This window comes from Marinobacterium rhizophilum DSM 18822 (assembly GCF_000378045.1).
GTDB classification, from domain to species: Bacteria; Pseudomonadota; Gammaproteobacteria; order Pseudomonadales; family Balneatricaceae; genus Marinobacterium_A; species Marinobacterium_A rhizophilum.
In genome coordinates this window covers 129,236-186,906 of the sequence record NZ_KB899092.1, presented here as the reverse complement: position 1 = coordinate 186,906, position 57,671 = coordinate 129,236, and the positions used below count along the sequence as shown (strand labels likewise).

Here is a 57,671-nt window from a genome sequence, read left to right as displayed (position 1 = left end):
CTGCGGAGTTATCACTGCCCAGCGGGTACAGGTTTTCAACCGGAAAGCCACGGGACTCCAGCAGCTCGATCATTGCCTCGCCAACAAGGCCAGTCGCCCCAACCACTGCGACGTTATAGGTCTGACTCATCACATCTCCAAAAGCAGGCCAGCCCGAACGTGTCGGGCTGGCGGAAAACCTGGCGACCAATACGCATCGCCGGGTTCAAATTGTATAACTGCACAAAGGCAGCAATTAGCTGGCCATCAGGATTCGCAGCATGCGGCGCAACGGTTCGGCCGCGCCCCAGAGCAACTGGTCGCCAACACTGAAGGCATTGAGGTATTCGCCGCCCAGATTCATTTTGCGCACGCGACCCACAGGTACCGACAGCGTGCCGGTGACCTTTGCAGGCGTAAGCTCGCGCATGGTCAGCTCACGGTCGTTGGGCACCAGCTTCACCCAGTCGTTGGCATCGGCAATCATGCCTTCGATCTCATCCAGCGGAATGTCTTGCTTCAGCTTGATGGTAAAGGCCTGGCTGTGGCAGCGCATTGCGCCGATACGTACACAGGTGCCATCAATGGGAATCGGCTGTGCCGAAAGCCCCAGAATCTTGTTGGTTTCGGCAACGCCTTTCCATTCTTCGCGCGTCTGGCCGTTATCCAGCGGGCTGTCGATCCAGGGGATCAGACCACCGGCCAGCGGTACGCCGAAATTATCGATTGGCATCTGGCCGCTACGCAGCGTTTCAGCCACCTTGCGATCGACATCCAGAATGGCACTGGATGCATCCAGCTGGTCCGCCACGGAACCGTGAATGATGCCCATCTGGCTGATGAGCTCGCGCATGTGACGTGCGCCACCACCGGATGCGGCCTGATAGGTCATGGACGTCAGCCATTCGATCTGGCCCGCCTTGAACAGGCCACCCAGGCCCATCAGCATCAGCGATACGGTGCAGTTACCGCCTATAAAATTCTTTACGCCGCGGCTCAGGCCATCTTTGATGACATCCAGGTTGACCGGATCCAGCACGATCAGGCTATCGGCGTCCATACGCAGCGAAGAGGCTGCATCGATCCAGTAGCCCTTCCAGCCCGCAGCACGCAGCTGGGGGAAAATGTCCTTGGTGTAGTCGCCACCCTGGCAGGAAATAATCGCATCCATCTGCTTGAGCTCATTAATGTCCTGAGCGTCTTTCAGAGCCGGAATGGATTTGCCAATATCCGGACCGGCTTCGCCGACCTGGGAGGTGGTGAAGAACACAGGCTCATCGATCTGGTCGAAATCCCGCTCGTCCCTCATGCGTTGCATCAGCACGGAACCAACCATTCCGCGCCAACCTACAAAACCTACACGTTTCATTCTTTTCCCCACTGATTGGAAAGATAACAAACGACAAAAGCCAGCCTGTATCAGGCTGGCTTCTTGCTGCCCTGATTAAGCGACGCCTGTCAGGCGTTCAGCGCACGCAACACAGCGTCACCCATCTCCGACGTACTGGCCGCCTGCATGCCGGCCGACATGATGTCAGCGGTACGCAGATTCTGATCCAGCACCTGACTCACCGCCGCCTCGATTTTATCCGCAGCGTGCGGCGCCGCCAGAGAGTAACGCAACATCATAGCGACTGAGAGGATCGTTGCCAACGGGTTGGCGATACCCTGGCCCGCAATATCCGGCGCCGAACCATGGCAGGGCTCGTACATGCCCTTGCCGTTTTCATCCAGTGACGCCGAGGGCAGCATGCCGATGGACCCGGTCAGCATCGCCGCCGCATCCGACAGAATGTCGCCGAACATGTTGCCGGTCACCATGACGTCGAACTGCTTGGGCGCGCGCACCAGTTGCATGGCGGCATTGTCGACGTACATGTGCGACAGCTCGACATCCGGGTACTCGGCCGCCAGATCCGTCATGATCTCGCGCCACAGCACGGTCACTTCCAGCACGTTAGCCTTGTCGACGGAGCAGAGGCGCTTGTTGCGGGCCCGCGCCGCCTCAAAGGCCACGCGGCCGATGCGTCGAATTTCGTTTTCGTCGTAGACGTAGGTGTTGAAACCTTCGCGCACGCCGCCTTCCTTGACGCGCACACCGCGGGGCTGGCCAAAATAAATACCGCCGGTCAGCTCACGCACGATCAGAATATCAAGCCCGGCAACCACTTCAGGCTTGAGGCTGGATGCATGGGCCAGCTGCGGATACAGAATGGCCGGACGCAGGTTACCAAACAGCCCCAGTGCCGAACGAATGCCCAGCAGCCCCTTTTCCGGACGGATGGCGAAATCCGGGATGGCATCCCATTTGGGACCGCCGACGGCGCCGAGCAGAATCGCATCGGCAGCCCGGGCAGCGGCCAGGGTGGCTTCGGGCAGCGGCTTGCCGGTCGCATCAATCGCCGCGCCCCCCACCAGCTGCTCTTCAAGCTCAAGACCCAGTTCGAACTGGCTGTTCACGTGCTCAAGCACCTTGCGCGCTTCACGCACAATCTCGGGACCAATGCCGTCACCGGGCAGAATCAGAACTTTCTTGCTCATGAACGCTTCCTATTTCGTAGTATCAAACAGCCAGGGCGCGGCTACGCGGCGGCGCGCCTCGTAGGCATGAATATCATCGGCATGCTGCAGCGTCAGACCAATATCGTCCAGCCCGTTCAGCAGGCAGTGCTTACGAAATGCATCGATGCTGAACTCGATCTTGCTGCCATCCGGCTTGCAGACCACCTGCTGTTCCAGGTCAATGGTCAGTGCATAGCCTTCAGTCGCCTGGAGTTCGTCAAACAGCTGATCCACCACCGCCTCATCCAGCACGATGGGCAGCAGGCCGTTCTTGAAGCAGTTGTTGTAGAAGATATCGGCAAAGCTCGGCGCGATTATGGCCCGAAAGCCAAAGTCTTCCAGCGCCCAGGGCGCGTGCTCGCGGCTTGAACCGCAGCCGAAATTCTTGCGCGCGAGCAACACACTGGCGCCCTGATAACGCGGCTGGTTAAGCACAAAATCCGGATTCAGTGGACGCTGACTCGCATCCTGGTCAGGCTGACCTTCATCCAGGTAACGCAGCTCATCGAACAGGTTCTGGCCAAAGCCACTGCGCTTGATCGATTTCAGAAACTGCTTGGGGATGATCAGGTCAGTATCGACATTGGCACGGTCCATCGGCGCGACAGTGCCCTTATGCAAGGTAAACTTCTTCATAGCGGGTCTCCTTCGCGTTTAGTGTTTGACGAATTCGCGCACGTCGACAAAATGGCCGGCAATGGCCGCTGCCGCCGCCATCGCGGGGCTCACCAGGTGCGTACGACCACCAAAACCCTGCCGCCCTTCGAAATTACGGTTCGACGTCGACGCACAGTGTTCGCCCGCGCCCAGTTTGTCCGGGTTCATCGCCAGACACATGGAGCAGCCCGGCTCACGCCATTCAACACCGGCTTCTATAAAGATCTTGTCCAGGCCTTCGGCCTCCGCCTGCGCCTTGACCAGGCCAGAGCCCGGTACAACCAGCGCCTGTTTCAGCGTGGAAGCGACCTTGTGCCCCTTCACAACGGCTGCGGCTTCGCGCAGGTCTTCGATGCGGGAATTGGTGCAAGAACCGATAAAGACCCGATCCAGCTGAATCGCAGTAATGTCCTGATCCGCCTGCAGACCCATGTACTGCAGCGCGCGGCTGTAACCTTCACGCTTGACCGCATCGGTTTCAGCAGCAGGATTCGGCACCTTGCCACTGATACCGGTGACCATTTCCGGCGACGTGCCCCAGGTGACCTGAGGTTCGATATCAGCCGCGTTGATCTCAACCACGGCATCGAACTGCGCATCGGCATCGGACACCAGGTCTTTCCAGGCTTCCACCGCCCGGTCCCAGTCCTCGCCCTTGGGTGAATAGGGCCGCCCCTTGACGTAATCCACGGTAACCTGGTCGCAGGCCACGAGGCCGACGCGCGCGCCCGCCTCGATTGCCATGTTGCAGATCGTCATGCGCCCTTCCATCGAGATGCTGCGCATGGCCGTGCCGCCAAATTCGATCGCATAGCCGGTGCCGCCAGCGGTGCCAATCACACCGATAACATGCAGGATCACATCCTTGGCGGTCACGCCGGTCCCCAGCTCGCCGTCGATGCGTACCAGCATGTTGTTCATTTTTTTAGTAATCAGGCACTGGGTCGCCAGTACGTGCTCAACTTCAGAGGTACCGATACCGTGTGCCAGGGTCGCGAAGGCGCCGTGGGTCGAGGTGTGCGAATCACCGCAGACCACCGTCATGCCCGGCAGCGTCGCGCCCTGCTCCGGGCCAATCACGTGCACGATGCCCTGGCGCAGGTCGTTCATCTTGAATTCGGTAATACCAAAGGACGCACAGTTGTCGTCCAGCGTCTGTACCTGAATGCGCGAAACGGGGTCAACGATCCCCTGCACACCGCTCGAGCGGTCGGTTGTCGGCACATTGTGATCCGGCGTTGCCAGGTTTGCATCGATACGCCAGGGCTTGCGATTGGCTAAACGCAGACCTTCGAATGCCTGCGGTGACGTCACTTCGTGCAGCAGGTGCCTGTCGATATAAATCAGCGCACTGCCATCGTCGTTCTGGCGCACCAGGTGGTCTTGCCACAGTTTGTCGTACAGCGTTTTACCGGCCATCGTTCGCTCCTCTCAAATCGGCTGACAACTCTTTGCAGGCTCAGCCCGCAGCAATATGTACGCATCCTATGCCAGCCCCTCACACAAAACAAATTCATTATTTTTATACTTTGAATTCCAAACAGGAATACATACACTATTCCATCGATCACGTCAGGCATGCCCCATGGATACAAACACACTGCAGGCCTTTGTCTGTGTTGCACAAACAGGCTCCTTTTCCCAGGCCGCGGCTCAATTATTTCTGACCCAGTCAGCTGTCAGCAAGCGCATCTCCCTGCTGGAAGACCAGCTCGACACCCGCCTGTTCGACCGCATCGGCCGCCATATCAGCCTGACCGAGACCGGGCGCGCATTGCTGCCACGCGCCAACCGCATATTGCTGGAGCTGGATGACGCCCGACGCATGATCGGCAATTTATCGGGGGAAGTACGGGGGCCACTGAGCCTGGCGGCCAGCCATCACATCAGCCTGCACCGCCTGCCACCGATTCTCAAGGCCTACCGCCAGCGCTACCCCGCCGTGACGCTGGAGCTCAAATTCGATGAATCCGAACGCGCCTTTGAGGACATTCTAAAGGGGGACCTGGAACTTGCACTCATCACCCTCGCGCCCAGTCCCCATACCAGCATACGCTCCCAGACCATATGGCAGGATCCGCTGCATTACGTCGTCGCCAGGGAACACCCGCTGGCAGGCAAAACACAACTGTCGCTACAGGAACTGACACACTACAGCGCCATACTGCCTGGCAGCAGCACCTTTACCCGACAGCTGGTCACGGAACAATTCGAGCAACTGGGCCTGGCATTGCATGTGGGCATGTCCACCAACTACCTGGACACCATTCGCATGATGGTCAGCATCGGCCTGGGCTGGAGTCTTTTGCCCGAGTCGCTGATAGATAACGACCTCAAGGTGCTCGAACTGGGCTCCGCCCCCATCGTGCGGCAGCTGGGCTACATCTACCACCGCGACCGTACGCTTTCCAATGCAGCCCGCCAGTTTGTCGAACTGCTGCGCGAACTGGGCGAATCCGCGCCCGGGGGGGCCAACTGAACGCCACTGCGGTATGCTGGCCGCATCACCGCTTCATAACAGCCATGGGGCTGTATTAAAATGGACATCCGCAAGGCACCCGGAGACACCTTTTGACCGACGATTTTCGTACTTTGATGGAAGCATGGCTCAAGCAGCAGCAAGCCTACTGGGCGCAGCTGTCCGCCACCGAACCATCAGCGCAAAGCGTCTGGGGTGATCTTTTTGGCGCAACCAGCGGCGCCCAGGCCGGCCCCGACTCCCAGTCCGATACAGAGCCGACCCAACGCATCCTCGCTCAGCTTGCGGGCCAGATTCTCGTGCTGAATCAATATGCCGAGCCCTTTTTCAAGGCCCTGCAGCCCGCCTCATCCAGCGCCAACCTGACGCGAGTCCTGGAGCTCTGGCTGCAAGCACTGCAACAACAGGCCGGCAGCGATGCGACCGAGCGCTGGAAACTGCCGGAAGCGCTCTCGGCCCTGCTGCAGGCATCGGGCCTGGACGAGGCACAGCTACGCGACGGCGCCGCGCTGGAAACGCTCTGCCGTCTGTTTGGCGGCCCGGGCATGAGCACAGATAACGCCAGAACACAGGCCATGGATGCCATGCACCTGCTGGCAGACTACCAGCAGGCGCTGCAACAATACCTGGGCCAGATAAGGGAAGTAAGCCAGCACGCAGCCACCTCGCTGCTTGACGCGCTCCAGCACACGGACACACCCGCCACGTCCCTGGGTGCATTGCACGATCTGTGGGTTGACCACTATGAGCTGGCTTATCGACAGCAGGCCTTCAGCGAAGCCTTTCAAGCCGCTCATGGACACATCTCCAATGCCCACATGCGCCTGCAGCTTTTCGCCCAGCGCGTACGCGACACCCAGCTCAATGCGGCGGGTCTTGCGACCCAGCACGAACTGCAGCAATTGCGTCGGGATGCGCACCTGCTGCGCAAGCAGGTACGCAAACTCCAGCAGGAACGTGCAGCCACGCCTGACCACACTGCAGCCATGAACGCATTGCGCGCCGAGTTCGAAGCCCTGCGCAACGAAATCAGGCAGCCCCCCGGCGCAGAGCCGACTGCCAGGAAGCGGAGAAAATGAACGGAATCAAGCTGGATGCCAGCAAGGTCACCGAGGAAGTGCAGGCCTATCACCGCAAGCTTATCGACAGCTGCGACACCCTGTCCGCTATCCGTACGGTTGAAGTAGGCTCCTCTGCGTCCGAGGTCATTTACCGTCAGGACAAACTCCAGCTGCGCCACTATATCAGTGAGCACCCGAAAAAATGCCGCACGCCACTGCTGATCTGTTATGCACTGGTGAACAGGCCCTACGTGGTTGATCTGGATACCCGCCGCTCATTGGTAAGGAAGCTGCTGGCACTGGGTATCGATCTGTACCTGCTGGACTGGGGCTACCCGGATGCGAACGATAGCCACCTCGATCTGGACGACTACATTAATGACTATCTTGATAACTGTGTCGACCAGGTACGACAGCACAGCGGACACGGCAGCATCAATCTGCTGGGCATCTGCCAGGGCGGCACCTTCAGCCTGTGTTACAGCGCAATCTACCCGGATAAAATCAAAAATCTGATCACCCTGGTGACACCCGTTGACTTTAAGACACCGGATAACCTGTTAAGTCACCTGGCACAGAATGTCGATGCCGACCTTGCCGTACAGACCTATGGAAACATTCCCGGCAGCATGCTCAACGATGCGTACAAGGCACTGATGCCCATGCGCCTGGGCATACAAAAGCAGCTGCGCATGCCCGATCAACTGCAGGACCGGGACAAGGCGCTCAACTTTCTGCGCATGGAAAAATGGATCGATGACAGCCCGGATCAGGCCGGCGAAGCCTTTCGAGAGTTCATTAAGGAATTCTTTCAGCAGAACAAGCTGATACAGGGGCGTATCATGATTGGCGACAAGGCCGTCAAGCTGGAAAACATCCACCAGCCGCTACTCAACATCTATGGCGAACTGGATCATCTGGTACCGCCTTCAGCGTCGGTCGCGCTCGCAGACTACGTATCCAGTAAGGATTATGAAGCCCTGCCGGTTGACGCGGGCCACATCGGAATATTCGTCGGCACCCGCGCCCAGAACCTGCTTGCACCCCATATCGCACAGTGGCTGCTGCGACGTGATGACTGAGCGCTGACAGCCAAAACCAGCAGCCTGAGCCCGGCACTGAAAAATGTCGGCTGAGAGAATCAGACGCCGAAGTCACATACAAAACCGCCGCATTGAAGCGGCGATTCTTTACCCGACTGCGTAGTCGGCAATGTGCTCAGCAAGGGATGCGCAAACTATTTGTTCGACTTGCTGACCGTCTCGGATTTTGCCTTTTCGGGTTCGGCTGCAACCTCCTCATCATCAGCCGTTCGAGCGCCCGGCTTGAACATATTCCACATCGCCATATTCTGATCCGCCAGTCGATTCATCACGGTCAGCGGATTAGCGACGCCCATCATGTTTTGCATTTGCTCGCGAATGCGGTCCTGATGCTCGAGAAAGGCCCCGACACTCTGCTCGATATACTGACTCATCATGCCCTGCATGCTGTCGCCATAGAAGCGAATCAGCTGCTGCAAAACCTGATTGGTCAGCAGGGTACCGTGACCTTCAGCTTCCTGCTCAGAAATAATCTGCAGCAGGATATTACGCGTAAGATCGTTGCCGGTTTTCGAGTCCTGCACCTGGAAAGCCTCACCGCTGAGCACCAGCAGCTTGACGTCTTCCAGCGTGACGTAACAACTCTTGGATGTATCGTATAGTCGACGGTTGGTGTACTTTCTTAATATTCGCAAGGCACCTACTCTCTCATTGCTTACACTCATTCGCGATCGGACCTCACATCAATCAGAAGCTTTTCCAGCTTCCTTTGACGTACCCTTATAATTAGTCATCATCTTCAGCATCATTTGCTGCAGCGCTTCCATCGACCCCAGACCCCCGGTCATATAGGGCTTAAACAGTGTCAGCGGATCATAGCCATCCGCTCCCGCCGCCATACGTTGCCGAATCTCGTCGAGCATCTCCTCCTGAAAGCCTGCGATATCCGGCAGGCCCAGTATCCGACGCATCTCATCGGGTGTCATGTCTACATCAATCTTGAAATTCATACCGCCCCCGACATCGATTGACCAAGCTGAATTTATAGTATAACTGCACTGCAATACAAATCTAACGCTCATTTTGCTGCAGTTTTTCCGGCCGAATCCAGATTAATGCCAGCATGATCGCCACCGCACTTGCTGCAGCTGCGGCCGTGAAAGCCATTGCAGATCCCTGTGCATCCCACAGTAAACCGGCTGTCAGCGCACCGCAGGCGCCGCCCGCACCGAACCCCAAGCTCGACAATAGCGCCTGCCCCTGCCCCTGGAAGCGTTCGGAGAAGTATTGCTGCACCAAACCAATGCCCAGCGCATGGAGGCAACCAAAGGTCGCCGCGTGCAGCACCTGGGCCAGCAACATGAGCGGCAGGTGTCCAGGCACCCAGGCAATCAATAGCCAGCGCAGCACACAGAGCCAGAGACTGACCAGCATCAGGTAACGAATGCCAAAACGACCGATCAAACGGTGCATGCAGGCAAACACCAGAATCTCGGCAATCACGCCCAGCGCCCACAGCAGCCCTATCTGACCACGGCTGTAATCCAGACTCTCCAGCAGCAAACTGTAAAAGGCGTAATACGGTCCGTGACCAAACTGCACAAGAAACACGATTGCGTAAAATGCCATAATCTGGGGACGGCGCAGGGTGCGCAGAAAGCTGTCAGCGCTGCTTGACGCCCGCGGGCTGGACGCGGGACTGCCCACCAGCAGACTGGTGCACCAGATGAGCACCATCAGGCCCGCCATGATCCAGGGCACCCAGCGTACGCCGATAATATCGAGCAGCCAGCCCAGCACGACCACCGTCAGCACAAAGCCGACCGACCCCCATAGCCGCAGCAAACTGTAGCGGGCACGCTGCGCGCCAAGATGGCGCAGGGCAATCACCTCGAACTGCGGCAGCACAGCATTCCAGAAAAATGAAAATGCCAGCATCACCCATGCAATACCTGCAGCGCTGTCCTGCCAGAAGATCGCCAGGAATACCAGCGCGGTCATGCCACTGCCAAAGCGCACAATCTCGATACGCCGCCCGGTGCGATCCGCCGCCCACCCCCAGATATTGGGCGCAATAATGCGTGAAGCCTGCACAATCGCCATCAGCATTCCGATGGTACGGGCATCAAACTCGAGGCTTTTAAGGTACAGCGGCCAATAGGGCACGATGGTGCCCAGGAGCGCAAAATAGAAAAAATAGAATCCGGACAGGGGCCGGTAAGGAATGGGCTCGGACATCAGCGCCGGACCTGCAGGAAGAGAGCACAACAACCCACGAGAAAAACCAGACAAGCACGCAGCTGCGAGCCCGCTACTGGGCGGGACTCACAGCCACCAGTGTGATCAGGCGTCCTTGAGGGCATCGACCACAAACTGTGGCAGCGCAAAGCTGCCGCAATGCATGGCCGGATTGTAATAACGCGTCTTGATACCGGATGCCGCAAAACGCTGCTCGATCAGCGCTAGCGGCTGCGCCGCCAGGGCGGCGTCATCCGATCCCCAGGCCAGCGTCATGTTGCCACCGATGTAGGTGGGCACGGCCGCACAGTAAAAGGTCTGATCCTTGAAATAGGGGCTCAGGCGACGACGGGTCGTCAGCACTTCATCCACCTGCATAAAGGCCACACCGTTCTGCGCCACGAAAACGCCGCCGTCGTTCAGGCAGCGCTTGCAACCTTCGTAGAAAGCACTGGAAAACAGTACTTCACCAGGCCCAACCGGGTCGGTGCAGTCGGAAATGATGACATCGAACTTCTCATCGGTCTGCTGCACATACTCGATACCGTCGGCGATGACGATATTGGCACGCGGATCGTCAAAGGCCCCCTGGGAATGGTTCGGCAGATAAGTCTTGCACATGTCGATCACGGCCTGGTCGATCTCAACCTGCGTCACATGCTCAACCTCCGGGTGTTTCAGCACTTCACGCAGAATACCGCCATCGCCGCCACCGATAATCAGCACACGCTTGGCAGCGCCATGGGCAAACAGCGGCACATGGGTCAGCATCTCGTGATAGACGAACTCGTCCTTCTCGGTGGTCTGAATGATGCCGTCCAGCGCCATCACGGTCCCGAATTTCTTGTTACGGAAAATGATCAGGTGCCAGGAGTCGGTCTGCTGCTCAAACAGCACTTCATCGATCTCAAAGCTCTGGCCATAACCGTCATACAGTTTTTCGGAGTAGTTCGAAGTCATCTCGTTGTAAAACCCTTAAATACGATTGCTGTGACCGCCAGCGGCGGCCGCTTACTCTTACACCGTGCCAGGCAGATGCTGGCGCGGTGCACTTTACCTCAAAACCGGCACGGTCGTCGTGACATCGGCATTCTGGCCCCGGTTGCGCAGGTAATGATCCATCAGCACGATGGCCATCATGGCCTCTGCGATGGGTGTCGCCCGAATACCGACACAGGGATCGTGCCGCCCCTTGGTAACGACCTCAATTGACTCGCCCTGGGCATTGATGCTGCGCCCTGGCAGGCGCAGGCTGGAGGTGGGCTTGAGCGCGATATGGGCAATAATGTCCTGCCCGGTAGAGATCCCGCCCAGCACCCCGCCGGCATGGTTGGACAGAAAACCCTCGGGGGTCATTTCATCCCGATGCTCGGTACCTTTCTGCTCGATTACGGCAAAGCCATCACCGATCTCGACGCCCTTGACCGCATTGATGCTCATGAGCGCATGGGCCAGGTCCGCGTCCAGGCGATCAAAGATCGGTTCGCCAAGCCCCACCGGTACATTGCGTGCGACTACGGAAATGCGGGCGCCGATGGAATTACCTTCCTTGCGCAGTTCATCCATATAGACTTCCATGCGCGCGGCGGCTTCTGCATCCGGGCTGAAGAACGGGTTGCGGGCAACCTCGGCCCAGTCAAAGCGCTGTTCATCGATACGGATCGGACCCAGCTGGCTCAGGTAGCCGCAGACCTCAATACCCTTGCTGGCAAGAAACTTGCGCGCTATGCCACCGGCCGCCACGCGCATGGCTGTTTCCCGCGCAGAGGACCGACCGCCGCCACGGTAGTCGCGAAAACCATACTTGTGACTGTAAACATAATCGGCATGGGCCGGACGAAAGGTATCGGCGATATTGGAGTAGTCCTTGGAGCGCTGATCCGTGTTTTCGATCAGCAGTCCAATCGGCGTACCGGTCGTACGCCCCTCGAACACACCGGACAGAATCCGCACCTGATCGGGCTCGCGCCGCTGGGTCGTGTGGCGTGACGTGCCCGGCTTGCGCCGATCCAGGTCCCCTTGCAAATCCGCTTCACACAACTCGATTCCCGGCGGGCAGCCGTCCACCACACACCCCAGCGCCGGACCATGGCTCTCGCCGAAGGTGGACACCGTAAACAGCTTACCGAAACTATTTCCAGACATGATGTATTCCTGTCACAGCACCCTGCTGCTGCATGGATTACCGATACTCGAGCGGTAATCGCAGCAACATCTGGTGAAAAATTAAACGCACCCCGAACCCCAGCAGCCTGTGAACTCAGAACAGGTCGCGGTACTCACGCAGGTCCCTGGCAGTGATCGCAAAGACACCGTTCCCATGCTCCAGCTCAACCCAAATAAAGGGCACCTGCGGGAACTGCTCCATCAGGTGCACCTCGCTGTTACCGACCTCAACCACCAGCAGGCCATCTTCGTGCAGGAAATCACAGGCCTGACGCAATATATTGCGGGTAAGATCCAGACCGTCTTCACCCGATGTCAGCGCCAGTTCAGGCTCATGCCGGAATTCGGCCGGCATGGACGCATAGTCAGCCGCATCCACATACGGCGGATTACTGACGATCAAATCATAGCAACGGCCCTGCAGCGCACTGAACAGGTCGCTCTGAATGACATGAACCCGCTCCTGAAGGTCATAACGATTCACGTTACGCGCAGCCACTTCCAGCGCCCCGACAGAGACATCCACCAGATCAACTTCAGCTTCTTCGAAGACATCCGCACACCCGATACCAATGCAGCCACTGCCGGCACACAGGTCGAGAATCCGCCCAACCGGGCCCGGACGCAGCCAGGGCAAAAAGCGCGCCTGCACCAATTCTGCAATGGGCGAACGCGGAATCAACACCTGTTCATTGACATAAAAGGGCATACCCAGGTACCAGGCCTCACCGATAACGTATGGCAGGGGCTTGCGCTCTTCGACCCGCAGCCGCAGAAACTCCACCACGCGCTTGCGCTCGCCAAAGGTCAGGCGCGCATCCATGATGGCCGGGTTGCTATCCCAGGGCAGATCCACAGCACCCAATACCAGCTGCACGGCCTCATCCCAGGCATTATCAGTTCCGTGACCGAAAAATACCTGCTCGCGACTGAACTGACTCAGACTCCAGCGGACAAAATCACGTATCGTATACAGCTCATTTACAACCTGTTCTTGATCGATGCTCATTCCAAAACCGATAATAAGGGGAGTTTGTGCCGCACATTAGCGACCACAACGCTACGAACCCAAATCCGCAGCGGTGCTCCAAAGGCGCCTATGTTAATGAAAATATTGAAGTGACGCCATGTCGGACCACAAGCTGCCCGCTGATGATGCAGCGATTTCGTTTGAAAACCTGATGCAGGACGTGGATCGCCACCGGCACGACCGCGCCGATGTCGGTCCCCGGGTTAGCGATCGGCAAAACCTGGACTACAAACGCGCCGCCGCGACCCGCGAAACACGCCAGGTTATCGACGGACTCTCCAGCGAAGCCGCCGAGATCGTCGAGTCCTGTGAAGAACTGCTGTTCGCGGCGCCCGGTATTCAGCTCGGGCTGATGAAACGCCTGCGCAAAGGCCACATTCCCTGGGAACAGGGGCTCGACCTGCATGGCATGACCGTAGATCAGGCACGGGATGAGCTGTGCCGCTTCATTGCTGACGGCTTGCGCCAACAGGCGCGCGTCGTCCTTGTGGTCCACGGCAAGGCCTATTCTCAGGCCGGTTCCTACCCGGTCCTGAAGTCACGGGTCAATGACTGGCTGCGCCAGCTACACGGCGTCATGGCGTTCTGCTCAGCCCAACCCAAGGACGGCGGCACCGGCGCCCTCTATGTCCTGCTTAAGCGCAAGAGCGGCAAAAGTGGTTTACCCTGATAGCTGATAACAGCAACCGATTCTTTTGATCCCGGGGACAGACCATGGAACATGAATACACGCGGATTATTGAGGCGCTCGGGGAAGATGCCAGCCGCGAGGGCCTGAGAGACACGCCCGCGCGAGCGGCGAAAGCCATGAAATTTCTTACCCGCGGCTACACACAAACCCTGGAGGGCGTCGTCAATGGCGCGCTGTTCCCATCGGATAACAGTGAGATGGTGCTGGTAAAGGATATCGAACTCTACTCCATGTGCGAGCACCACCTGCTGCCTTTTGTCGGCAAGGCCCACGTGGCCTATATCCCCCAGGGCAGCGTCATCGGACTGTCCAAAATTGGCCGCATTGTCGACATGTTTGCACGCCGGCTGCAAATTCAGGAAAACATGACCAAACAGATTGCCGAAGCGATTATGCAGGTAACACATGCCGCCGGAGTCGGCGTGGTGATCGAGGCCCAGCACATGTGCATGATGATGCGCGGTATCGAAAAACAAAACGCGATCATGAAAACGTCAATGATGCTGGGCTCTTTTCGCGAAAACCTCGCCACACGCAACGAATTCATGGCACTGATTCGCGGCTGAATTACTCACCGCCCCCGGCTGCTGCAGTACAAACAAATGTTAGCCCGGGGGTAATTCCAGACGCCCCTCTTCCATGGCCGACAGCCGTTCACGGGCGATCAGGCGACCCACCTCGATCAGCTCCTCGGCGCGGTGAAATTCATAGAAGCTGCACGCTTCCTTGGGAATGGTAATGTTCAGATCGGGCGGATAGCCGGCAATTTTGTATTCGCTTAACGAACTCTGCATCACCTCCACCGAGCTGAGCAGAATATCCAGTCGACCACCAAAGCGCTCTTTAAGCGCCGCACCATTAACAGTCCCGGCATCCCAGGCACTGGGCGGGCTGTCATCATCAAGCCCGCTACTATCCAAAAAGGCATTCTGGGGCATATCCACCACCGGCAAACGGTAGCGGCTGGCATTCAGGTCCACCGCCACAATGATGTCGGCGTGGGCCGCTACCGTTGGCACAATGGGCAGCGGATTAAGCACGCCACCATCCACCAGCACACGGTTATCTTTCGTCACCACCGGAGTGAAAAAACCAGGTACCGCCGCCGACGCGCGAATAGCGCTCATCAGCGACCCCTTCTGGAACCAGACCTCCTTCTGGTGCGACAGATCGGTGGCCACCGCCGTGAAGCTCAACGGCAGACTTTCGATATCGGGGTCTCCCGCCAGTTCTCGCAGCTTTGCAAACACACGATCGCCTCGAATGGCACCTCGACTGAAGGTAACGTCCATCAGGCGCAGTATATCGATCCGTTTAAGGCCAGAGACCCACTCGCGGTAGGCATCCAGCTCACCTGCCGCATACATTCCCCCCACCAGCGCCCCCATCGAGCTTCCGGCAATGGCCTTAATATGATAACCGCGGCGTACCAGCTCTTCGATCACACCGATATGGGCATAGCCCCGCGCGCCCCCGCTGCCAAGCGCCAGAGACACGGTCACTTTGCGCGTCATCATGGTAACGCAGGTCGAATCACGACCAGCGCCCCCGCCTTGTCTTTCAGCACGCTGGGCACTAGCGGCCCGACCCCAAAAGCCTGCACATTTTCAAAACCCGCGCCGCGCACACCCGTTTCGATCTGTTTTGCCAAGGTGCCAGACTGTACCAGCGCATCTTCTACCGGGTTTCCTTGCTGATGCACCACGAGCCAGAATACCTCCTGCGGCTCGAATTCCGCCAGCAGCTGCACAATCGGATCGACCACATCCATGGGCGCGCTCGGATCGAGTGCCATCTTTGTAAAGCCCGCTACCCTGAGTTCCTGCACCAGCGCACTGCCACCGGCAACAGATATCACGTCAAGCTGCAGATATACGCGCCGGTTACCCCGCTGGACGGTATAAAGCGCCAGGTAGTCAGACCCCAGGCGCGCCGCCATATAGAATTGGGTACGATCGAGGCCATAGAGCTGCGCAATACCAAAGAAATCGTTGGCCCAGTAGTGACTGCTGCCACAATCCCGGCCACTGCACTGGAACAGCACCTCTGCGTCAAGCGCCGCCAGCTGTGAACGATAATACTCGAAAGCATCTGCGGGCTGGTGCGAATCGGGAATACGGTACGTGATACGGGTCAATTTTCCATCGAGGGCTTTGCGTTTGTCGGCCACCACGATGTTATTGGCCTTTTTGAGTTCGGACAGCATCAGCAGGTATTCTGGCGTCGGCCCCTGCTGGTAGCCTTCTATCCAGGACAGCGGGAATCGCTTGAGCAAGCCATAGTCAGCTGACCCCTCTACATCGGGCTCAGCCATCACGGCACAGGACACCAGCAAGCCGGCCAACATCAAACAGGTTTTTCTCAGCACGGTCAGACTCCATTCAATTGATCATACAGACCGGTTACCACGCAGATCGCAGTACCCTGTTTGCCCCAGGCCCCGCGGCACTGAAGCAGCAAAGACAACAACTTCGCATCAGACGTTGCCTTAACATTCCACCGGCAGCGCCTGAACCACGACCCTGCCACACCTTATATCGAATCCGTACGCCCGCTCAATGGCAGCACGAATCATGCAAGCTGTTGATTATGAGTGTAGCAATCTCTGCCGCGGCGCCTGCCTCCAGATGCAGGTGGTGATTACCGACCAGCACATGCTCGCGCGCATCGACGAGCAACGGCAGCAAGCGACGCATGCGCGCTGAATCGATTCCCTCGTTGCCCAATATCAGCTCCACCGGCGCCTTTACCCGCACAAGGAAGGCTTCGACCTGGGCTTCACTGAGGCGCACTACCGAGGGCAGCAACAGTGCAGGGTCGCTGCGCCAGCGCCAGCCGCCGGCGCAGCGTTCAAGCCCTCGTTCCACCAGCCAGCGGGCAGCCTCTGGACACACCGGCCAGCGGCCATTCATACGCGCCTCGACGGCCTGCTCAAAGGTTTTGTAGGGCCGCAGGGTCCGCCGTTCCATACGCCGGTGCTTGATCAGTGCCTGCGCCATCAACTCAGGCAGGGATTCGGCCTCATACACCAGTGGCGCCAGACCTTCTATCAGAAACAATCGGGCTACCCGTTCCGGCATACAGGCCGCCAGCAGCACGGCAACACCTGCGCCCATAGAATGCCCCAACAGGCTAAACCGCCTCAGCAGAAGCTGGTCCGCAACAGCCAGAACGTCCGCAATATTATCCCAGATATAATAGGGCGACCCGGCGGCCCGATGACTCGATTCACCATGCCCGGCCAGATCAATCGCAATCAGACGTATATCGGGCAACAGAGGGGCTAGGCGCATAAATGAAGCCGCATTATCGAGCCAGCCATGCAAGGCTAGCACAGGCTGTGCAGTCGGATTGCCCCACTCCATAATCGCCAGGCGCCGACCATTAACATCCAAACTCCAGGATTTATGCATCCTTCACCCTTTGACCAAACACAGTGCCACCAGCATAACGAAATGCGTTACCATCACCTAGCCATTAAGCAAGGAAAGCCCCATGTCGCGTAACGCCCGCGCCAAGCGCAAACACAGAGACACGAGCCAGACAGCTTTTACCTTCAAACTGGAACGGGATCCAACCCTGCAACGCCCACAGATACTGTTTTTCAGCCTGTTCAGTTTGCTCACGCTGGCCGCCCCACTCTACTACCAGCAAAATCTCGGCGGCGAGGGCCTCTATCTGCCCTATAACGCGACGACCTGGATCGCTGCGCTACTGCTAACCGCTACCGGCCTCCTGCTCGCACTGCACAGGCTGCAGCTGGTAATCCCCCGTTACGGGCTCGCACTCTTCGCGCTACCGGCAGGGCTGCTGATCAGCGGCTTTGTCACCGGCGTGGGCAACCCGTCCGAATGGCTGCTGCGACTCGGTTACGTCATGGGCGGCTTTGCATTCTTTATCGCCCTGCTTCAGTTCAGACTACGGCGCCAGCATCAGGACATGGCTCTCACACTGGTCTTGTGCGGAATCATGCTGCAGGCGCTGATCGGCTGGGTTCAGCTGCAACAGCTGCCTTTTCTCAGCGCCCTAGTACCGATCGCCAAGAGCAGCCAGCCCATAGCGATTTTTCAGCAGGTCAACCTGACGGCAAGCTTCCTGGCGACAGCGTTGCCCATCGCCATTTTTCTGGCAACGCGGCCGGGCGCCCTGCGCGCGCGCTGGCTGATACGCATCCTGCCCTACTGCGGCCTGGCACTGTGCAGCGGCGTATTACTGTCGACCGGCTCGCGGGTGGGCCTTTTAGGCGGAACTCTCGGCCTGCTGCTGGCACTCGCCGGACGGCGCCACTTCCTGCGCCAGCATCGGCGTATCAGCGCGGCACTGGGCATATCATTGCTGCTGGGAGCCAGTTTTCTGCTGTCTGACAAGGTCGAGCAAGGCTCCACATCCGCGCTCAGCAAGATCGAGCGACTGCAGCAGGGTGGCCAGGCAGACGTGCGCTTTTCAGTCTACGAAATATCGCTGGATACCATCGCCAATGCGCCGCTGTTTGGCCATGGCCTGGGCAGCTTCCAGTCGGTGTGGCAGGAGGAGCGCGGCAAGTTTCAGGACAGCCACCCCGAGCTGGATATAGGTCCGCGCTATTCCCACCCGCACAACGAGCTGCTGTTCTGGCTGGTCGAGGGTGGCCTTGTCGCCGTGGCCGGCATCCTGATCTGTGCCGGCGCCGTGGCCTGGCAGCTGGTACGTCTGGGCTCGCAGCGCGGCCTGCTGCTCGCCGGCATGTTGCTGCCCATCGTGCTGCATACGCAGGTGGAGCTACCCTTTTACATATCGTCGCCGCACTGGTTTTTGATGCTGTTTCTGCTGTACCTGACCTTTAGCCTGCGCCCGGCAAGCATTCGCCTCAAGCTGTCACAGGCCGCGCGCGGCCTCTGTACCGCCCTTCTGCTGATTATGCCCGCGGCGGGTTCAACCTTTTTGCTGCAAACACTGCTCGCCAACGCCGGCATCGTCAACTACATGAAAAGCCGCGGCCAGCAATCCGCCTTTCTTGAACCGGCGATCAACAACCTGTATTTCTCCAGCCAGGCCACTTACCTGATCATGAAGGAATCGCTGCTCATCGGTTACAGCCTGAATGACAAACAGCGCTCCACGGCTTTTATCGCCTGGGCCAATGAATACCTGCAACAGACCCCCGACATCCAGCTGTTCTACGACCTGGCGGGCGCCTATGTGCACAACGGAAATCATCAGGGGGCGCTGCAGGCACTGGAGCGCGGACTCTATATATACCGTCACAACAAGAAGCTGGAACAGGCACTGGTGGCCCTCAAATCCGGCGACATAGACCGCTATTTACAGAATCTGGCGGCGAAACAGGCTGCTCGCAACGCAGAGGCTCAAAGCCCAGCGCCGAAAACTACGAATTGATGTGAGCGGGCACCAGGCGAATACTCGCCTGGTGCCATTACGGCCGACAGACAGCGAAGAATGATGCGCGAAAGGGAACTGTTACCCGCCAGCACCATCCAGCACCATCCAGCCGAGACTGGGTGAGCGCACGGCAGAACAAGCCTGCATGCTGCTGCGCGGCCTGGATGGCTGAAGCGTCTGATTGAGGATGAGGAAATTGGCTGACAGAACGCTCAGGCATCCAGTTTTTTTATCAGGCGCGCCATGCCCGCCGCCGGCCAGTCAAGTTCCAGCATGACGAGAGCACCCGGGTCCATGGGCTCGGCATAACGCGCATTTCCATCCAGCAGCGTAGCAACCAGATTACCCAGCAGAGGCTGATGCGCCACCATCAGCACCCCCGGCCAGGGCAACTGTTCGAGCTGAGCCAGCGCATCGCTCACAGAGGATTCCGGCACGAAGGCCACCTTCGGCGCCAGTATCGGTACACCGAGCACCTCGGCGACGAGCGCAGCGGTCTGGCGCGCCCTCAGATAAGGGCTTGAAACAACCGCCTTGACCCCGGCCAGCTGCTGCACGTTGGCCGCCAGCATCGCCCGTACAGCGGCTGTACCCGCAGGCGTCAGGGACCGCTCTGCATCCACCGGCGCGTCCCAGCCCGCTTCACCGTGGCGCATGACAAATAGTTCCATGCCTGACCTCTGCTAGTCGCCGGCAGCCTCTCAGCTGCGCGGCAGAACGAACTCGACATCGCTACTTTGCTCGTTGAGCATCAGCATCTTGGCCACCGCTGCCGCCGGCGCATGATTGAAGACCACCTCATAGAGGCCCGCCACCAAGGGCATATAGATCCCTAGCTGATCGGCCTTTTCCTTGACCCGGTGCAACGTATTGACGCCTTCCGCTACCTCACCCAGTGCCGCAACTGCCTGCTCCAGCGACTTGCCTTCGCCCAGAGCAAACCCCACGCGGTAATTGCGCGACAGCGGCGACATGCAGGTCACGATCAGGTCACCCACACCCGCCAGCCCCAGGAAGGTCAGAGGATTGGCGCCCATGCTGACAGCGAAGCGACTCATTTCCGCCAGGCTGCGCGTCATCAGCATGCTACGGGTATTCTCCCCCATACCCAGCGCATTACTCAAACCCGCTGCAATGGCGTAGATATTTTTGAGCGCGCCACCGAGCTCAACACCATACATGTCGGTACTGGCATAAACTCGAAAATAAGCCGTATGCAGCGTGCTCTGCACCAGCTCTCGCAGCGCCTCGCTTTCACTGGCGACAACCGTCGCCGTGAGCTGGTGCGCAGCGACTTCCTTGGCCAGGTTAGGCCCACTCAGCACACCAATTTGCGCATCGGGGAGCTCATCACTGAGGATTTCACTCATCAAGCTGAAGGTGCCGGCTTCTATGCCCTTGGTGGTGCTGACAACCATCTGCCCGGGCACCATATAGGCGCGAGCCTCGTGAACCACGGCGCGAAAGCCGCCACTGGGAATCGCCACGAACACCAGCGCGGCCCCGTCCAGCGCCTCTTCAAGACTGGAGTGGGCTTGCAGGGAAGCGGCCAGACGATAGCCCGGCAGGTACTTGCTATTCTCTCGACTCTGGCGAACTTTCTCGACCTGCTGCGCATCGCGCATCCAGAGCCTAACCTGAATGCCTTTTTCCGCCATGATATTGGCCAGCACAGTACCAAAGCTGCCACCGCCCAACACGGTTACTCGCATCCCGCCATTCATTAATCAAAACTCCCTGGAAATATGCATATCGAACCGAATCGCCAATGAGGCAACCGAGTGACGCCTGCACAAGAATCCCGCGCAGGCGTCCGCGCCAATCAGGCTGTCGGCGTCGACTTTGGCTCATCCGTTGCTTCACCTGATGCAGCAGCATCAGCCGTACGACTCTGAGGCGCATTATCCGAGTTTTTGCTTTTCTCAGCGGCCGGGACTTCTGCTGCGGGCGCCTCGCCAGTAACGGTGGTCTCCCCTGCCGGAACATCCGCAGGCTCCACCGCGGGCTCTACCTGTGCCGGCTTTTGCCGTGCAGTATCAGCGCCAGCTTCCGCCTCCACCGCACGTTCTGCAGCCGGCGCCACCGACGCGTCGTCGGGCGTACTGACCTCACTGGCAGCATCAGCGCCCGCCTCAGGCTTCGGCTCAGCCTCGGCGGCAGAAGCCGATGCGCTGGCATCTGCATCGACAGTCTCAGAGGATTGCGCCTTGACCGCAGGCACGTCGAGCAGCAGCTCGGGATCAGGGTGCAGGCAGTTCATTTTTACGCCGGTTTCCACTTCGATTTCCGGAATCAGGAAAGAGTCGTTTTCACAGGCAAAACACACCGACGCCCCGGTGGCACCGGCACGTCCTGTGCGGCCAATGCGGTGCACATAGTCTTCCGGATCTTCCGGCAGTTGATAGTTGATGACGTGGGTGACGCCGTCGATATGAATCCCTCGGCCGGCAACATCGGTCGCCACCAGCACCTGGATCTTGCCATTACGGAAATCTTCCAGCGTGCGCAGACGCTTGTTCTGGGGAATCTCGCCGGACATCAGCGCAGCACGCAGTCCATCCTTTTCAAGCCGCTCGGCCAGGGCGCGGGTCTCGTGACGCCGGTTGCCAAACACGATGACCTTCTCGATACCGTTAACGCGAATATAGTTGCGCAACAAACGATACTTCTGGCTGCTGGACACCAGGAATACGGTCTGGCTGATATTATCCGTGGTCTTGCGATCAGCTTCGATTTCAACCCGCACCGGGTCCACTGTCCATTGCTGCGCCAGACTCATGATATCGTCCGAGAAGGTGGCGCTGTACAGCAGTGTCTGACGGTCTTCCCCCTTGCGCGGGGTCTGGCGAATGATGGTACGCACGTCGGGGATAAAGCCCATGCTCAGCATTCGGTCGGCTTCATCCAGCACCAGTACTTCAACGTTGTACAAATCCACGTCTTTGGAGCGCACGAAATCAATCAGGCGACCCGGCGTCGCCACCAGAATGTCCACCGGACGCTCACGCAGCTGTGCACGCTGATTCTCGTAATCCATTCCACCCACCAGCGCAACGACGCTGATATCGGCGTACTTGCCCAGATCCACCGCATCGGATGCGATCTGCAGCGCAAGCTCACGCGTCGGCGCCACGATCAACACCCGGGGCTCACCCAGGCGCCGCTCTTCACCCAGCGGGAAGTCGAGCAGGTCCGTAATGATGCCGGTCAGAAAGGCCGCGGTCTTGCCGGTTCCCGTCTGGGCTTTGCCAATAATGTCCTTGCCTGCAAGCGCGGGCTCAATGGTGGCAGCCTGGATCGGCGTGCAGTACTGGAAGCCCTGATCCTGTATGGCATGCAGTACGGCGTCCGGCAAGTTGAAGTCATGAAAACGTGACTTGCCTTCCTGGACGGGCACCACAAAATCGGCCGGTGACCATTTGTGCTCTGTCTTGGTTTCGCTACGCTGACGGGAGCCCGAACGCTTGCGTGAAGAGCCGCGTGACGGACGTCTACGCTTTTTGCTTTTATCGTCGTTATTCAATGTGAAACCCTGTTAGTTCAGTTTGCGCCTGAAAGGTGGCAACGCATCCAGCAGCTGTCTGCCATATCGTTTGGTTACCACTCGGCGATCCAGCAATATAATGTTGCCGCTATCTTGTTCTGTTCTGAGCAAGCGCCCTACCGCCTGGGTAAGCCGCATGGAAGCGACCGGAACGCTCCAGTCGATAAACGCATTACCGCCCTGGCGTTCAATCCACTCCGCCATGGTCGCATCCACCGGGTCATCCGGCACGCTGAAAGGCAGCTTGGCAATAATGACTTCGGTAAGGTAGTCGCCGGGCAAATCGACACCCTCGGCAAACGACGCCAGACCGAAAATAATACTCTGCGTGCCCTTATCAATCGCCGCACGGTGCTGCTGCAGTATTTCGTTCTTCGAAAACTGCCCCTGGGACAGAATGGTATTCTTAATGGATTCATCCAACTGTTCAAGCACAGTGCGCATCTGACGCCATGAGCTGAACAAAACCAGGGTCGCCGTTGCCTGCGGCAGCCGCTTGGCGAGAAACTCCGCTACCTCGGCTGTATGTGCTTCCGGGTTGGACGGGTCTGCCTGCATCGGCGGCACCCAGAGTTCGGCGCAGCGTTGATGATCAAACGGACTTTGCAGTCGTTCACACGGGCTGTCCGCGGGCAGGCCCAGGTCCACCAGCACACGATCGAACTGCCCCAGCGCCGTCAAGGTGGCCGATGTCACGACAGCGCCGTAACAGTGTTGCCAAAGGTGTTCGCTCAGTGTCGCCGCGGCAGATACCGGACTGCTGCGGCATTCAAAATCAATCCCGTCGGCGGATTCGACAACATTGATCCAGCGCGCCGTGGGCGACGCGCCGGCGGGATCGGGATTGCGGTAGGAACGTACCAGCGCGTGAATCGCCTGCATTCGAGCCAGCAGCAGCCCGGTTTGCGGATACCAGCGCTCGGCTGCATCCTTTTCTATCTCCGGAATGCCGCCATCGATGGCCTCTTTCAGCAGCTCTACGATCTGTTCAAATTTGACCGCCGCCTTGTCGGCCACCAGGGTCAGATCACCGGCCTCAATACGCAGCGCTTCCGGAAGCTGCCCGTTGGGGAAGCGAAAACGATCCGACTTGGGACTGCCGTTTGACTCGGTCAGCAATGCGCGCAAGGTGCGCTGGAAGCTCTCCAGACACTGGTTCAGGTCTGTAAAAGGCTGCGCCAGCTGCGACACATAGGTGGAGAGTACCTGGTGCTCGCCACAGTCAACACGCATTTTTTCGAGCTGTCGCGTCGCCGCCGAAAGCCAGCGAATACTGCCGGCCACCCGCATGCTGTACGAGAAATGGCCGATGGCCTTCGCCGCCAGATGGTGGCCTTCGTCGAACACATAGATGCTGTCGGCGGGGTCCGGCAAAATGGCCCCCCCGCCCAGCGCGAGATCCGCCATCACGAGGTCGTGGTTCGCGATCACCACCTCCGCCTGATCCAGCGATTCCCGGGCGCGATAGAACGGGCAGGCACTGAAGTTATGACAGCGCCGGTTGGTGCACTGCAAATGATCACTGGTGAGCGGATGCCACAACTGGTCCTCCAGCTCGCGCTTGAGGTTATCACGATCACCGTCCCAGCGCCCCGACGCAAACTCGTTTAGCAGATCCCGATAAAGCCCCAGATCTGCCTCATCCAGCTTGTGCACCTGCTCATCTTCATACAGTGCGATCTGGCCCATGGCATCCTGGCTATCGAGCAGGCGTTCAGCCTTGTTGATGCACAGATAACGCCCGCGCCCCTTGGCCAGACTCACCTTGACCGGCAGCTGGGCATGCAGGGCAATGTCGGGCAGATCCTTGTATAGCAACTGCTCCTGCAAGGCCACGGTGGCCGTCGACAGCACCAGTTTCTTGGTGGCAGCCCTGGCAATCGGAATGGTTCCCAGCAGGTACGCCAGCGTCTTGCCCGTACCGGTGCCGGCTTCCACCAGCACGACATGTCCCTGGGACTGGCGCACACCCGATGCATCGGCCTCAATACCACCGATGACGCGCGCCACCGCGGCTACCATCTGACGCTGCCCGTAGCGCGACTTCAGGCCCTTGGCATCAAGGAACGCCCGATAGGCCTGCTGAATCTGTTTTTTAAGGTCCTCGGTTAGCAACGCAGCATCCGGATCGACTGAGACAGGAGCCGCGATTCTAGCAAAACACTGGATATATCAACAGAATTTGCTTTACCGGATTAAAGTACTGTATATACTTACACGTACTGTATAAAACAACAGGCCAAGATGATGAAACTGACCCGCCGACAAACGGATGTGCTCGAGTGCATCAAGCAGCATATCGAAACCACCGGCTATCCGCCTACGCGGGCAGACATAGCACGCGAGCTTGGCTTCAAGTCGGCCAATGCTGCAGAAGAGCATCTCAAGGCACTGGCCCGCAAGGGTGCGATTGAAATAATACCCGGCACTTCTCGCGGCATTCGACTACCAGACCCAGGGCTCGATGCCGCCAACGAAAGCCTGCCCATCGTGGGGCAGGTGGCCGCGGGCTCGCCCATCCTCGCTGAACAGCATATCGAGGATCACTGCACCATCTCCGCCGATTTTTTTCACCCGCCTGCCGATTACCTTTTACGCGTCAAAGGCCAGAGCATGCGCAATATCGGCATCATGGATGGCGATCTGCTGGCGGTACATCAGTGCCAGGAAGCCCGAAATGGCCAGATCGTGGTGGCACGCATCGGCGATGAAGTAACCGTAAAGCGCTTCAAGCGCGACAAGAACCGGGTATACCTGATCGCTGAAAACGAAGATTTTGCTCCCATAGAGATCGACCTGAAGGAACAGGAAATTTCCATTGAAGGTCTTGGTGTCGGTGTCATCCGCCGCGGAGGAGAACCGCTATGAATACTGCCCCTGCCCCCAAATACCGCCGCACCTTCCACCAGGGTGCAGCCAGCCATCGCCCGGCCCTGAGCAACCATCGCGCCGGTAAACTGACGGAAATCATTACCCACGACAACGACCTGTCCAGCATGCCCCTGCTCATGCCCCTGCTGGCGCAGCTCAGCCGTGATGACCGCTGGTTCGCCTGGGTCGCCCCACCTGCACTGCTACCCAAGACACTGTTGACCGATGCCGGCATTGATCTTGGAAAGGTGATTTTGCTTCAGCCTGACAGCGGACACAGCGTGTTTGATCTCGCCCGCCGCGCTCTTAGCACCGGCACCTGTCACGCGGTTATCTCGTGGCCGGGTTATCTGTCAGAGTTTGAGCTAAAGGCACTGGAACAGGCCTCTGCCTGCGGGGACAGCCACGGCATTCTGATACGAGGCCGCGAACACGCCTGATCCGACTGCACACATCAACTCACAGACGCCCGCAGGGTGACTGTGAGGACAGCATCTATCGGAACCAAAGCGAATACAGCGGTATTACTGACAGCAGCACACATGAAAAGCATATATGAAGAGCAATTATGAAATTGCGGGCTAACGCTAACGCGTGGAACTCTTTATAAAAAACCGCTAGTGAACAACAGGCGGCCTGAGCACCTCGTCCCGGGCCTCACGCTGACGCGCGCCCGCCTCGGCAACCAGCTGAACGCCGGCTGACAGCATGATCTTGGCAATATTGATACGCTCATCACCCAGCGTACTGATCAGCTCATCGGAAAAACTCAACGTCAGCAGAGGCTCATCCTGCTCGCTCGGCCGACGGACAACAATATCGCCCGACTCCAGCATGACAATTTCAAGCATTGCGTCCTTCATTCGATCCTTTTGCCTTTCAGTTTCTATCTCACCCATTTAAGCCGGCATGACAACGCCCTGGATCCGCCCAGGTGTAACGCGTCACACGCCTGCAAAGACGACCGTCACCACTCCTGCATGCCGGCCCGCAGTCGATCAGCAAGCTGCGTAAGCTCGCGATACCATTGTCGGCACAGCTGCGGCGACACATCAGACACAGCCACATCAGTACTAACCTGCACCAGTCGTATCTCGGACTGACTCTGCGGTGCGTCAATAGCCTGGGCCCTGGCGCCGGATTGCCAGCAGGCGCCATAGGCCGCACGCAGGCGCCGTAGCCAGGAACCTGCGTCTTGTTCCAGCGAAGCCAGCTCGGCGCGTTCGGGTGACTGCACGCCCGCCTGCTCAAACAGAGCATCCAGATCGGCGAAGGACTGGACCTGAGCAACATCCAGGCGGTAATGATCGCCAATTTCGCGCAAAAGAGCGCCATACGCCGATTCCAGATGGAACAGCAGCGACTCCTGGCAGCACTCAACCTGTGCCTGACTACTCCAGCCGGTCGACTCTTCTGCCTTGGCCAACTGTTCCAGCTGCAGCTGTACAAAGTTCAGCTTCTGACTGGTTCGGGAAACAAATACACTCATACTGCCTGCACCGCCGGCCTATTTGGATTTTTTGGCTTTTTCTTCCACCACCCAGCGACCGCCATCAAAGTAGGCGCGCCACCCGGTTGCCTTGCCTTCGACTTCAGTCATCACGTACTGCTCCTTGGTCTTGCGACTGAAGCGCACCAACGTCGGATTACCATCACTATCCGCGACAGGCGCATCAAACAGGAAGCTGTACTTGGGATCGATTTCATCCTTGTGCGGCAACAGCTCCTTGATCTTGGGCGGCCGGGTTTCGCGGTTCTTCGGAAACTGGCTCGCCGCCAGGAACAGGCCACTGGCGCCGTCACGCAGGATATAGGTGTCGTCAACCTTTTCGCACTTCAACTCGGGCATGGGCACCGGGTCCATCTTGGGCGGCGCGGCTTCGCCGCTCTTTAGCAACTTGCGAGTGTTTTTGCATTCGCTATTGGAGCACCCAAAATACTTGCCGAAACGCCCAGTCTTGAGCTCCATCTGCGCACTGCACTTGTCACACTCGATGGTAGGCCCTTCATAGCCCTTGATACGGTAGCTGCCATGCTCAACCTCAAAGCCATCGCAATCCGGGTTGTTGCCGCACACATGCAGTTTGCGCGACTGATCAATCAGGTAGGAGTCCATTGCCGCACCACACTTAACACAGCGGTGCTTCTTGCGCAGCAGGCGTGATTCGGCTTCATCATCCGCATCCTCACTGACTACCTCGTCGCCGGAAACCAGATTGATGGTCTCCTTGCAGCGCTCTTTGGGCGGCAGCGCATAGCCGGAACAGCCCAGGAATACGCCGGTACTGGCGGTCCTGATCATCATGACCCGACCGCACACGGGGCAAGGAATATCGGTTTCGGTGGGCGTATTGGGCCGCATCCCCCCTTCAGCACTACGCGACTCCTCGAGTTTCTTGACGAATCCCGCATAGAAGCCATCGAGCACCTCTTTCCAGTTTTTGTCACCACTGGCGACATCATCCAGCGCCTCTTCCATGCGCGCTGTGAAACTGAAATCCATCAGATCGCTAAAGTTTTCGGTCAGACGCTCGGTAACGATGTCACCCATCTTTTGGGCATAAAACCGCCGATTCTGCACCTCAACATAGCCACGATCCTGAATGGTGGAAATAATCGCCGCATACGTCGAAGGCCGCCCAATGCCGCGTTTTTCCAGTTCCTTGACCAGGCTCGCTTCGGTATAACGCGGCGCAGGCTTGGTAAAGTGCTGCTTGGGATCGAGCTCTTCAAGCAACAGCGTCTGCCCTGCCTTGAGATCCGGCAGAATCACGTCTTCGTCACTTTTACCCTTGGCCGGCAACACTCGGGTGAAGCCATCGAACTTAAGAATTCGACCCCGCGTACGCAGCTCAAAGTCTCCGGCACTGACCTGCACACGCGTACTGAGGTACTCCGCAGGTTTCATCTGACAGGCCAGGAACTGTCGCCGAATCAAGTCATACAAACGCTCAGCGTCCCGCTCCATGTTTGTCAGTGCAGTCGCTTCAATACTGACATCAGATGGACGTATGGCCTCGTGCGCCTCCTGCGCACCCTCCTTGCTGCTGTACACGACCGGCGCATCGGGCAGGTACTTGCTGCCAAACGCATCACCGATATACTCACGGCATTGTTCCACCGCATCACTGCTGAGATTGGTGGAGTCGGTTCGCATGTAGGTGATGTAACCGGCCTCGTAGAGCCGCTGGGCCATCATCATGGTTTTTTTGACACCAAACCCAAGCCGTGTGCTGGCCGCCTGCTGCAACGTGGAGGTGATATAGGGCGCGCCAGGTTTGGTTGTCGTCGGCTTGTCTTCACGCTTGGCAACCTTGAAGGTCGCATCTTGCAGCAGCTTTACTGAAGCGCTGGTGTCCGCTTCACTGACCGGCCGGAACGCCTCGTCCTTGTAGCGGGTCACCTGCAGCCGCACCCCGGCCTTGTCCTCAGTCCGCGTATTGGCGTGTAACTCCCAGTACTCTTCAGGTATGAAGGCACGGATCTCCCGCTCGCGCTCAACGACCAGACGGGTTGCTACGGACTGAACACGTCCGGCGGACAGGCCGCGCGCGACCTTTTCCCACAGCAGCGGAGACAGCATGTAGCCCACTACGCGGTCCAGAAAACGCCGCGCCTGCTGCGCATTGACCCGCGCCAGGTCAAGCTCGGAGGGCTGCTCAAAGGCAGCCTTGATTGCTTTCTTGGTGATTTCGTTGAACACGACCCGGCGATAGCGTGAATCATCCCCGCCGATGGCCTCACGCAAATGCCAGGCAATCGCTTCCCCCTCGCGGTCCAAATCGGTCGCGAGATAGATTTCGTCGGCATTTTCAGCCAGCCGTCTGAGCTCTTCGACGACCTTTTCCTTGCCAGGAAGAATCTCGTAGTGCGCTGCCCAGCCATTGTCAGGGTCAACACCCATGCGGCCGATCAACTGCTCCCTGGACTTGCGTTCCTTGTAAACCGCCTTGTCCTCGGGCGACATCTTGCGCGTCAAAGCCGCCTGACGCGCCCGCTCCTTGGGGTCACTTTTAGTTGCGGTCCCGCTGGTCGGAAGATCGCGGATATGGCCTACGCTCGACTTAACGACATACTGACTGCCGAGGTATTTGTTTATCGTCTTGGCCTTTGCAGGGGACTCGACGATAACGAGAGACTTTCCCATAAAATAATGTTCCTTGGCGCGGGACCGGCTAACTGAATCAGCGTGCATATATAAGTGCTGACATTGCGGGGGTCAAGCAAAGCGAAGAAAAAGCTGCTTTTTTGTCGCTTAGCGGGGCAGAACGCTGCATCCGAAGAAAAAAGCTTCTGTTACACTTTATGATTCATAGACTTAATAACCAACCCCCGATGGCACTCATGCTGCACGACAACATCATCATACTCATCATAATCGCCGTTGTCGGACTCCTGGCCCTGATTGGCAGCCATCTAATCAGCCAACGGGAGCGGCATGCCCACAAGCAGGCCACGCGCGTGCAGTGGCTGGGACAGCAGGCAGAACACGGCATCAGTACCCTGGGCATATTGCGTGCCTGCAACTGCAAACCCGAGATCATTGAGCGCATTGAAACCCATGTAGCAGGCCTGATCAGTGAAATGGCATCACTGGCACCGAACAACCCGCTACTCAGCACACTGAACAACCAGAAACAGAGCGCAGATCGCACCACGGGCACGTCTGCCTCATTGAATAGCGACCGCGCCATCAAGCGCGCATCCATCTACATTAATCATGCACGCGAGTTGCTGACAGAAATGGCGCAGGACAACAAGCTGGCGCCGCCCATCGCCAAGAACTACGTTCAGGAGTTGCACTGGCTGAACGTATCGATGATTGCCACGGCGCACCTCACACAAGGCCAGAAAAGCCTGAGCCTTCAGGACAAGCCCGCGGCGCTGTCTCACCTGAAACACGCCAAGGCCGTGCTGACCCGCGCCATGGTGCCACAGCACCTTAAACAGGAGCGCCTGGGCCAAATACAGACTCTGCTGGACAGCCTTGAGCCAAGCCCCCAGCGCTCAGGCGGCACTCTGGCCGACAACCTCGAAGACTACTTCAGGGAGCACTGAGGTTCCACAGCCAGTTATTCGCATCACTGACCCGCATCACCGCTCATCGAGGCGAGCAAATCGCTTAACCGGCACACCGCCGGGGCCTGCGACCGTTTCGATAAACATTTCCAGCGGCCTGACCCACAACCCCATGTCACCGTAGCAGGGTCGGTAAACGACCAGCCATTCCTCGGTCTCCGAGTGACGAGCACAACCCACCACTTCGTACTCGCCGCCCTTGTAATGTCGATAGATTCCCGGCTCGACTTGTTGCTCGCTTGTCACACTTATCTCCTTTTAGAACCCTGCATCAATTACGCGCTGCAGCATGAGCTGAATTTTATCCAGTTCGTCAATACCACCACGCTCACTCCAGTATGCTGTGACATACAATGGAGTCGATTCCAGCGCCAAAACATCCTGCGGCAGCGCCCGCAAGGCGTCCGCGAGCACATTGAGCTGCGCCTGCGCCAAGATGCCCTCGCCCTGCTTCCAGCTCCATCCCTCCGGGAGCCCGTCACAGGCAAGAGAACGGATTCGAAATACTTGCCAGGGAATTAACCGATCCCGCTGGGCTGCACTGAGACCACTGCGCAGCTTGCGATAAGCCGCACGGTCATACTCGTCGGCATCGGCTTCACCCGTCGCACGGGGCGCCGCCAACCTGACCAGCTGCACCTGCAGCCCCAGGGTGCGAGCCTTGCTACGCAGTGCCGCCTGAGCCTTTTCCCGCGGTGACGGCATGGCCCACATCATCGACCCCACCAGCGACAGCATGATGAGCACAATTATTCCCCAGGTCACCATAAATGCTCTACGTCCTGCTAAATATATTGAGTGCCCGACAGCCGGATCACTATGCTAATCTCAAGTTAACGAAACCAGATGGAAAACATTGATCATGAGCGCTTATAAACGAATCTTGCTGGCTGTTGACCTGTCCGAAGAATCAGAGCAATTGATCGACAAGACCTGTGAGATCGCTGATCGAAATAACGCCGAGCTGAGCCTGATTCACGTGATCGAGCCGCTGAGCTTTGCGTATGGCGGCGATGTCCCCATGGACCTCACCACTATCCAGGAGCAGCTCGACGATCACGCACGCGTAAAACTCGACAGTTTCGCCAGCCGCCTCAGTCATCCGGTGACCCACAAGCTCATTGTCAGCGGGCATACCGAGTCCGAAATTCACCGTTATTGCGACGAACACGATATTGATCTGGTGATCGTAGGCAGTCACGGTCGTCACGGCCTGTCACTGTTGCTCGGTTCCACCGCCAACGGCGTGTTGCACGGCGCCCATTGCGATGTACTCGCCATCCGGGTTCAGCCGACCAAATAGGACGACAGCCCCGGAGCTGGCTACTGCCAGCTCCGGGGCGCCTCAAGACCCCACAGGCGGGCCGTCCAGGGGACTTTACTCCTGCATGGCTTCCAGCTCCACCCAGCGTTCCATCAGCAGTTCGACCACTTTTTCCTGCTGCGCGAAGGCATCCAGCCCCGCCTGGATCTGCTCCTGACCCTGCTCATAGAAACCGCTGTCCGACATCGCCGCCTGCAGCTGGGCCAGTTTCGCTTCAGCCTCTTCAAGCTGCGCAGGTAGCGCATCCAGCTCGCGCTGCAATTTGTAGCTCAGCTTGCGGGCAACCTTGGCCTGGGGCGCCCCTTCCTTTGCCAGTACCGGTTTTTCTGCCCGCCCCTTTGAGGCCTGGGCGGCGACCGGCTGAGGACGCTGGCGAATCCAGTCCTGATAGCCACCCACATATTCGCTGACTTTACCCTGCCCTTCAAACACCAGGGTACTGGTCACAACATTGTCGAGGAAGGCACGATCATGGCTCACCAGCAGCACGGTACCGGTAAACTCCAGCAGAATTTCTTCCAGCAGTTCAAGGGTTTCAACATCCAGATCGTTGGTCGGCTCATCAAGCACCAGCACGTTGGCCGGCTGGCTAAACAGTTTGGCCAGCAAAACCCGGTTGCACTCACCACCGGACAGCGCCTTTACCGGTGTACGAGCGCGTTCGGGCGCAAACAGGAAATCGCTGAGATAGCTGATGATATGGCGATCCTTGCCGTTGATGCTGATACTCTCCCGCCCCTGGGAAATGTTGTCGATAACCGTTTTTTCCATGTCCAGCTGGCCACGCAGCTGGTCAAAATAGGCAACTTCGACCTTGGTACCCTGGTTCACCTCTCCGGAATCCGGCTTCTGTTCCCCCAATACCAGCTTGAGCAGACTGCTCTTGCCAATACCGTTAGGTCCGATAAGGCCGATACGGTCACCGCGATTGATGGTCAACGACAGATTGTCTACCAGCGTGCGGCCGTCATACCCCAGTGACACGCCCTTGAGTTCCGCCACCAGCTTGCCGGAGCGCTGTGCCGTTTCCAGACCAAACTTGGCAGCCCCCTGGCGATTGCGACGCTCTGAGCGCTCCTTGCGCAGCGCTTCAAGCGCACGTACACGCCCTTCGTTGCGGGTGCGACGTGCCTTGATGCCCTGACGAATCCAGACTTCTTCCTGGGCCAGTTTTTTATCGAACTCGGCATTGTGACGGGCCTCTTCGGCCAACATCTGCTCCTTGCGCACCTTGTACTGACTGTAACTGCCGGGAAAGGACACCAGCTTGCCACGATCAATTTCGACGATACGCGTGGCCAGGGACTCAACCAGTGAGCGGTCATGGGAAATAAACAGCAGGCCGCCGCGATATTCTTTCATCTGCTGCTCGATCCACTCAATGGTCTCGATATCCAGATGGTTGGTCGGCTCGTCCAGCAGCAGCAGGTCCGGCTCCTGCACCAGTGCAGCACCAAGCGCCGCACGACGGCGCCAGCCACCGGACAACTCGGACATAAAGCGGTCGTCCGGCAGGCCAAGACGTTCCATGACACGTTGCACCTTTTGTTCCAGGTGCCAGCCATCCACGGCTTCGATCTGCTGCTGCAACACATCGAGTTTTGCCATGGTGCGCTCGTCATGTTCCATCACCAGCTCTTCGTAGCGCCGGCGCATTTCAACGATTTCACCCAGGCCACCCATGACCACATCCCGCACTTTACGCTCATCGGCCGCAGGCAACGCCTGGGGCAGCTCGGCGATACGGCAGCCCGGGTCGACCCAAAAATCGCCGTTATCGGCCTGCAATTGACCACCGATGAGTTTCAACAGCGTGGACTTGCCCGCACCATTGAGCCCGACCAGCGCGACGCGCTCGCCAGGATCTATCTGAAAGCCGACTTGGTCCAGCAATGCCCTGGTACCAAAGGCGATGGAAATATTGTCAAGTCGTATCAGCGGCATAATGTATGTATTCGGCTCATTTGAGGGACGCATATTCTACCGTAAAACCGGGCTAAATATGAAAACTGTTCAACACCTGTCTTTTCGGGTGATGTCTCCATTAGACTGATCATCACATCCGCAAAAACAGGGCTGTAAACGGACTATGAAACCACTCTCACTGATGTTTGCAGCGTTGGCATGGAGCTGCACGTTTTCACTCTCAACACACGCAACCAGCATCACTCCGACCGATAGCTACGCCCGGGAGCGGACCAGCTACCAGGAAGCCATGCAGGCCGCCGCATCAAGAGACTGGAGCAGCTTTGAGTCCATTGCCACCAAGCTCAAGCAATACCCGCTCTACCCCTATCTGGAATACACGCGCCTCGAGGCGCAACTGGCCAGCGCCAGTCAACGCCAGGTCAGCGATTTTATCTCATCCCATGCAGACACTCCCCTGGCAATGCGCCTGCAGCGCAGCTGGATCAACCAGCTGGCACGCCAGCAGGCATGGAGCGGCCTCCTTCGCGCCAGTACCCAGATGCCCGTTGGCGGCACCAAGTATCAGTGCCTTGAACTCGTCGCCCGGCTCAACACGGGTGACACCAAGACCGCCTATGCCAGCGCAGCGGAGCTCTGGGATGTGGGCACGTCACAGCCAGACGCCTGTGACCCGCTGTTCGATAGCTGGATCAAGACCGGGCACCTGAGTTCGGACATCGCCCTGAGCCGGTTTTTCAAAGCAGTCGAGGCCGGCAATACCTCGCTGGCGAAATACACGCAACGCTTTATATCAGACCCGAAACAGAAGGCCGTCAGCGATCTGTTCCTGAAGATCAACAGCGACGCCAAACTGCTGGCAGACCGCAACCTGCTGACCCCGGGCAACGCCCTGCATGGGCGCATCGCCGCCCATGGCATCCGCGACCTGGCCCGCAGGGATCTGGAAGGGTCCTTTGATCTCTGGTTACGGGACAGGGACAGACTCAAGGTAGACCCGCAACGGCGTACCACCCTGGATCGCTACTTCGGCGTACGCATGGGCAAAAATTTCCTGCCGGACTACGAAGCGCGGATGGCGCGTCTGGACCCCGACTTCAAGCAGGAAGATATTACCGAATGGCGCATTCGCAACGCGTTGGCCCGTTTCGACTGGGCCAGGGTACAGCAGCTGATTAAGCGCCTGCCAGCAGAGCTCCAGGCCAACGAGCGCTGGCTGTACTGGAACAGCGTGGCCATCGACAGCACCGGCAAGGGCAACAACAGCCCCGAAAGCCTGTCGCGCCTCACAGGCGCGCGTAACTTCTACAGCTTTCTCGCCGCCGAGATGCACGACCGGCCCTACGACCTGCAGGACGAGCCCGCAGGCTTTGACAGCGCCCAGCTGAAACGCCTGGAACAGAAGCCGGCATTCAAGCGCATGCGCGAACTGCTGCTGCTGGAGGAAAACTATCAGGCCCGCTCGGAATGGAACCTGGCGCAGACCCGACTCAGTGACAGCGACCGCCACGCCGCGGCCCACGTCGCCAGCCGCTGGGGCTGGCACGACCAGTCCATTCGCGGCGCCATAAGCTCAAATCGCTGGAACGACCTGGCCATTCGTTTTCCCCACCCGTACAAGACACTGTTCAAGCAGTACGCTGCGGATCGCGGCATCAACCGCACCTGGGCACTGTCCGTTGCTCGCCAGGAAAGCGCTTTCCAGGCCTCGGTCCAATCCGGCGCGGGCGCCCGCGGCCTGATGCAGTTGATGCCCAAAACAGCCGCCCAGACCGCCAAACGCTACACCGTGCCGTATCGCAACAGCAGTGACCTCTACAACCCCGAAACCAACATTGCGCTTGGCACCGCTTACCTGGCGCAGATGCTGGAACGCTTCAATGGCAACCGGGTTTTCGCCACGGCAGCCTATAATGCGGGCCCTCACCGGGTATCACGCTGGCTCGAAGAGCGCGGCCATCTGCCACTGGATATCTGGATCGAGACGATCCCGTTTGATGAAACCCGCAACTATGTGCAAAACGTGCTGGCGTTTGGGGTCATCTATGATGTCCGCGACCAGCAGCCAACGCGCATGCTGACTCCTGCGGAATCGGCGAGCCTGGCGCTGTACCAGACCTCGAGCGCCAAAAAGCTCTAACCAGGGCACGCCTGCTGCCCACCGGGGCCGCCATCAGGCACGCCGGAGGGTACGCACTGAAAAACGTCGGCACTGCTGGCATAATGGCATCCGACTCTTTTCGCCTGCGCCAGGACAAACCCCGTGCTTGACCCCATGACAGACATCGGTGCCAACCTCACCGACAAGCGTTTCGCCCATGATCTCGACGCCGTACTCGCGCGCGCCAGCGCGGCGGGCGTCAGCACGCTGATCGTTACCGGCACCAGCGCAGCTGGCAGCGACGACGCCCGCAGCCTGTGCGAGCGCCATCCCGGGCAGCTTTACTTCACCGCCGGCATTCACCCGCACCACGCAAGTGATTACTGTAGCGACAGCCACGTACGGTTACGCCATCTCGCCCGCCACCGCGCCTGCGTCGCCATTGGTGAAACAGGCCTGGATTTCAACCGGAATTTTTCCAGCCCGGCGCAGCAGGTCGCAGCATTCGAACAACAGCTCGAGCTTGCCAGCGAAACCGGCCTGCCGCTTTTTTTGCACGAACGGGATGCCCACGCACAACAGCTGGCCATGCTCAAAAGCCATCGCAACACCATCAGCCGCGCCGTTGCCCACTGCTTTACCGGCACGGCTGACGAGCTGTATGGCTACCTGGAACTGGATCTCTACATCGGACTGACCGGCTGGATTTGCGACGAGCGCCGCGGCGGCCACCTGCTGGACCTGATCAAGGACATCCCCGCGGACCGCCTGCTGCTGGAAACAGACGCGCCTTACCTGCTACCACGGGATTTGCGCCCCAAGCCCAAATCAGGGCGGAACGAACCCTGCTACCTGCCCCACATCGCCGAGCGCGTCGCCAAAGCTACGGGCGAGTCAATTGAGGCACTGCGAGCCCGGCTGCACTCAAACAGCCAGACCTTCTTCGCGCTGCAGCCTGATCAGGCAGGTCACTAAGCCAGCCCTTCGACAAAATCCAGCAGTGTGGCGCGATCAAACGGCCAGCCCAGCTCCGCGCCACTGGATTCGTCCACCAGCACCGGGATGCGTACACCGTAGCGTTCCACCAGGGCATCATCCTCTGCAATATCCACCTCGTCGACGCTGTGCAACCCGGGGTCGAGCGTGGTCACGAGAATGTCGATCGCCTGGTCACATAAATGACACCCTAGTGTACTCATCAACAAAAAATGCCGCATTGTGCTTCCTCAGAATCCAAATCCGTAACGCCCACAGAAACGGCGCACCGCATTCTAGCCAGCCAGGCGCCTGCCGGCAAAGGACCTTGCGCGCCAGCAACGACACACGGGCTGCAGTGAATCAGCGCCCCATGCCGGGACAGGTCATTGAGCACCTGCAATATAATTACTACACAATTCGTACCATCATCCTGTCGCAGGGGTTGCCAGACCGTTTACACCAACGCTATGCTTGCGGTTCTCATTTGTTTAGCAATTGCACAACATCGGCCCCTGCCAAGCTGTCACGCAGACCCAGCAAGGCGAGCCTCGCGGATGTCGATTCAGCCGGAGAAGTCGGTATTCATGGATAAAGACAACAACATACTTTCAAATCCGCAGGAGTTTATCGACTACCTGAACTCGGAAACCAAGAAAGTCCTGGACATGTTCACCTCCTCGGGTGGAGATGACATCTTCACCCAATTCACTCAATCCTGGACCGAGCTTACTACCCGCTCATTTGAGGACCCGTCTGTATGGATTCGGGCCATCACTGAATACCAAACCGCGCAGCTTAATCTTTGGCAGAGCCTGTTCACCGGAAACACCGCCGCCAGTGTTGAGCCCCCCCGGGGCGACCGCCGGTTTCAGGCCGAAGAGTGGTCAGCCAACCCGGTTTTCAGCTACATCAAGCAGTCTTACCTGCTGACGTCCAAGCTGCTGAATGAAATGGCGTCCAATGCCAACCTGTCGGACTCCGAACAGCGCAAGCTGGAGTTTTACACTCAGCAGTACATTGACGCCCTGTCGCCGACCAACTTTGCCGCCACCAATCCGGAAGTGCTGCAGCAGGCACTGGAAACCAAGGGACAGAGCCTGATCGACGGTCTGAAGAACCTGCTCGGCGACATCGACAAGGGCCGCATCTCAATGACGGACGAAACCGCGTTCGTGCTGGGCGAGAACATCGCCCTGACCGAAGGCGCCGTGGTGTTCGAAAATGACATGTTCCAGCTGTTGCAGTACAAACCCAAAACGGAACAGGTTACCGAGCGTCCCCTGCTGATCGTGCCCCCATGCATCAACAAGTTTTACATCCTTGATTTGCAGGAACACAATTCGTTTGTACGTTACTGCGTTGAACAGGGTCAGACCGTCTTCCTGGTCTCCTGGCTGAACCCGTCTATCGAGCAGGGCAATATCAGCTGGGACGATTATGTTGGCAACGGCGTAATCAAGGCCATAGACGTGGCCCACGAAATCGGTGGCAATGACAAGGTTAATGCCCTGGCCTGGTGTGTCGGCGGAACACTGCTTGCCAGTGCACTGGCCGTCATGGCGGCACGCAAGGACAACCGCGTCGCTTCTGCAACGTTCCTCACCACCCTGACCGACTTCAGCGACCCGGGCGATCTGTGCGTCTTCATTGACGAACAGCAGGTCAAGCGCCTGGAAGACAAGGTCACCAGCGCCGGCGTACTCAACGGCCGGGAACTGGCAACCTCGTTTAACATGCTGCGCTCCAACGACCTGATCTGGTCCTATGTAGTCAACAACTACCTCAAGGGCCAGACACCACCGCCGTTCGACATTCTTTACTGGAACAGCGACTCCACCAACCTGCCCGCCAGCATGTACACCTACTACATCAACAAGATGTATCTGGAAAACAAACTGGTAGAGCCAAACGCACTGACCATCTGTGGCGAGCCGGTGGATCTGGGCAAGATCCGTATTCCCTGCTATTTCCTGTCGACCATCGAGGATCACATCGCCCCGTGGAAAGGCACCTTCAAGGGCGCTGCAAACTTCAAGGGCAACGTGGAATTCGTGCTTGGCGCCAGCGGCCACGTCGCCGGCGTCATCAATCCGGTATCCAAGAACCGCCGTCACTACTGGACCGGCGGCGAATTGGGCAAGGACGCCGATCACTGGTTTGATACATCGACCCAGCAGGAAGGCTCCTGGTGGGCCCACTGGGGCGAATGGCTCAAGCGTCGCGCCGGCAAGAAGATGGACGCACCTGTCGACTTCGGCAACGCGACCTACAAAATGATTGAACCTGCTCCAGGCCGCTACGTCAGTGCACGTATCGACTAATCGCCCGTAGCACAGAACAACGGCGGCGACCCCTTGGGATCGCCGCCGTTTTTGTTTCCAGGCCATGCCTTGCCGCCGGGCAGTCACCGCATTATCCTGTGCCCCAGAACTCAGGGGGCCACGGCATGCAGAACATCGACTCGAGCAACACGCTTGCCGCCGCCTGGCACGCGCGCTCAATCCGGTCACGGCGAACGTGGCGGCTCGATCCTACAAGTTCATCCGAGCCAACGGCTTTTTGCAGAAGTCATTGGATAGTTCGCCCAACGTCACACCCCTGCCACTTTCTGTGTACGGCGGCCGGATTGCCAGGCAGATCTTCAATATTGTTAACTGAGCCTGCACTCTGAACATGCTTACTCACCAGCCCCGCATTTGTCTGAGGGAGGCACGCATGCTGCTGCAACTCGGGACCCCCATCATGGTCGCGCAGCTATCACAGACCGCCATGGGGTTTGTCGATACTCTGATGGCTGGCCATGTCAGCGCCCGAGACCTTGCCGCCGTGGCGCTTGGCAACGGCATCTGGCTACCGGTTTTTTTGGCCCTGTCCGGTGTACTCATGGCCACTACACCGATGACAGCACAACACCTGGGCGCCGGTAATCGACGCGCCGCGGGCGCCGTATTCCAGCAGGGATTCTGGGTCGCGCTGCTCGCCGGCAGCCTTGCCTTTGTCAGCGTACGTAACTGCGGCTGGCTGCTGGAACAACTCAATGTTGCCCCGGAACTTGCCACCCTGACCCAGGCGTACCTGCGCGCCATCTCCTGGGGCCTGCCGGCAATCCTCCTGTATCAGCTGATACGCAGCTTCTGCGAAGGCTTCGGTCTGACCCGCGTGGTCATGAAAATTGGCGTGCTTGGCCTGCTGTGCAACATCCCTCTCAACTACATCTTCATTTACGGCAAGCTTGGCCTGCCCGCCATGGGCGGCGTGGGCTGTGGCTGGGCCACCAGTATTGTCATGTGCATCATGCTGCTGGCAGGCGGCTTCTATATCTGGCGCAGCCCGGCCTTTACAGAGGCAGCGCCCCTGGGACAGTGGCAACGACCGAGCCTGCAGGCGACACGGCAGTTTCTGCAACTGGGCTTTCCCATCGGCGTATCCCTGTTGATCGAGGTCAGCATGTTCTCCCTCATCGCACTGCTACTCGCGCCGCGCGGTGATATTACGGTGGCTGCACACCAGATCACCATGAGCTTTACGGGCCTCACCTTCATGCTGCCACTGAGCATCGCCTTGGCCATTACCATTCGGGTCGGCCACCTGACCGGGGCGAAAGATTACCCGCTAGCCCGGCGCAGCGCCTTTACCGGCGTACTGCTCGCACTGGGCTGCGCCCTGCTCTCCTGCAGCTTCATGCTGATTTTTGCCCACAACATTGCCAGCCTGTATTCCCCGAACCCGGTCGTCATCACGCTGGCAGCCCAGCTATTAACCATTGCCGCCTTCTTTCAATTTTCTGACAGCATCCAGGTCGCTGCGGCCGGTGCGCTGCGCGGCTACAAGGATACAAGCATCCCGCTGCTGCTCGTCTTCGTGGCCTATTGGCTGATTGGCATGCCCGCCGGCTACGTGCTCGGACTCACTGATTGGTTAGGCCCGGCCCAGGGGGCGCACGGTTTCTGGTATGGACTGGTGCTGGGACTGAGTCTCGGCGCATTCCTGCTGGGTACGCGCCTGCTGCGCATGACCCGGCGCTACACTGCCAGCCTGGCGCCGGCCTGAATCCCATGTCAACTAACGCGCACAGAACCGCCTTACTGCTATGTTGCCTGACAGTTGTGCTGGCAGGTTGCGGGCGATCGACCCCCGAGGCCATGCTTGATAACTACACCGAGCGCGTCGCCCGCGTGCTGGAAGAACCCATCGACGCCGGCCTCGACGGGCCAACTGACATTGCGCTGCTGCCACCCAGGCGCGAGCGCCTGCTGCCCCTGACCGATCTGCGCCAGGGCCCGATCGAAGTACTGGCACTGCGCCATTGCAATCTGCTCGGACTGATAGCACAGCGCAACAGCTCGCTCGGCAAGGTCATGCCCCCGTCCAAACAGCTGGTGTACGAAATGCGCCTGCTGAGCCAGGTGCGTGACTGCCGCCAGGAGCTGGCGAAACAGCCCGATGCCGATCCACAGCTCAGACAGCAACTGGAAGACATCCACCGAATCAAGTCACGCGAACTGCCGGCCGTACTCTGGAATGCAATCTACGCCTCCAGCGAGATGGAAAACAATTTCTCCCGCGGCGACCCGCCGCTGCCCCTGCGTTCTGACGACAACAACGAGGATGGCAGCGAAGCGGCCCTGCAGGGCCTGCAGACACTCGCGAGCCTGCAAACACTGATCTCCACACCCGACTGGCGGGCACCTGCCCAGCTGGACGATCTTGAGCAGCATTACCAGGCACTTGAGGCCAACCGCTTCGGCAGCCAGTGGCTCAAGTCGCTCTGGATACTGACCCGCACGCTGGAGCAAACGGCACAGGCACTTGAGCGCCGTGAGTTGCGCGCCAGCATCTGCCCCCAGCAAAGACCCACCCCCAGAGCCAAAATACTGCTGAACGTATTCACCCAGTTTTACGCAGGCGAGGTTCAGCCCTACATGGCCCACATCGATCGCAGCGGACAACGCTGGAAAGCACTGCACCAGCAGCTCATGACAAGCCTTCCCGCCACACCTGCCATGCTCGACTACCAGTGGCGCATCTTCGCTGACGCCAATCCCGACAGCCTCTGGCAGCGCTATATCCAGGCTCGCGATCATCACACAAAAAGCTGGCAGACCACCCTGCGCCGCTGCAGCCTGATGCCCGGCAGTTAAACCCTGATCAATTGTTCAAAAATATTGAATCTTAGACTGAAGATTTTCCGATTTTTAATCTCCGCCCAGTGGCGATAATGACTCCATCAACCTACTGTTGCGGAGCCAGCTCAAATGACCAAAGTACTCGTTATTCAATCCAGCGCCATGAACGAAACGTCCAACACCCGCCTGCTCACAGCCAAACTGCTGGCGCGACTGGGACGGGATTCCGAGCTGGACATCACCACCCGGGATCTGGCACAGAATCAGCTTCCCCACATTACCGATCAGACGCTGGGCGCTTTTTTCACCCCGCAGGATCAGCGCAGCGCGGAACAGGTCCAGATCGTCGCACTGTCTGACCGCCTGGTCGCAGAGCTCCTGAACAACGACATCATCATCATCGCCGCCCCCATGTACAACTTCGGTGTTCCCTCGACCCTGAAGGCTTACTTCGATCATATCGCCCGGGCCGGCGTAACCTTCAAATACACTGAAACCGGCCCTGTTGGCCTGGTGGAAAACAAACAGGCTTATATCGTCACCGCAACCGGTGGCATCCATGCCGGCACACCGCGGGATTTCGTTGCCCCGTACGTCAAAACCTTTCTTGGCTTTCTGGGCGTCAACGCGGTCGAAACCTTCGCAGCAGAGGGCATGAGCATGGCAGACATGAAAGAAACCTCGCTCAGTGAAGTCATGACGGCCATCGAGCAGCTCTAACCACACGCAATTACCGCAACGCCAATAGGGCCAGCGCCGGGAAACCGGCCTGCGCCCTTTTTTACAACAGGTCCTGTTTGGACCCGCAAGCACGGAGGTGATCCATGGGATTACTGATCGACGGACAATGGCACGACCAGTGGTACGACACCAAAAGTCATGACGGCGCCTTCGTGCGGGACGCGTCCCGTTTTCGCAATCAGATAGGCGACTGCAATTTCAAAGCCGAAGCCGGGCGCTATCATCTGTACGTATCCCTCGCCTGCCCCTGGGCACATCGCACCCTGATCGCGCGGCGCATCAAGGGCCTTGAAAGCCTCATCAGCGTTAGCTGTGTGCATCCGCTAATGGCGCAGAACGGCTGGGAATTCGAGACTGATGCCCGCTTCAACCGCTCCGATTATCCCGCCGGCGATCCCCTCTATGGCAGCCGATATCTGCATGAGCTATACAGCCGCGCACAGCATGACTACAGTGGCCGCGTTACGGTTCCAGTACTGTGGGACAAGCTGCAAAACACCATGGTAAACAATGAGTCGGCGGAAATATTGCGCATGCTCAATAGCGCCTTTTCCCATCTCGTGGATCAGGGTCCCGACCTTTATCCCGCAACACTGCGCAGCGAAATAGACGCGATAAACGCCTTTGTGTATGAGCGGATCAATAACGGTGTCTACCGATGCGGCTTTGCCACCACGCAAAGCGCTTATGACGATGCGTTCGAGACACTGTTTGCGGCGCTGGACGAGCTCGACCAGCGCCTTGGCCAGCAGCGCTACCTGGTCGGAGCGCGCATTACCGAGGCCGACTGGCGCCTGTTTACCACCCTGGTGCGCTTTGATGCTGTCTACCACGGCCATTTCAAAGCCAATCTGCGTACCATCAGCCAGTACCCCAACCTTTCGGGTTACCTGCGCGAGCTTTACCAATGGCCAGGCATCGCCTCCACCGTCGACATGACGCAGATCAAAACCCATTACTACGCCAGCCACAGCAACATTAATCCCACGGGCATCGTGCCCCGCGGCCCCGCCATGACGCTGAACCAGCCCCACGACCGCACACGCCTGCCGGCCGATACACAGGCATAAAGCCGCCCCGGATTACTTGAGCGAAACGGCAAGATGATCCATGATGATGCTTCCAGGGATCAGGACGTGCCAAGTGCAATTGCAGCGACTTTATCAGCAGAACCGCGCGGGCCCCAGGCCTGGGCTTCGCACACTGCTTCAGTTGTTCATGCTCCTGGCCAGCGCTGCCAGCCTTGTGCTCGTGGCCGACAACGACACCGGCGTTCGACTCAGCCAGGCGACCATCAACGAACTTGGCCGAACCTACGGTGAACCTGCCCGGCGCCGCCTTGCAGCCTGGCAGCGCCTTCTCACTGACCTTGCCGACGCCGACGAAACCACCCAATTGCGCGAAGTGAACCGCTTCTTTAACCAGGTGCGTTTTCTCGATGATATCGCTCACTGGAAAAAGACGGACTACTGGGCCACGCCGGTGGAATTCCTCGTGACCAATGGCGGCGACTGCGAAGATTTCTCCATTGCCAAGTACTATACCCTGCGCGAACTGGGCGTCCCGATCGACAGGATGAGCATCGCCTACGTCAAGGCCATAAGCCTGAATCAGGCCCATATGGTGCTAACCTACTATCCACAGCCCGATGCTATTCCGCTGGTTCTGGACAACCTGATACCAGACATAAAACCCGCCAGTCAGCGCCCGGACCTGGTGCACGTATACAGCTTTAACGGCGACAATCTCTGGCTGAGCAAAAAAGGACGTCGCGCCGACCTTGTCGGCTCGCCGGATCGGCTCAAGCCCTGGGTTCAGGTGCAATCAAGGATCAATCAACAGCATGACTAGTAGACACAGGAAGAGACTATGTCACTCGTAAACCAGTTGATCGCCGCAACGCTCGCGGTAATGTTGGGACTGGCCAGCGGCACGATCTATATTGTGTCGGACAGCTCAAAACGAATGCTGACCAACCAGCTGGAATCCCACGCTCTTGATACCGCAACACACCTGGGACTCTACCTGGCACCCTATATTGCCAGTCGCGATGCCGCCACGGTCGAAGCCACGGTCAACGCCATCTTCGACAGCGGCTTCTACCAGCGCATTGACGTGGTCACCGCGAACGGCGACATGCTGTTCAGCAAGTCGACCGCACCGGTGATTGGCAACACTGTACCCGAGTGGTTCGTCAACCTGGTACAGCTCACCCCACCGGCAATGACCCGCGAAGTGACCTACAACTGGACAAAAAGTGGCTCCATCTTTGTGCAGGGCCACCCCGGCTACGCCTACCAGGCTTACTGGCGCGTGGCCCAGGAAACGCTGCTCTGGTTCCTGTTTCTGGCCCTGCTGTCCACCCTCGCCATCGCGCTGTTACTGCGAGTCATTCTGCGGCCCCTCAAGGGCGTAGAAGCACAGGCCATTGCCCTGACACGCAAGCAGTACATCGAACAACCCCGCATTCCGAAAACCCGGGAACTGCGTCGCGTTGTCGAGGCCATGAACCAGATGGTGCGCCAGGTGCACCAGATGTTCGAGGAGCAAAGCCAGAATATCGAGGAACTGCGCCGCCAGGCATACCGCGACGATCTTACGGGCCTGCCAAACCCGCGCGCGACACGGGCCCAGCTCGGCGAACGACTGGACTACCGGCGGGACTTCGGCCCCTGCGCCCTGCTCTATATACACATCGATAAGCTGCAAGACCTGAACCAGGCTCTGGGCGCCCAGAAAACCGACAATTTCATCCGCCTGCTGGCAGAAAAGCTTGGCGAAACCGGCACCCGCGCAGGCGATCATGTCATCGGACGTCTCAGTGGCGCCGACTTCACTCTGCTGCTGGAGCGACCAGCGCCGGATCAGCTGCAACGCATCGCAACCGGTCTTCTGACGAGCATCGACCAGAACTACCAGCAGTTGTGCCAGTCCGAGACCCACACCGAAGCGCCGCTTTTCATAGGCATAGCACTGGGCAACGATGAAACAGGCGCGGCCCAGCTGCAATCCAACGCGCAACTGGCTATCGAAAAAGCCATGCAGGATCACAAGCGCATTCACTACTTCCAGGCAGCCGGCGACCCGCAGCCGATTGACGAAAGCTGGCACGCCCATGTATCCGCCGCCATCGACCAGCAGCAGATATTCCTGCAAGCCCAGCCCGTTATTGCGAGAGACGAAACAAAGCTTCACAGGGAAGTGTTCGCCCGCATACTCAACCGCGACAATAGCCCCTGCAGTGCCGGTGATTTCATCAGCGTGGTACGCGAGCTGGGCCTGATGACCGACATGGACCGCGCGGTGGTCAATCACGCGCTTGATTACCTGCAGCGGAACCCGTCAGCCGCGTCACTGGCCATCAACCTGTCCAACGAGTCGGCGACCGATGCGAGCTTTTGCCAGTGGCTGCTTGAGCGTCTGGCAACACTGCCGGCGCCGGACCGGCTGTGCATTGAACTCAACGAATCTTCGGTACTCAATAACCTGGCGGATATCGAGGGCTTGCGCACCGCACTGCGCCAACTGGGATGCCGTTTTGGTGTCGACAACTTCGGCGTACACCCCAGCGGATTTGGCTATCTGTATAAACTGCAGCCCGACTACATCAAGATCGACGGCTCCCTGCTGCACGATATCGATAGCGATGCCCAGGATCAGTTTTTTGTCAGCAGCCTGGTCAGCGTGGCGCACAGCCTGGATATTGCCGCCTACGCCGAACGCGTGGAGCGCACCAGCCAGCTGACCCAGCTGCTGCGCCTTAAAATCGATGCCACCCAGGGCTTCCTGCACGGCACACCCGCCCCGCTGCGTTAAGCCCGCAGGCACATAACACACAAAAAAGCGCCGCTGGAGAGCAGCGGCGTTTTCAAACAGTACTTATGGATTTATCGGCGGTGTTATTGTGCGTAAATCGGAAACCTTAAGACGCCAGACCCACACCTCGCATCGACTCGGTGCAAGCATCAGCTGAATGAACGCAGCCAGCGCTCAAGTCCGCCCGGATCCATGGCACCGGCCTGGCGCCCCAGTTCCTGCCCACCCTTGAGCACCAGCAATGTCGGGATGCTGCGAATGGCATAACGTTGCGCCAACGCAGGCAGCTTTTCCGTCTCGACCTTGGCAAAACGATACTGCGGCTCAAGCCTTGCAGCCGCCGCTGAAAACACCGGCGCCATCATCTTGCAGGGCCCGCACCAGGATGCCCAGAAGTCCACCACCACCGGAATATCCGTCTGGCCGACCAACTTATCAAAAGATGCAGCGCTGGCAATTTCAACCGGCTGCCCGGCAAAAAGCGCCTGCTTGCAGCGACCGCAACGCGGCCCCTGGGCCAGACGCTGCGCCGGAACGCGGTTGGTGACCAGACAATGAGGACAACACAGATTTAATGATTCAGACACGGCAGCAGACCCAAACAGTGATTTACACACTCATTTGGGCCTTGCTGTGAAAATTCAACCGCGCAAGACCCGCCAGATAAAAACGCCGCGGGCAAAAGCGCCGGTGAACGTAACCCCGGTTCCCTAGCGGCCCTTGAGATTCACCAACTGTTCAAGCTTGTTATTCAGGCGCTCAGATTTTTCCTTCTCGGCCTGTTCCTTGCGCTGTTGCTGTTCACGCTCGCGACGCTGACGGTTAATTTCCTTCAGCTTGCCCTTCGCATGTTCGGCTTCCTGCTCGGACACTTCCCCTGCGGCCTCACCCGCCAAATCAATGCGCGCAGCACCCGCCTGAAGGCTGCGGTAATAAGATAGCGTACGCACATAGGATGCCAGCGCGCGCTTAATCTTGTTCTTGGCAATCTTTTCATCCGCCAGCAGGTCTTCCTGAATACCAATCTTGAGCGGCCTGACCTCGGTGCGGCTGAACGTCTTGGGGTAGGTTTCCATCAGCAGCTTCAGCGCTGCCTGATTTGCGACCCGGTTTTTGGAACGGGATTTGGTGTTAGCGGTACTTGCCACGTCGTTCACGTTTACACTCTCGGACTGTTGCTTCGGGGTATCGACGCGAACCTGTTCGCGCTGTTCCAGCAGTTGATCCAGCTCACCAAGCAACTGCTCGGTCTGTTCAATTGCTGCATTTACATTTTCATTCATCGGGCTCAACCGGCTCCCTTGCGTATCAGGTATCGGTACTGGTCATTTTCCACCTTCTGGGCCAACAGCTCGTGCCCCAGGAAGCTACAGAATTTTGGAATGTCTCGCTGCGTGGATGGATCCGTGGCCAGCACTTCGAGCACCTGCCCCGCCTGCAGCTCACGCACCCGGTTATGCAACAACATGACAGGCTCCGGACAGAAGAGTCCGCACGCATCCATCACCTGATCGGGTATTATATTGCCCATTTATTCACCAGTTAATCTCGAACGCGGCCATTGTCGCAAATATGGATGCACAGAGAAAGCCACAGAGGCATTGCGATTGGACGGAAAGTCATTACGCTTAAGGCAGGTGTAACACTTCGACTGCCAGACAGGAGCACTGTCATGATCCGCGTCCTGATTGAACGGTATATCGCCGACGACCTTGCCGATCACTATGAAAAAGCCGCCCGGGCAACACTCACCAAGGCCATGCAAGCGCACGGTTTTATTTCCGGCGAAGCCCTGCACGACACCCAAAACCCCAATCACCGCGTGGTGCTCGCCACTTTCCGCACCATTCAGGACTGGCAGCGCTGGGCACGTTCAGGAGAACGCCAGGAAGCCATGGCAACGATCAACCCCATGCTTACCAGCGACGAAAAAATCACACTGCTCGAACACTGAACAGCGCCAGTACTTATACGGAGTCATAGCCTGGCGACAATGCCAAATGCTGTCGCCAGATGCATTTGCTGAGTAAAACCAGACACCTTGCGCGGCTTCAGGTCATGATCCCCGTCTTCCATCCAGTGAAGCCGCACTTGGGGCGACAGCGCAAAGGACTCCACCTGCGCCTGACTCCCCAGAGCGTCCCGCGTACCCTGAAATATATGCACGGGCAAATCCAGCTGAGCCAAATGCTCGATGCGTGGCTGCTGCGGCTTTTTCACGGCATAAAACGGATAGCCAAAGACCAGCGCGCCACGCACGTACGCAGGCACCTCGGCCAGCAACAGGGTAGCCGCCCGCCCGCCCATGGACTTGCCCGCCAGCCACAGCGGAACCCCATCATCGAGCTCGTCAATGCGCGCGCGAAAGTAATCAAGCAACTGCGGCATCCGATTGGGCGGTCGGCGCCGACCATCTGCCCTTCTGGCCTGCATATAGGGGAATTCAAACCGCATCACCTGAAAGCCGGCATCGGCAAGCCCAAGCGCCGCGGCCTGCATAAAGTCAGAATCCATGGGCGCACCGGCACCGTGCGCGAATAGAATACGGCCTCTGTCTGGCTGCCCGTCAGTTAAATACGCCGAATGTTCGTTCATACATAAGATTCCAAGCTCTGGCATTTTGATCCAAATCAAACATAAGGCATCGACAACTACGACTTTAGGCCTGACCCAAAGAGCCAAGGATGTCATAAAAGCCGTAAAATCGACGCTTTTATCGCCGTAAATACGATTTTTTGACGAAAGAAATCTTAATATCTTTCAACACGTTAAATATTTTCGGTTCGCAAAGCGGCGAAATCGAGTACAATCTGCTGCGAAGTCTGGGTGCGACAATCTACCGCATTCACCAAAGGCTTCGCATTGTAAACAAAGATGCGTTCCCAGATAATTGCCGCCGGAACGTTTTCCTTTTCACTAGCTTGTTGATGAGAGCCTGACATGAGCACAGCAACTGAACACCCGACATACAACTACAGGGTGGTACGACAGTTTGCCATCATGACGGTGGTATGGGGTATCGTCGGTATGGCCATTGGGGTTTTTATTGCAGCCCAGCTGGTCTGGCCCGCACTAAACTTTGATACGCCCTGGTTGTCTTTTGGACGCATTCGTCCATTACACACCAACGCGGTTATATTCGCGTTCGGTGGTTCTGCCCTGTTTGCCACGTCTTATTATGTGGTTCAGCGTACGTGTCAGGTACGGTTATTCTCCGACACTCTGGCCAAATTTACCTTTTGGGGCTGGCAGGCCGTAATTGTTTCGGCAATTATCACCTTGCCCATGGGACTGACGTCCACCAAAGAATACGCCGAACTCGAGTGGCCGATCGACATTCTGATTGCACTGGTCTGGATCAGCTACGCGATCGTCTTTCTGGGCACCGTCAAGAACCGCAAAACCTCTCACATCTACGTGGGTAACTGGTTCTTCATGGCATTCATCATTACTGTGGCGGTGCTGCATATCGTCAACAGCCTGGTGATCCCGGTTTCACTGTTTAAATCCTACTCCGTGTATCCTGGCACCGTCGATGCCATGGTGCAGTGGTGGTACGGCCACAATGCGGTAGGTTTCTTCCTGACCGCGGGTTTCCTGGGCATGATGTACTACTTCGTACCCAAGCAGGCCGAACGCCCGATTTACTCCTACCGCCTGTCGATCGTCCACTTCTGGGCATTGATTGCGACCTACATCTGGGCCGGCGGCCACCATCTGCATTACACAGCGCTGCCTGACTGGACCCAGTCCGTGGCCATGGTCATGTCCCTTATCCTGCTGGCACCCTCCTGGGGCGGCATGATCAACGGCATGATGACCCTGTCCGGCGCATGGCACAAACTGCGCACCGACCCGGTCCTGCGCTTCCTGGTCGTCTCTTTGTCTTTCTACGGCATGTCGACCTTCGAAGGCCCGATGATGGCAATCAAGACAGTCAACGCACTGTCGCACTACACCGACTGGACCGTTGGCCACGTACATGCCGGCGCGCTCGGCTGGGTTGCCATGATCTCCATCGGCTCCACCTACCACATGATTCCGCGCCTGTGGGGCAAGTCGCAAATGTACTCCGTAGGCCTGATCAATGCGCACTTCTGGCTGGCAACGATCGGCACCGTACTCTACATCTGCGCAATGTGGGTTAACGGCATCCTGCAGGGTCTGATGTGGCGCGCAGTCAACGAAGACGGCACCCTGACTTACAGCTTCGTGGAAGCCCTGGCCGCAAGCCAGCCGGGTTACTTCGTACGCTGGCTGGGCGGCGCCTTCTTCGTGACAGGCATGCTGCTGATGGCCTACAACACTTGGCAGACAGTGCGTAAAGGCAGCCGCGCGCCGGCAGCCGACACGGCCGCACAGACCGCTTGAGGCCGATAGGAGCTATTAGCGATGATCAAACACGAAACAATTGAAAAAAATATCGGCCTGATGGTGCTGCTGATCATTCTCGTGATCAGCGGTGGCGGCCTGGCGGAAATCGTTCCGCTGTTTTTCTCGACCTCGACCACTCAGCCGATCGAGGGCATGCGCCCTTACACGGCACTGGAAAATGAAGGCCGCGATATCTATATCCGCGAAGGCTGCCATGTCTGTCATACGCAGATGATTCGACCTTTCCGGGCTGAAACAGAGCGCTACGGCCACTACTCGACTGCCAACGAAGATGTCTGGGAGCACCCGTTCCTGTGGGGTTCCAAGCGAACCGGGCCTGACCTGGACCGTGTCGGCGGACGTTACTCCGACGACTGGCACCGTGCGCATCTTTACAACCCGCGCGATGTAGTCCCGCAGTCGATCATGCCGTCATTCCCGTGGCTGTTCGAGAACCGCATCACCGGTTCCGATACCGCCGCCAAGCTGAAAGTCATGCAGAAACTGGGCGTGCCTTACACTGACGAGCAGATTGCAGACGCCCAGGAAGCGGTGAGCGGAAAGTACGAGATCGACGCGCTGGTCGCCTATCTGCAGGCACTGGGTAAAACACACTCCGAATACAGCAACAAGCGGTAAGTGACGTGAGCTACGACGTCTATGGCCCTTTTATACCGGTGATCATGCTCATCACCTTCATTGGCTTGTTCGCATGGGTGCTGCACCCCAAGAACAAGAAGGGATTTGATGATGCCGCCAACCTTCCCTTCGATGACGAAGAGAAGTCTTCGGATGCCAAGGCCGATAACGGGAGAATGGAAAAATGAGTTCTTTTTGGGGCGCTTGGGTAACGGTGATTACCCTGGCAGTCATTTTTGGCTGCACCTTGCTGCTGTTCCAGACTCGCAAAAGCGAGACTTTCAAGGAATCCACAGATACAACGGTAGGTCACGTATACGACGGCATTGAGGAGTATGACAACCCACTGCCGCGCTGGTGGTTCCAGCTATTCGTAGCAACTATCATCTTTGGACTGGTCTATCTGGCACTCTATCCGGGCCTGGGTAACTTCAAAGGGCTGCTTGGCTGGACATCCCACGGTCAGTGGGACGAAGAGCTGCAGCACGCTGAAGAAGTCTATCAGCCGGTATTTGCCAAATACGCTGCGCTGTCGATCGAAGACCTGCAGAGCGAGGAAAACAAGTCTGGCCTGCAGATGGGTCAGCGCATGTTTGCCAACAACTGCAGCCTCTGCCATGGCGCAGCAGGCACCGGTGCTTACGGCTTCCCCAACCTCACCGATGACGACTGGCTGTATGGCGGCGAGCCTGCCACCATCAAGCAGACCATCGCCAACGGTCGCACTGGCGGCATGCCGCCCTGGGGTTCGGTACTGGGCGAAGAAGGCGTACGCGATGTCGCCAGCTACGTGCTGAGCCTTAGCGGCCGCGACGTGGATCCAGATGCCGCACAGCGTGGTGAAACGCAGTTCCAGGCGCTTTGTACCGCTTGTCACGGCCAGGACGGCAAGGGCATACAGGCCCTGGGCGCACCGAACCTGACCGACGACGTATGGCTCTATGGCGGCAGCTTCGAGGCGGTGACACACTCCATTCGTAATGGCCGTGCAGGCATGATGCCGGCACACAAGGACCTTCTCAGCGATGACAAGATCCACCTGATTGCCGCTTACGTTTACAGCCTGTCACACAACTGACAGACTGCAGATCTGTGATCAAGACGATATGATGTAAATCATATCGTCTTTTTTATGGGCCCCTTATACTGGACTTTGCCCGCTGTGGCCCCAGCATTATCGCCGTTCGGCCACAGCGGACAGACTCTCGATACACCGGCTGACACCCAGCTGAGTAGCACGCTTGCAACACGTAAAACGAAGAGTAATGGCATGAATCAGATTCCGGTCAAAGACGTTACCCACAAGAGCAGCCAGGCCAAGGCAGCGGCCGAAACCTACGATCTGTACGCCAAGCGCGAGCACATTTACGTCAAGTTCTACAAGGGCCTGTTCCGCAACCTGCGCATCATTTCAGGTTTTATCATGCTGGCCGCCTATTTTGGCTTTTCATGGCTGCAATGGGATGGGCATCAGGCGGTGCTCTTCGACCTGCCCAACCGGCAGTTCTATGTATTTGGCATGACGTTCTGGCCACAGGACTTCATGCTACTGTCCTTTCTGCTGATCATACTGGCGTTCGTACTCTTTCTCGTCACCGCCGTAGCGGGGCGCCTGTGGTGCGGCTACGCCTGTCCGCAGTTTGTCTGGACCTGGTTTTTCATCTGGGCCGAACGCATCTGCGAGGGCGATCGAAACCAGCGCATGAAACGCGACAAGGCGCCCTGGACGGCGGAAAAAGCGGTTCGCAAGTCCATCAAGCACGTCCTCTGGCTGCTCATCGCCGCCGCCACGGCAGTTGCCTTTGTCGGCTACTTCAGCCCCATTCGCGAATTGATACCCGACGTACTGAGCTGGAACCTGGGCCCCTGGGAAACCTGGTGGCTGGGCTTTTTTCTGCTGGCCACTTACGGTAACGCCGGCTGGCTGCGCGAACAGGTGTGCATCTACATGTGCCCCTATGCCCGCTTCCAGAGCGTGATGTTTGACCAGGACACCCTGGTTATTTCCTACGATGAAAAACGCGGCGAACCCCGTGGCAAGCGCAAAAAAGGCAGCGACTACAAGGCGCAGGGCCTGGGCGACTGCATTGATTGTGGCAACTGCGTACATGTCTGCCCGGTGGGCATCGATATCCGCGATGGCCTGCAGTACGAATGCGTGGCCTGCGGTGCCTGCATCGATGCCTGCGACGATGTCATGAAACGCATGGGCTACGAGCCCGGCCTGATTCGCTACACCACCGAACATGCACTGGAAGGCAAAACGACCCACCTGCTGCGTCCTCGCCTCATTGGGTATGCCCTGGTCCTGGCTACCATGCTGGCGGCTTTCGCCTATACCATCGCCACCCGCATTCCGCTTGAAGTCGACGTACTGCGCGATCGCGGCCCGCTGTTCACCCAGACCTCCGATGGCAAAGTGGAAAACAGCTATACCCTCAAGCTGGCCAACAAGGGACAGGAGAACCACCGGTTCAAGATCAGTGTCAGCGGCCTCGACGGACTGGAACTGGTGACCGATGCCGAGCTCAACATAGCCGCCGGAGAACTGGCCGAGGTTGCACTGCGCCTGCAGGCAGACCCCGACGCCCTGCAGCACGCCAACTACACCATCACGTTCCACGTCAGCGCGATAGATGACCCATCCATCAGCCTGGATGCCGAAAGCCGCTTTCTGGGGCCTGCCCCAAGGCGCTGATCGTCAAATCATTACCTCACCCCGGGGCAATTTGTCGCAGCAGCGCACCCCGGGGTTTTCGGTTAGAATAGCGCCGCGGGCGAACACCGGTTCGCCCAGCATCGCTTAAGCGTGTTTAAGGATCATCATGAAGCAAGACAACACGGCCATCGCGCCCTGGTATAAACAGCCCTGGCTCTGGTTCATTCTGGCCCCTGTAATTGCCTCGGTTATCTCCGGTACCACCTTTCTGTATCTGTCGATCACCTCCGCGGACGGGATCGTCAAAGACGACTACTACAAGGTCGCCAAGGGACTGCAGATCGACAACAGGCCCGCCATCGAGGCCGCAGCCCTCAACCTGAGCGCTGACCTGCTGCTCGACGACCTCACCGGTGACATCGGCCTGACCCTGCATGGCAAGGTGGCGGATGATCTGGATCGCCTGACACTGGAAATCATTCACCCGATCCACCAGAAATACGACCAGAACCTGCAACTGCGCCGCGTACCCGGCAGCACGCGCTTCACCGGCAGCTTGCAGGCCACCCTGAGTGTCAGCAACCATTATGTGGTCGTGGTACCGCCGGACAACAGCTGGAACCTGCGCATCGAAATCCAGCCCCCTTATGACCCGCTGCGTATTCAGCTGTCACCGGCACGCTGAAAACTGGCAACATGACCACCCCAGCACGCGCAATGGAAACCGGCGCCACCCGGCACAACACCCAAGAGCAGGCTCAGGCCTGCTTTCACTGCGGACTCGATATTCCTGCCGGCACCCGCTTCGTGCTGCAGATTGATGGCCAGCCCCGTGCCCTTTGCTGCCCCGGCTGCCTGGCCGTGGCACAAACCATCGTCGACAGCGGGCTGGATGACTACTACCGCCATCGCGCCGGTACGGCAGCGGCCGGCGCGGCAACGGCCGCCGCAGCAGATATCGCCGGGCGCGCCCTGCCAGACACCCTGGCACAGGAACTGGCGCTGTATGATCTGCCAAGCGTCCAGCAGGCCTTTGTCACTACGCTTGAAAACAATACGCGTGAAGCAAGCCTCGTCATCGAAGGCATTACCTGCGCCGCCTGCAGCTGGCTGCTCGAACACCACCTGCAGCGACAGCCTGGGGTCGTGCATGTAAGCGTCAATCTGAGCAATCACCGCATGCGCCTTGGCTGGGATACGGACACGACCTGCCTCAGCAGCCTGCTGGGTCAGATCTACCGTATCGGCTACCAGGGCCACCCCTACCATCCTGACAAGGAAGAGCAGCTGCTCGAGCGCGAGAAGAAACGCGCCATCGGCCGCCTTGGCGTGGCGGGCGTTGGCATGATGCAGGTCATGATGTACGCCATCGCCCTCTACGCCGGCGCGCTGCAGGATATGGATGCGCAATTCGTCAGTTTCATTCGCTGGGCCAGCCTGATCGTAGCCACACCGGTTGCGCTCTACGCCGCGCTGCCGTTCTATCAGGCAGCGTTACGCGACCTGCGCAGCCGCCACCTGAGCATGGACGTACCGGTGTCGATCGCGGTTCTGGGCGCCTACAGCGCCAGCGTCTGGGCCACCCTGACCAACAGCGGCGAAGTCTATTTCGACTCGGTCACCATGTTTACCTTTTTTCTGCTGATTGGCCGGTATCTGGAAATGCAGGCGCGCCACCGTACAGGTCGCGCGGGCAATGCATTGCTCAACCTGCTGCCCAACAGCGCCATCCGGCTTGTCGATGGCGAAGAGTTGCTGGTGCCCGCCAGCGAACTCAAGGTCGGCGACCGGGTGCTGGTCAAGCCGGGCCAGAGCCTGCCGGCCGACGGCGTTATTCGCCGCGGCCACTCATCCATCGATGAATCGGCGCTCACCGGTGAGTATCTGCCCATTCGTCATGGCGAGGGCGACGCCGTGGTGGGCGGCACGCTGAATGTCGAGAACCCCATCGAGCTGGAAATCTGCCAGGTGGGCAGTGACACGCAGCTCTCGGCAATCGTCCGGCTGCTGGACCGCGCCCAGAGCGAAAAGCCCGCCACCGCCCGGCTGGCGGACCGGATCTCCAGTTATTTCGTCGCCGCGGTACTGCTTACCGCCAGCCTGGTCGGATTAGTCTGGTGGCAGATCGACCCCGCCAATGCCTTCTGGGTCACACTGTCTGTCCTGGTCGTGACATGTCCCTGTGCGCTGTCTCTCGCGACCCCCACCGCGCTCACGACCGCAACCGGGACGCTGCGCCAGCAGGGCCTGCTTATTACCCGCGGCCATGTACTGGAGAGCCTTGCCCGCGCCACACATATCGTATTTGACAAGACCGGCACCCTGACACAGGGCAACCTGAGCCTGCATAGCGTCATATGCCTGGGCTCAAAGCGTGATGAGGCCCTGCGCCTGGCAGCGGCACTGGAAGCCCATTCGGAACACCCCATTGCCAAGGCCTTCCATGCTTACATTGACCGGCCTGCTGACACACTGGAATCTCACCTTGGACTTGGCCTGGAGGGCAGTGTCGATGGCCAGCGATACCGTATCGGCACAGCAGATTTTGCCGCCGCACTCTGTCCACAGCAGCCCTTGCCTGCCCTGCCCGACACCCGGAACCAGTGGTTGCTGCTGTGCAGTACAGAGGGCCCGCTGGCCTGGTTTGGACTGGATGACCAGCTCAGGCCCCAGGCCGCTGAATGCATCCGTTCACTGCAATCGCTGGGGCTGACGGTCGAACTGCTGTCCGGCGACAGCTCACCGGCCGTACAGTATGTGAGCCAGACACTCGGCATCGAACGCGCTCATGGCGGCATGTCGCCGGATCAGAAACTGGCACACATCAATGGCCTGCAACGCAGCGGTGCCAATGTTGTCATGGTGGGGGATGGCATCAACGATATTCCGGTATTGGCCGGCGCCCAGACATCCATCGCCATGGGCTCGGCCACCGATCTGGCCAAGACCTGCGCTGATGCGGTGCTGATGAACGGCGATCTTGGTCACCTGGTGGACGGCATTCTGCTGGCACGCAAGACACGCGCTGTCATACGCCAGAACCTGGGCTGGGCACTGTTGTATAATTTATTGGCCCTTCCGCTGGCCGCCGGCGGCTTTATAGCGCCGTATATGGCAGCGATTGGAATGTCCGGCAGCTCACTGGTCGTGGTTGGCAATGCGCTGCGCCTGTCCAGAAAGGCAGGCAAGAAGGCACAAAAGGCGAAGC

55 protein-coding genes and 1 pseudogene (1 of these 56 cut by a window edge) are annotated in these 57,671 nt (G+C 58.4%); 27 read left to right on the top strand and 29 right to left on the bottom strand.

Annotation, left to right across the window (positions count from 1 at the left end; genetic code table 11):
* The 5 genes from F451_RS0105700 to leuC all read right to left on the bottom strand — a co-directional run.
* Window positions 1-130: the 5' portion of an aspartate-semialdehyde dehydrogenase gene (locus F451_RS0105700; protein ID WP_020680392.1), read on the bottom strand. 887 nt of this gene lie to the left of the window's left edge; 130 of the gene's 1,017 nt are visible here — the first part of the coding sequence; it begins with the start codon at window positions 128-130; the stop codon falls past the left edge of the window.
* 105 nt (window positions 131-235) lie between these two features.
* Entirely contained in the window at window positions 236-1,348 is a 1,113-nt protein-coding gene (gene asd, locus F451_RS0105695; protein WP_026291538.1) for an aspartate-semialdehyde dehydrogenase, read from the bottom strand.
* An 89-nt stretch (window positions 1,349-1,437) separates the two neighbouring features.
* Window positions 1,438-2,520, bottom strand: coding sequence for a 3-isopropylmalate dehydrogenase (leuB, locus tag F451_RS0105690; RefSeq protein ID WP_020680390.1), 1,083 nt, complete (start codon window positions 2,518-2,520; stop codon window positions 1,438-1,440).
* A 9-nt stretch (window positions 2,521-2,529) separates the two neighbouring features.
* Window positions 2,530-3,177 (bottom strand): 3-isopropylmalate dehydratase small subunit, encoded by a 648-nt coding sequence (leuD, locus tag F451_RS0105685; protein WP_020680389.1) that lies wholly within the window; start codon window positions 3,175-3,177, stop codon window positions 2,530-2,532.
* An 18-nt stretch (window positions 3,178-3,195) separates the two neighbouring features.
* A complete protein-coding gene (gene leuC, locus F451_RS0105680; protein WP_020680388.1) occupies window positions 3,196-4,617 on the bottom strand; it encodes a 3-isopropylmalate dehydratase large subunit in 1,422 nt (473 codons plus the stop codon).
* Window positions 4,618-4,783: 166 nt separating this feature from the next.
* Between leuC and F451_RS0105675 the strand changes: the two genes are divergently transcribed.
* From F451_RS0105675 to phaC, 3 genes are all read left to right on the top strand, one after another.
* A complete protein-coding gene (locus F451_RS0105675; protein WP_020680387.1) occupies window positions 4,784-5,677 on the top strand; it encodes a LysR family transcriptional regulator in 894 nt (297 codons plus the stop codon).
* A 92-nt stretch (window positions 5,678-5,769) separates the two neighbouring features.
* Window positions 5,770-6,756: a poly(R)-hydroxyalkanoic acid synthase subunit PhaE gene (locus F451_RS0105670; protein ID WP_020680386.1), complete on the top strand. Its 987-nt coding sequence runs from the start codon at window positions 5,770-5,772 to the stop codon at window positions 6,754-6,756.
* Window positions 6,753-7,820: a class III poly(R)-hydroxyalkanoic acid synthase subunit PhaC gene (phaC, locus tag F451_RS0105665; RefSeq protein ID WP_020680385.1), complete on the top strand. Its 1,068-nt coding sequence runs from the start codon at window positions 6,753-6,755 to the stop codon at window positions 7,818-7,820. The genes F451_RS0105670 and phaC overlap by 4 nt, the downstream gene beginning before the upstream one ends.
* A 155-nt stretch (window positions 7,821-7,975) precedes the next feature.
* Here the strand turns inward: phaC and phaR are convergent, their stop codons facing one another.
* From phaR to prmB, 6 genes are all read right to left on the bottom strand, one after another.
* Window positions 7,976-8,476, bottom strand: a complete 501-nt coding sequence (gene phaR / locus F451_RS24915; protein ID WP_051103907.1) for a polyhydroxyalkanoate synthesis repressor PhaR — start codon at window positions 8,474-8,476, stop codon at window positions 7,976-7,978.
* A gap of 48 nt (window positions 8,477-8,524) precedes the next feature.
* Window positions 8,525-8,791: a DUF6489 family protein gene (locus tag F451_RS0105655; protein ID WP_026291537.1), complete on the bottom strand. Its 267-nt coding sequence runs from the start codon at window positions 8,789-8,791 to the stop codon at window positions 8,525-8,527.
* A 61-nt stretch (window positions 8,792-8,852) separates the two neighbouring features.
* The gene (locus F451_RS0105650; protein WP_020680382.1) at window positions 8,853-10,019 is read right to left on the bottom strand and encodes an MFS transporter; all 1,167 of its coding nucleotides are present in this window, start codon (window positions 10,017-10,019) and stop codon (window positions 8,853-8,855) included.
* Window positions 10,020-10,124: 105 nt separating this feature from the next.
* Window positions 10,125-10,979 carry a polyamine aminopropyltransferase gene (speE, locus tag F451_RS0105645; RefSeq protein ID WP_020680381.1) on the bottom strand — a complete coding sequence of 285 codons (855 nt, stop codon included), beginning with the start codon at window positions 10,977-10,979 and terminating at the stop codon, window positions 10,125-10,127.
* A 93-nt stretch (window positions 10,980-11,072) separates the two neighbouring features.
* Window positions 11,073-12,164: a chorismate synthase gene (gene aroC / locus F451_RS0105640; protein WP_020680380.1), complete on the bottom strand. Its 1,092-nt coding sequence runs from the start codon at window positions 12,162-12,164 to the stop codon at window positions 11,073-11,075.
* A gap of 115 nt (window positions 12,165-12,279) precedes the next feature.
* On the bottom strand, window positions 12,280-13,194 hold the full coding sequence (prmB, locus tag F451_RS0105635) for a 50S ribosomal protein L3 N(5)-glutamine methyltransferase (protein WP_020680379.1): 915 nt from the start codon (window positions 13,192-13,194) through the stop codon (window positions 12,280-12,282).
* A 118-nt stretch (window positions 13,195-13,312) separates the two neighbouring features.
* Between prmB and F451_RS0105630 the strand changes: the two genes are divergently transcribed.
* The gene (locus tag F451_RS0105630) at window positions 13,313-13,885 is read left to right on the top strand and encodes a Smr/MutS family protein (RefSeq protein ID WP_020680378.1); all 573 of its coding nucleotides are present in this window, start codon (window positions 13,313-13,315) and stop codon (window positions 13,883-13,885) included.
* 44 nt (window positions 13,886-13,929) lie between these two features.
* On the top strand, window positions 13,930-14,472 hold the full coding sequence (gene folE / locus F451_RS0105625) for a GTP cyclohydrolase I FolE (RefSeq protein ID WP_020680377.1): 543 nt from the start codon (window positions 13,930-13,932) through the stop codon (window positions 14,470-14,472).
* A gap of 39 nt (window positions 14,473-14,511) precedes the next feature.
* On the opposite strand, the gene F451_RS0105620 is transcribed toward folE, so the two are convergent.
* The 3 genes from F451_RS0105620 to F451_RS0105610 all read right to left on the bottom strand — a co-directional run bounded on the left by F451_RS0105620 (window position 14,512) and on the right by F451_RS0105610 (window position 17,271).
* Entirely contained in the window at window positions 14,512-15,423 is a 912-nt protein-coding gene (locus F451_RS0105620; protein ID WP_020680376.1) for a patatin-like phospholipase family protein, read from the bottom strand.
* Entirely contained in the window at window positions 15,420-16,274 is an 855-nt protein-coding gene (locus F451_RS26600; RefSeq protein ID WP_156826383.1) for a DUF4892 domain-containing protein, read from the bottom strand. The genes F451_RS0105620 and F451_RS26600 overlap by 4 nt, the downstream gene beginning before the upstream one ends.
* 187 nt (window positions 16,275-16,461) lie before the next feature.
* Window positions 16,462-17,271 (bottom strand): alpha/beta fold hydrolase, encoded by an 810-nt coding sequence (locus F451_RS0105610; RefSeq protein WP_276202590.1) that lies wholly within the window; start codon window positions 17,269-17,271, stop codon window positions 16,462-16,464.
* 130 nt (window positions 17,272-17,401) lie between these two features.
* On the opposite strand from F451_RS0105610, the gene F451_RS0105605 reads away from it, so the two are divergent.
* Entirely contained in the window at window positions 17,402-19,282 is a 1,881-nt protein-coding gene (locus F451_RS0105605) for a PglL family O-oligosaccharyltransferase (protein WP_020680373.1), read from the top strand.
* Window positions 19,283-19,497: 215 nt separating this feature from the next.
* Here F451_RS0105605 and sixA read toward each other — a convergent pair whose 3' ends face one another.
* From sixA to dinG, 4 genes and pseudogenes are all read right to left on the bottom strand, one after another.
* The gene (sixA, locus tag F451_RS0105600) at window positions 19,498-19,956 is read right to left on the bottom strand and encodes a phosphohistidine phosphatase SixA (protein ID WP_026291534.1); all 459 of its coding nucleotides are present in this window, start codon (window positions 19,954-19,956) and stop codon (window positions 19,498-19,500) included.
* A gap of 30 nt (window positions 19,957-19,986) precedes the next feature.
* Window positions 19,987-21,009: an NAD(P)H-dependent glycerol-3-phosphate dehydrogenase gene (locus tag F451_RS0105595; RefSeq protein ID WP_026291533.1), complete on the bottom strand. Its 1,023-nt coding sequence runs from the start codon at window positions 21,007-21,009 to the stop codon at window positions 19,987-19,989.
* Between the two features lie 503 nt (window positions 21,010-21,512).
* A pseudogene (gene rhlB / locus F451_RS0105590) lies at window positions 21,513-22,808 on the bottom strand (ATP-dependent RNA helicase RhlB); the annotation flags it as partial.
* 12 nt (window positions 22,809-22,820) lie between these two features.
* Window positions 22,821-24,944, bottom strand: a complete 2,124-nt coding sequence (gene dinG, locus F451_RS0105585; protein WP_020680369.1) for an ATP-dependent DNA helicase DinG — start codon at window positions 24,942-24,944, stop codon at window positions 22,821-22,823.
* A gap of 129 nt (window positions 24,945-25,073) precedes the next feature.
* On the opposite strand from dinG, the gene lexA reads away from it, so the two are divergent.
* Together lexA and F451_RS0105575 are read left to right on the top strand one after the other, a co-directional pair.
* Window positions 25,074-25,697: a transcriptional repressor LexA gene (gene lexA / locus F451_RS0105580; RefSeq protein WP_026291532.1), complete on the top strand. Its 624-nt coding sequence runs from the start codon at window positions 25,074-25,076 to the stop codon at window positions 25,695-25,697.
* On the top strand, window positions 25,694-26,140 hold the full coding sequence (locus F451_RS0105575) for a cell division inhibitor SulA (protein ID WP_020680368.1): 447 nt from the start codon (window positions 25,694-25,696) through the stop codon (window positions 26,138-26,140). The genes lexA and F451_RS0105575 overlap by 4 nt, the downstream gene beginning before the upstream one ends.
* A 177-nt stretch (window positions 26,141-26,317) precedes the next feature.
* Here the strand turns inward: F451_RS0105575 and F451_RS0105570 are convergent, their stop codons facing one another.
* From F451_RS0105570 to topA, 3 genes are all read right to left on the bottom strand, one after another.
* On the bottom strand, window positions 26,318-26,551 hold the full coding sequence (locus F451_RS0105570) for a hypothetical protein (RefSeq protein WP_026291531.1): 234 nt from the start codon (window positions 26,549-26,551) through the stop codon (window positions 26,318-26,320).
* Between the two features lie 116 nt (window positions 26,552-26,667).
* Window positions 26,668-27,189 (bottom strand): DUF6586 family protein, encoded by a 522-nt coding sequence (locus F451_RS0105565; RefSeq protein WP_020680366.1) that lies wholly within the window; start codon window positions 27,187-27,189, stop codon window positions 26,668-26,670.
* Between the two features lie 18 nt (window positions 27,190-27,207).
* Entirely contained in the window at window positions 27,208-29,847 is a 2,640-nt protein-coding gene (gene topA, locus F451_RS0105560; protein ID WP_026291530.1) for a type I DNA topoisomerase, read from the bottom strand.
* Between the two features lie 188 nt (window positions 29,848-30,035).
* Between topA and F451_RS0105555 the strand changes: the two genes are divergently transcribed.
* Entirely contained in the window at window positions 30,036-30,758 is a 723-nt protein-coding gene (locus F451_RS0105555; protein WP_051103906.1) for a hypothetical protein, read from the top strand.
* Window positions 30,759-30,794: 36 nt separating this feature from the next.
* Here F451_RS0105555 and F451_RS0105550 read toward each other — a convergent pair whose 3' ends face one another.
* Together F451_RS0105550 and F451_RS0105545 are read right to left on the bottom strand one after the other, a co-directional pair.
* Window positions 30,795-31,025: a DUF1653 domain-containing protein gene (locus tag F451_RS0105550; RefSeq protein ID WP_020680363.1), complete on the bottom strand. Its 231-nt coding sequence runs from the start codon at window positions 31,023-31,025 to the stop codon at window positions 30,795-30,797.
* A gap of 12 nt (window positions 31,026-31,037) precedes the next feature.
* Window positions 31,038-31,547, bottom strand: a complete 510-nt coding sequence (locus tag F451_RS0105545; protein WP_020680362.1) for a hypothetical protein — start codon at window positions 31,545-31,547, stop codon at window positions 31,038-31,040.
* Between the two features lie 94 nt (window positions 31,548-31,641).
* Here F451_RS0105545 and F451_RS0105540 point away from each other — a divergent pair, with 94 nt between their 5' ends.
* Window positions 31,642-32,082 carry a universal stress protein gene (locus tag F451_RS0105540; protein ID WP_020680361.1) on the top strand — a complete coding sequence of 147 codons (441 nt, stop codon included), beginning with the start codon at window positions 31,642-31,644 and terminating at the stop codon, window positions 32,080-32,082.
* Window positions 32,083-32,157: 75 nt separating this feature from the next.
* Here the strand turns inward: F451_RS0105540 and F451_RS0105535 are convergent, their stop codons facing one another.
* A complete protein-coding gene (locus F451_RS0105535) occupies window positions 32,158-34,047 on the bottom strand; it encodes an ATP-binding cassette domain-containing protein (RefSeq protein ID WP_020680360.1) in 1,890 nt (629 codons plus the stop codon).
* Window positions 34,048-34,192: 145 nt separating this feature from the next.
* Between F451_RS0105535 and F451_RS0105530 the strand changes: the two genes are divergently transcribed.
* Both F451_RS0105530 and F451_RS0105525 read left to right on the top strand, forming a co-directional pair.
* On the top strand, window positions 34,193-36,169 hold the full coding sequence (locus F451_RS0105530) for a transglycosylase SLT domain-containing protein (protein WP_083928354.1): 1,977 nt from the start codon (window positions 34,193-34,195) through the stop codon (window positions 36,167-36,169).
* 123 nt (window positions 36,170-36,292) lie between these two features.
* Window positions 36,293-37,105, top strand: a complete 813-nt coding sequence (locus F451_RS0105525; protein WP_240476441.1) for a TatD family hydrolase — start codon at window positions 36,293-36,295, stop codon at window positions 37,103-37,105.
* On the opposite strand, the gene F451_RS0105520 is transcribed toward F451_RS0105525, so the two are convergent.
* Window positions 37,102-37,329: a glutaredoxin family protein gene (locus tag F451_RS0105520; RefSeq protein WP_240476440.1), complete on the bottom strand. Its 228-nt coding sequence runs from the start codon at window positions 37,327-37,329 to the stop codon at window positions 37,102-37,104. The two genes, F451_RS0105525 and F451_RS0105520, sit on opposite strands and share 4 nt — an antisense overlap.
* A 333-nt stretch (window positions 37,330-37,662) precedes the next feature.
* Here F451_RS0105520 and F451_RS0105515 point away from each other — a divergent pair, with 333 nt between their 5' ends.
* From F451_RS0105515 to F451_RS0105485, 7 genes are all read left to right on the top strand, one after another.
* Window positions 37,663-39,429: a PHA/PHB synthase family protein gene (locus tag F451_RS0105515; protein ID WP_020680356.1), complete on the top strand. Its 1,767-nt coding sequence runs from the start codon at window positions 37,663-37,665 to the stop codon at window positions 39,427-39,429.
* Window positions 39,430-39,823: 394 nt separating this feature from the next.
* Window positions 39,824-41,158: an MATE family efflux transporter gene (locus F451_RS0105510; protein WP_020680355.1), complete on the top strand. Its 1,335-nt coding sequence runs from the start codon at window positions 39,824-39,826 to the stop codon at window positions 41,156-41,158.
* Window positions 41,159-41,250: 92 nt separating this feature from the next.
* Entirely contained in the window at window positions 41,251-42,249 is a 999-nt protein-coding gene (locus F451_RS0105505; protein ID WP_020680354.1) for a DUF3080 family protein, read from the top strand.
* 114 nt (window positions 42,250-42,363) lie between these two features.
* Complete coding sequence (locus tag F451_RS0105500; protein WP_020680353.1) at window positions 42,364-42,954, top strand: FMN-dependent NADH-azoreductase; 591 nt, start codon at window positions 42,364-42,366, stop codon at window positions 42,952-42,954.
* Window positions 42,955-43,058: 104 nt separating this feature from the next.
* A complete protein-coding gene (locus F451_RS0105495; protein ID WP_020680352.1) occupies window positions 43,059-44,045 on the top strand; it encodes a glutathione S-transferase family protein in 987 nt (328 codons plus the stop codon).
* Between the two features lie 73 nt (window positions 44,046-44,118).
* On the top strand, window positions 44,119-44,826 hold the full coding sequence (locus F451_RS0105490) for a transglutaminase-like cysteine peptidase (RefSeq protein ID WP_020680351.1): 708 nt from the start codon (window positions 44,119-44,121) through the stop codon (window positions 44,824-44,826).
* An 18-nt stretch (window positions 44,827-44,844) separates the two neighbouring features.
* Window positions 44,845-46,791 (top strand): bifunctional diguanylate cyclase/phosphodiesterase, encoded by a 1,947-nt coding sequence (locus tag F451_RS0105485; protein ID WP_020680350.1) that lies wholly within the window; start codon window positions 44,845-44,847, stop codon window positions 46,789-46,791.
* A gap of 149 nt (window positions 46,792-46,940) precedes the next feature.
* Here the strand turns inward: F451_RS0105485 and trxC are convergent, their stop codons facing one another.
* From trxC to tusA, 3 genes are all read right to left on the bottom strand, one after another.
* A complete protein-coding gene (gene trxC / locus F451_RS0105480; RefSeq protein WP_020680349.1) occupies window positions 46,941-47,378 on the bottom strand; it encodes a thioredoxin TrxC in 438 nt (145 codons plus the stop codon).
* A gap of 123 nt (window positions 47,379-47,501) precedes the next feature.
* The gene (locus tag F451_RS24905; RefSeq protein WP_020680348.1) at window positions 47,502-48,074 is read right to left on the bottom strand and encodes a ProQ/FINO family protein; all 573 of its coding nucleotides are present in this window, start codon (window positions 48,072-48,074) and stop codon (window positions 47,502-47,504) included.
* Window positions 48,075-48,079: 5 nt separating this feature from the next.
* Window positions 48,080-48,322 carry a sulfurtransferase TusA gene (gene tusA / locus F451_RS0105470; protein ID WP_026291525.1) on the bottom strand — a complete coding sequence of 81 codons (243 nt, stop codon included), beginning with the start codon at window positions 48,320-48,322 and terminating at the stop codon, window positions 48,080-48,082.
* Between the two features lie 141 nt (window positions 48,323-48,463).
* Here tusA and F451_RS0105465 point away from each other — a divergent pair, with 141 nt between their 5' ends.
* Complete coding sequence (locus F451_RS0105465; RefSeq protein WP_020680346.1) at window positions 48,464-48,745, top strand: antibiotic biosynthesis monooxygenase family protein; 282 nt, start codon at window positions 48,464-48,466, stop codon at window positions 48,743-48,745.
* A 23-nt stretch (window positions 48,746-48,768) separates the two neighbouring features.
* Here F451_RS0105465 and F451_RS0105460 read toward each other — a convergent pair whose 3' ends face one another.
* A complete protein-coding gene (locus F451_RS0105460) occupies window positions 48,769-49,386 on the bottom strand; it encodes an alpha/beta family hydrolase (RefSeq protein WP_156826382.1) in 618 nt (205 codons plus the stop codon).
* A 345-nt stretch (window positions 49,387-49,731) separates the two neighbouring features.
* Here F451_RS0105460 and ccoN point away from each other — a divergent pair, with 345 nt between their 5' ends.
* The 7 genes from ccoN to F451_RS24900 form a co-directional block, all read left to right on the top strand.
* Window positions 49,732-51,162 (top strand): cytochrome-c oxidase, cbb3-type subunit I, encoded by a 1,431-nt coding sequence (gene ccoN / locus F451_RS0105455; protein ID WP_020680344.1) that lies wholly within the window; start codon window positions 49,732-49,734, stop codon window positions 51,160-51,162.
* 21 nt (window positions 51,163-51,183) lie between these two features.
* Complete coding sequence (gene ccoO / locus F451_RS0105450) at window positions 51,184-51,804, top strand: cytochrome-c oxidase, cbb3-type subunit II (RefSeq protein ID WP_020680343.1); 621 nt, start codon at window positions 51,184-51,186, stop codon at window positions 51,802-51,804.
* 5 nt (window positions 51,805-51,809) lie between these two features.
* Window positions 51,810-51,992: a cbb3-type cytochrome oxidase subunit 3 gene (locus tag F451_RS0105445; RefSeq protein ID WP_020680342.1), complete on the top strand. Its 183-nt coding sequence runs from the start codon at window positions 51,810-51,812 to the stop codon at window positions 51,990-51,992.
* Window positions 51,989-52,882 (top strand): cytochrome-c oxidase, cbb3-type subunit III, encoded by an 894-nt coding sequence (gene ccoP, locus F451_RS0105440; protein WP_020680341.1) that lies wholly within the window; start codon window positions 51,989-51,991, stop codon window positions 52,880-52,882. Before F451_RS0105445 ends, ccoP begins: the two co-directional genes overlap by 4 nt.
* 192 nt (window positions 52,883-53,074) lie before the next feature.
* Window positions 53,075-54,502, top strand: coding sequence for a cytochrome c oxidase accessory protein CcoG (ccoG, locus tag F451_RS0105435; protein ID WP_020680340.1), 1,428 nt, complete (start codon window positions 53,075-53,077; stop codon window positions 54,500-54,502).
* A 127-nt stretch (window positions 54,503-54,629) separates the two neighbouring features.
* The gene (locus F451_RS0105430) at window positions 54,630-55,148 is read left to right on the top strand and encodes a FixH family protein (protein WP_020680339.1); all 519 of its coding nucleotides are present in this window, start codon (window positions 54,630-54,632) and stop codon (window positions 55,146-55,148) included.
* Between the two features lie 11 nt (window positions 55,149-55,159).
* Window positions 55,160-57,671 (top strand): heavy metal translocating P-type ATPase metal-binding domain-containing protein (locus F451_RS24900; protein WP_083928352.1); only part of this gene is annotated, 2,512 nt, incomplete at its 3' end.

Excerpts from the sequence above, each read along its gene's own strand:
- asd (WP_026291538.1), bottom strand. The coding sequence starts at position 1,348 with ATGAAACGTGTAGGTTTTGTAGGTTGGCGCGGAATGGTTGGTTCCGTG.
- leuB (WP_020680390.1), bottom strand. The coding sequence starts at position 2,520 with ATGAGCAAGAAAGTTCTGATTCTGCCCGGTGACGGCATTGGTCCCGAG.
- leuD (WP_020680389.1), bottom strand. The coding sequence starts at position 3,177 with ATGAAGAAGTTTACCTTGCATAAGGGCACTGTCGCGCCGATGGACCGT.
- leuC (WP_020680388.1), bottom strand. The coding sequence starts at position 4,617 with ATGGCCGGTAAAACGCTGTACGACAAACTGTGGCAAGACCACCTGGTG.
- F451_RS0105675 (WP_020680387.1), top strand. The coding sequence starts at position 4,784 with ATGGATACAAACACACTGCAGGCCTTTGTCTGTGTTGCACAAACAGGC.
- phaC (WP_020680385.1), top strand. The coding sequence starts at position 6,753 with ATGAACGGAATCAAGCTGGATGCCAGCAAGGTCACCGAGGAAGTGCAG.
- F451_RS0105655 (WP_026291537.1), bottom strand. The coding sequence starts at position 8,791 with ATGAATTTCAAGATTGATGTAGACATGACACCCGATGAGATGCGTCGG.
- F451_RS0105650 (WP_020680382.1), bottom strand. The coding sequence starts at position 10,019 with ATGTCCGAGCCCATTCCTTACCGGCCCCTGTCCGGATTCTATTTTTTC.
- speE (WP_020680381.1), bottom strand. The coding sequence starts at position 10,979 with ATGACTTCGAACTACTCCGAAAAACTGTATGACGGTTATGGCCAGAGC.
- aroC (WP_020680380.1), bottom strand. The coding sequence starts at position 12,164 with ATGTCTGGAAATAGTTTCGGTAAGCTGTTTACGGTGTCCACCTTCGGC.
- prmB (WP_020680379.1), bottom strand. The coding sequence starts at position 13,194 with ATGAGCATCGATCAAGAACAGGTTGTAAATGAGCTGTATACGATACGT.
- F451_RS0105630 (WP_020680378.1), top strand. The coding sequence starts at position 13,313 with ATGTCGGACCACAAGCTGCCCGCTGATGATGCAGCGATTTCGTTTGAA.
- folE (WP_020680377.1), top strand. The coding sequence starts at position 13,930 with ATGGAACATGAATACACGCGGATTATTGAGGCGCTCGGGGAAGATGCC.
- F451_RS0105620 (WP_020680376.1), bottom strand. The coding sequence starts at position 15,423 with ATGATGACGCGCAAAGTGACCGTGTCTCTGGCGCTTGGCAGCGGGGGC.
- F451_RS0105610 (WP_276202590.1), bottom strand. The coding sequence starts at position 17,271 with ATGGAGTGGGGCAATCCGACTGCACAGCCTGTGCTAGCCTTGCATGGC.
- F451_RS0105605 (WP_020680373.1), top strand. The coding sequence starts at position 17,402 with ATGTCGCGTAACGCCCGCGCCAAGCGCAAACACAGAGACACGAGCCAG.
- sixA (WP_026291534.1), bottom strand. The coding sequence starts at position 19,956 with ATGGAACTATTTGTCATGCGCCACGGTGAAGCGGGCTGGGACGCGCCG.
- F451_RS0105595 (WP_026291533.1), bottom strand. The coding sequence starts at position 21,009 with ATGAATGGCGGGATGCGAGTAACCGTGTTGGGCGGTGGCAGCTTTGGT.
- lexA (WP_026291532.1), top strand. The coding sequence starts at position 25,074 with ATGATGAAACTGACCCGCCGACAAACGGATGTGCTCGAGTGCATCAAG.
- F451_RS0105575 (WP_020680368.1), top strand. The coding sequence starts at position 25,694 with ATGAATACTGCCCCTGCCCCCAAATACCGCCGCACCTTCCACCAGGGT.
- F451_RS0105570 (WP_026291531.1), bottom strand. The coding sequence starts at position 26,551 with ATGCTTGAAATTGTCATGCTGGAGTCGGGCGATATTGTTGTCCGTCGG.
- F451_RS0105565 (WP_020680366.1), bottom strand. The coding sequence starts at position 27,189 with ATGAGTGTATTTGTTTCCCGAACCAGTCAGAAGCTGAACTTTGTACAG.
- topA (WP_026291530.1), bottom strand. The coding sequence starts at position 29,847 with ATGGGAAAGTCTCTCGTTATCGTCGAGTCCCCTGCAAAGGCCAAGACG.
- F451_RS0105555 (WP_051103906.1), top strand. The coding sequence starts at position 30,036 with ATGGCACTCATGCTGCACGACAACATCATCATACTCATCATAATCGCC.
- F451_RS0105545 (WP_020680362.1), bottom strand. The coding sequence starts at position 31,547 with ATGGTGACCTGGGGAATAATTGTGCTCATCATGCTGTCGCTGGTGGGG.
- F451_RS0105540 (WP_020680361.1), top strand. The coding sequence starts at position 31,642 with ATGAGCGCTTATAAACGAATCTTGCTGGCTGTTGACCTGTCCGAAGAA.
- F451_RS0105535 (WP_020680360.1), bottom strand. The coding sequence starts at position 34,047 with ATGCCGCTGATACGACTTGACAATATTTCCATCGCCTTTGGTACCAGG.
- F451_RS0105530 (WP_083928354.1), top strand. The coding sequence starts at position 34,193 with ATGAAACCACTCTCACTGATGTTTGCAGCGTTGGCATGGAGCTGCACG.
- F451_RS0105520 (WP_240476440.1), bottom strand. The coding sequence starts at position 37,329 with ATGAGTACACTAGGGTGTCATTTATGTGACCAGGCGATCGACATTCTC.
- F451_RS0105515 (WP_020680356.1), top strand. The coding sequence starts at position 37,663 with ATGTCGATTCAGCCGGAGAAGTCGGTATTCATGGATAAAGACAACAAC.
- F451_RS0105510 (WP_020680355.1), top strand. The coding sequence starts at position 39,824 with ATGCTGCTGCAACTCGGGACCCCCATCATGGTCGCGCAGCTATCACAG.
- F451_RS0105505 (WP_020680354.1), top strand. The coding sequence starts at position 41,251 with ATGCTTGATAACTACACCGAGCGCGTCGCCCGCGTGCTGGAAGAACCC.
- F451_RS0105500 (WP_020680353.1), top strand. The coding sequence starts at position 42,364 with ATGACCAAAGTACTCGTTATTCAATCCAGCGCCATGAACGAAACGTCC.
- F451_RS0105495 (WP_020680352.1), top strand. The coding sequence starts at position 43,059 with ATGGGATTACTGATCGACGGACAATGGCACGACCAGTGGTACGACACC.
- F451_RS0105485 (WP_020680350.1), top strand. The coding sequence starts at position 44,845 with ATGTCACTCGTAAACCAGTTGATCGCCGCAACGCTCGCGGTAATGTTG.
- F451_RS24905 (WP_020680348.1), bottom strand. The coding sequence starts at position 48,074 with ATGAATGAAAATGTAAATGCAGCAATTGAACAGACCGAGCAGTTGCTT.
- tusA (WP_026291525.1), bottom strand. The coding sequence starts at position 48,322 with ATGGGCAATATAATACCCGATCAGGTGATGGATGCGTGCGGACTCTTC.
- F451_RS0105465 (WP_020680346.1), top strand. The coding sequence starts at position 48,464 with ATGATCCGCGTCCTGATTGAACGGTATATCGCCGACGACCTTGCCGAT.
- F451_RS0105460 (WP_156826382.1), bottom strand. The coding sequence starts at position 49,386 with ATGAACGAACATTCGGCGTATTTAACTGACGGGCAGCCAGACAGAGGC.
- ccoN (WP_020680344.1), top strand. The coding sequence starts at position 49,732 with ATGAGCACAGCAACTGAACACCCGACATACAACTACAGGGTGGTACGA.
- ccoO (WP_020680343.1), top strand. The coding sequence starts at position 51,184 with ATGATCAAACACGAAACAATTGAAAAAAATATCGGCCTGATGGTGCTG.
- ccoP (WP_020680341.1), top strand. The coding sequence starts at position 51,989 with ATGAGTTCTTTTTGGGGCGCTTGGGTAACGGTGATTACCCTGGCAGTC.
- ccoG (WP_020680340.1), top strand. The coding sequence starts at position 53,075 with ATGAATCAGATTCCGGTCAAAGACGTTACCCACAAGAGCAGCCAGGCC.
- F451_RS0105430 (WP_020680339.1), top strand. The coding sequence starts at position 54,630 with ATGAAGCAAGACAACACGGCCATCGCGCCCTGGTATAAACAGCCCTGG.